General features: G+C 31.7%; 49 protein-coding genes, 2 tRNA genes, 1 other RNA gene and 1 pseudogene. 1 reads left to right on the top strand and 52 read right to left on the bottom strand.

From position 1 onward, the window contains the following. Window positions 1–239 (top strand): IS3 family transposase (locus B5X81_RS26195; RefSeq protein WP_139380482.1); only part of this gene is annotated, 239 nt, incomplete at its 5' end. Between the two features lie 124 nt (window positions 240–363). Here the strand turns inward: B5X81_RS26195 and B5X81_RS26190 are convergent. The 52 genes and pseudogenes from B5X81_RS26190 to gatC all read right to left on the bottom strand — a co-directional run bounded on the left by B5X81_RS26190 (window position 364) and on the right by gatC (window position 47,454). Next, the gene (locus tag B5X81_RS26190) at window positions 364–981 is read right to left on the bottom strand and encodes a 50S ribosomal protein L25 (protein WP_170917618.1); all 618 of its coding nucleotides are present in this window, start codon (window positions 979–981) and stop codon (window positions 364–366) included. A gap of 262 nt (window positions 982–1,243) precedes the next feature. Continuing rightward, the gene (locus tag B5X81_RS26185) at window positions 1,244–1,516 is read right to left on the bottom strand and encodes a pro-sigmaK processing inhibitor BofA family protein (RefSeq protein WP_079495972.1); all 273 of its coding nucleotides are present in this window, start codon (window positions 1,514–1,516) and stop codon (window positions 1,244–1,246) included. Between the two features lie 310 nt (window positions 1,517–1,826). Then, window positions 1,827–2,126, bottom strand: coding sequence for a YaaL family protein (locus B5X81_RS26180; RefSeq protein WP_139380481.1), 300 nt, complete (start codon window positions 2,124–2,126; stop codon window positions 1,827–1,829). Window positions 2,127–2,216: 90 nt separating this feature from the next. Beyond that, on the bottom strand, window positions 2,217–3,734 hold the full coding sequence (locus B5X81_RS26175; RefSeq protein ID WP_079495970.1) for a sensor domain-containing diguanylate cyclase: 1,518 nt from the start codon (window positions 3,732–3,734) through the stop codon (window positions 2,217–2,219). 427 nt (window positions 3,735–4,161) lie between these two features. After that, window positions 4,162–4,701: a flavodoxin domain-containing protein gene (locus B5X81_RS26170; protein ID WP_079495969.1), complete on the bottom strand. Its 540-nt coding sequence runs from the start codon at window positions 4,699–4,701 to the stop codon at window positions 4,162–4,164. 64 nt (window positions 4,702–4,765) lie between these two features. After that, the gene (locus B5X81_RS26165) at window positions 4,766–4,987 is read right to left on the bottom strand and encodes a YdbC family protein (RefSeq protein ID WP_079495968.1); all 222 of its coding nucleotides are present in this window, start codon (window positions 4,985–4,987) and stop codon (window positions 4,766–4,768) included. A 364-nt stretch (window positions 4,988–5,351) separates the two neighbouring features. Then, complete coding sequence (locus tag B5X81_RS26160) at window positions 5,352–5,951, bottom strand: nitroreductase family protein (protein ID WP_079495967.1); 600 nt, start codon at window positions 5,949–5,951, stop codon at window positions 5,352–5,354. Between the two features lie 417 nt (window positions 5,952–6,368). After that, window positions 6,369–6,914 carry a BMC domain-containing protein gene (locus B5X81_RS26155; protein ID WP_079495966.1) on the bottom strand — a complete coding sequence of 182 codons (546 nt, stop codon included), beginning with the start codon at window positions 6,912–6,914 and terminating at the stop codon, window positions 6,369–6,371. Between the two features lie 361 nt (window positions 6,915–7,275). Continuing rightward, a pseudogene (gene tnpB / locus B5X81_RS26150) lies at window positions 7,276–8,288 on the bottom strand (IS200/IS605 family element RNA-guided endonuclease TnpB); the annotation flags it as partial. A 10-nt stretch (window positions 8,289–8,298) separates the two neighbouring features. After that, entirely contained in the window at window positions 8,299–8,697 is a 399-nt protein-coding gene (tnpA, locus tag B5X81_RS26145) for an IS200/IS605 family transposase (protein ID WP_079495965.1), read from the bottom strand. Between the two features lie 145 nt (window positions 8,698–8,842). Then, entirely contained in the window at window positions 8,843–9,679 is an 837-nt protein-coding gene (locus B5X81_RS26140) for a hypothetical protein (RefSeq protein ID WP_079495964.1), read from the bottom strand. Window positions 9,680–9,915: 236 nt separating this feature from the next. Beyond that, window positions 9,916–11,337, bottom strand: coding sequence for an aldehyde dehydrogenase family protein (locus B5X81_RS26135; RefSeq protein ID WP_079495963.1), 1,422 nt, complete (start codon window positions 11,335–11,337; stop codon window positions 9,916–9,918). A gap of 5 nt (window positions 11,338–11,342) precedes the next feature. Next, window positions 11,343–12,329, bottom strand: coding sequence for a cob(I)yrinic acid a,c-diamide adenosyltransferase (locus B5X81_RS26130; RefSeq protein ID WP_139380479.1), 987 nt, complete (start codon window positions 12,327–12,329; stop codon window positions 11,343–11,345). A 13-nt stretch (window positions 12,330–12,342) separates the two neighbouring features. Then, entirely contained in the window at window positions 12,343–12,612 is a 270-nt protein-coding gene (locus B5X81_RS26125; RefSeq protein ID WP_079495962.1) for a EutN/CcmL family microcompartment protein, read from the bottom strand. A gap of 13 nt (window positions 12,613–12,625) precedes the next feature. Beyond that, window positions 12,626–13,366 (bottom strand): flavoprotein, encoded by a 741-nt coding sequence (locus B5X81_RS26120; RefSeq protein WP_170917617.1) that lies wholly within the window; start codon window positions 13,364–13,366, stop codon window positions 12,626–12,628. Further along, the gene (gene eutJ / locus B5X81_RS26115; RefSeq protein ID WP_079495960.1) at window positions 13,356–14,198 is read right to left on the bottom strand and encodes an ethanolamine utilization protein EutJ; all 843 of its coding nucleotides are present in this window, start codon (window positions 14,196–14,198) and stop codon (window positions 13,356–13,358) included. The genes B5X81_RS26120 and eutJ overlap by 11 nt, the downstream gene beginning before the upstream one ends. A 13-nt stretch (window positions 14,199–14,211) precedes the next feature. Then, entirely contained in the window at window positions 14,212–14,853 is a 642-nt protein-coding gene (pduL, locus tag B5X81_RS26110) for a phosphate propanoyltransferase (RefSeq protein WP_079495959.1), read from the bottom strand. A 35-nt stretch (window positions 14,854–14,888) separates the two neighbouring features. Continuing rightward, window positions 14,889–15,173 carry a propanediol utilization microcompartment protein PduA gene (gene pduA / locus B5X81_RS26105; RefSeq protein ID WP_280175303.1) on the bottom strand — a complete coding sequence of 95 codons (285 nt, stop codon included), beginning with the start codon at window positions 15,171–15,173 and terminating at the stop codon, window positions 14,889–14,891. A 12-nt stretch (window positions 15,174–15,185) separates the two neighbouring features. After that, entirely contained in the window at window positions 15,186–15,740 is a 555-nt protein-coding gene (locus B5X81_RS28880) for a BMC domain-containing protein (RefSeq protein WP_139380478.1), read from the bottom strand. 3 nt (window positions 15,741–15,743) lie between these two features. After that, window positions 15,744–16,235: a glycerol dehydratase reactivase beta/small subunit family protein gene (locus tag B5X81_RS26095; protein ID WP_079495957.1), complete on the bottom strand. Its 492-nt coding sequence runs from the start codon at window positions 16,233–16,235 to the stop codon at window positions 15,744–15,746. After that, on the bottom strand, window positions 16,228–18,054 hold the full coding sequence (locus tag B5X81_RS26090; protein ID WP_079495956.1) for a diol dehydratase reactivase subunit alpha: 1,827 nt from the start codon (window positions 18,052–18,054) through the stop codon (window positions 16,228–16,230). Before B5X81_RS26090 ends, B5X81_RS26095 begins: the two co-directional genes overlap by 8 nt. A gap of 30 nt (window positions 18,055–18,084) precedes the next feature. Further along, the gene (locus B5X81_RS26085; RefSeq protein WP_079495955.1) at window positions 18,085–18,609 is read right to left on the bottom strand and encodes a diol dehydratase small subunit; all 525 of its coding nucleotides are present in this window, start codon (window positions 18,607–18,609) and stop codon (window positions 18,085–18,087) included. Window positions 18,610–18,627: 18 nt separating this feature from the next. Next, the gene (locus tag B5X81_RS26080; RefSeq protein ID WP_079495954.1) at window positions 18,628–19,287 is read right to left on the bottom strand and encodes a propanediol/glycerol family dehydratase medium subunit; all 660 of its coding nucleotides are present in this window, start codon (window positions 19,285–19,287) and stop codon (window positions 18,628–18,630) included. Window positions 19,288–19,316: 29 nt separating this feature from the next. Then, window positions 19,317–20,984, bottom strand: coding sequence for a propanediol/glycerol family dehydratase large subunit (locus tag B5X81_RS26075; RefSeq protein WP_079495953.1), 1,668 nt, complete (start codon window positions 20,982–20,984; stop codon window positions 19,317–19,319). Window positions 20,985–21,007: 23 nt separating this feature from the next. Continuing rightward, window positions 21,008–21,802, bottom strand: a complete 795-nt coding sequence (gene pduB / locus B5X81_RS26070) for a propanediol utilization microcompartment protein PduB (RefSeq protein ID WP_079495952.1) — start codon at window positions 21,800–21,802, stop codon at window positions 21,008–21,010. A gap of 98 nt (window positions 21,803–21,900) precedes the next feature. Next, a complete protein-coding gene (eutM, locus tag B5X81_RS26065) occupies window positions 21,901–22,173 on the bottom strand; it encodes an ethanolamine utilization microcompartment protein EutM (RefSeq protein WP_079495951.1) in 273 nt (90 codons plus the stop codon). 213 nt (window positions 22,174–22,386) lie between these two features. Continuing rightward, entirely contained in the window at window positions 22,387–23,202 is an 816-nt protein-coding gene (locus B5X81_RS26060; protein WP_079495950.1) for a response regulator transcription factor, read from the bottom strand. Further along, window positions 23,195–24,448, bottom strand: coding sequence for a sensor histidine kinase (locus B5X81_RS26055; protein WP_079495949.1), 1,254 nt, complete (start codon window positions 24,446–24,448; stop codon window positions 23,195–23,197). Before B5X81_RS26055 ends, B5X81_RS26060 begins: the two co-directional genes overlap by 8 nt. A gap of 119 nt (window positions 24,449–24,567) precedes the next feature. After that, window positions 24,568–25,725: a 1-propanol dehydrogenase PduQ gene (locus B5X81_RS26050; RefSeq protein ID WP_079495948.1), complete on the bottom strand. Its 1,158-nt coding sequence runs from the start codon at window positions 25,723–25,725 to the stop codon at window positions 24,568–24,570. A gap of 678 nt (window positions 25,726–26,403) precedes the next feature. Then, complete coding sequence (locus B5X81_RS26045; protein ID WP_079495947.1) at window positions 26,404–27,714, bottom strand: YjiH family protein; 1,311 nt, start codon at window positions 27,712–27,714, stop codon at window positions 26,404–26,406. Window positions 27,715–27,967: 253 nt separating this feature from the next. Continuing rightward, window positions 27,968–28,642 (bottom strand): class I SAM-dependent methyltransferase, encoded by a 675-nt coding sequence (locus tag B5X81_RS26040; RefSeq protein WP_079495946.1) that lies wholly within the window; start codon window positions 28,640–28,642, stop codon window positions 27,968–27,970. A 364-nt stretch (window positions 28,643–29,006) separates the two neighbouring features. Further along, window positions 29,007–29,234: a thioredoxin family protein gene (locus B5X81_RS26035; RefSeq protein WP_079495945.1), complete on the bottom strand. Its 228-nt coding sequence runs from the start codon at window positions 29,232–29,234 to the stop codon at window positions 29,007–29,009. A gap of 40 nt (window positions 29,235–29,274) precedes the next feature. Continuing rightward, a complete protein-coding gene (locus B5X81_RS26030) occupies window positions 29,275–30,291 on the bottom strand; it encodes a permease (RefSeq protein WP_079495944.1) in 1,017 nt (338 codons plus the stop codon). Window positions 30,292–30,341: 50 nt separating this feature from the next. Next, the gene (locus B5X81_RS26025) at window positions 30,342–30,692 is read right to left on the bottom strand and encodes an ArsR/SmtB family transcription factor (RefSeq protein WP_079495943.1); all 351 of its coding nucleotides are present in this window, start codon (window positions 30,690–30,692) and stop codon (window positions 30,342–30,344) included. A gap of 293 nt (window positions 30,693–30,985) precedes the next feature. Beyond that, window positions 30,986–31,585: a recombination mediator RecR gene (gene recR, locus B5X81_RS26020; RefSeq protein ID WP_079495942.1), complete on the bottom strand. Its 600-nt coding sequence runs from the start codon at window positions 31,583–31,585 to the stop codon at window positions 30,986–30,988. A 65-nt stretch (window positions 31,586–31,650) separates the two neighbouring features. Continuing rightward, a complete protein-coding gene (locus B5X81_RS26015) occupies window positions 31,651–31,989 on the bottom strand; it encodes a YbaB/EbfC family nucleoid-associated protein (protein WP_079495941.1) in 339 nt (112 codons plus the stop codon). A 119-nt stretch (window positions 31,990–32,108) separates the two neighbouring features. Further along, window positions 32,109–33,806: a DNA polymerase III subunit gamma/tau gene (gene dnaX / locus B5X81_RS26010; protein WP_079495940.1), complete on the bottom strand. Its 1,698-nt coding sequence runs from the start codon at window positions 33,804–33,806 to the stop codon at window positions 32,109–32,111. 291 nt (window positions 33,807–34,097) lie between these two features. After that, window positions 34,098–34,363, bottom strand: an RNA gene (gene ffs / locus B5X81_RS26005) — signal recognition particle sRNA large type. An 82-nt stretch (window positions 34,364–34,445) separates the two neighbouring features. Beyond that, window positions 34,446–34,534, bottom strand: a tRNA-Ser gene (locus B5X81_RS26000). Between the two features lie 4 nt (window positions 34,535–34,538). Then, window positions 34,539–34,988, bottom strand: coding sequence for a tRNA adenosine(34) deaminase TadA (gene tadA, locus B5X81_RS25995; RefSeq protein ID WP_079495939.1), 450 nt, complete (start codon window positions 34,986–34,988; stop codon window positions 34,539–34,541). Between the two features lie 22 nt (window positions 34,989–35,010). Then, window positions 35,011–35,087, bottom strand: a tRNA-Arg gene (locus B5X81_RS25990). Between the two features lie 226 nt (window positions 35,088–35,313). Further along, window positions 35,314–36,777 carry a M1 family metallopeptidase gene (locus tag B5X81_RS25985; protein WP_244282254.1) on the bottom strand — a complete coding sequence of 488 codons (1,464 nt, stop codon included), beginning with the start codon at window positions 36,775–36,777 and terminating at the stop codon, window positions 35,314–35,316. A 177-nt stretch (window positions 36,778–36,954) separates the two neighbouring features. Beyond that, window positions 36,955–37,719 (bottom strand): alpha/beta hydrolase family protein, encoded by a 765-nt coding sequence (locus B5X81_RS25980; protein WP_079495937.1) that lies wholly within the window; start codon window positions 37,717–37,719, stop codon window positions 36,955–36,957. A gap of 10 nt (window positions 37,720–37,729) precedes the next feature. Then, window positions 37,730–38,449 (bottom strand): 2-phosphosulfolactate phosphatase, encoded by a 720-nt coding sequence (locus tag B5X81_RS25975; protein WP_170917616.1) that lies wholly within the window; start codon window positions 38,447–38,449, stop codon window positions 37,730–37,732. Between the two features lie 236 nt (window positions 38,450–38,685). After that, window positions 38,686–39,483, bottom strand: a complete 798-nt coding sequence (locus B5X81_RS25970) for a lipid II flippase Amj family protein (RefSeq protein WP_079495935.1) — start codon at window positions 39,481–39,483, stop codon at window positions 38,686–38,688. Window positions 39,484–39,559: 76 nt separating this feature from the next. Then, window positions 39,560–40,723, bottom strand: a complete 1,164-nt coding sequence (locus B5X81_RS25965; protein WP_079495934.1) for an aspartate aminotransferase family protein — start codon at window positions 40,721–40,723, stop codon at window positions 39,560–39,562. A 4-nt stretch (window positions 40,724–40,727) separates the two neighbouring features. Next, the gene (gene argB, locus B5X81_RS25960; RefSeq protein WP_079495933.1) at window positions 40,728–41,606 is read right to left on the bottom strand and encodes an acetylglutamate kinase; all 879 of its coding nucleotides are present in this window, start codon (window positions 41,604–41,606) and stop codon (window positions 40,728–40,730) included. Window positions 41,607–41,749: 143 nt separating this feature from the next. Continuing rightward, window positions 41,750–42,313 carry an ANTAR domain-containing response regulator gene (locus B5X81_RS25955; RefSeq protein WP_079495932.1) on the bottom strand — a complete coding sequence of 188 codons (564 nt, stop codon included), beginning with the start codon at window positions 42,311–42,313 and terminating at the stop codon, window positions 41,750–41,752. A 130-nt stretch (window positions 42,314–42,443) separates the two neighbouring features. Next, window positions 42,444–43,778: a type I glutamate--ammonia ligase gene (gene glnA, locus B5X81_RS25950; protein WP_079495931.1), complete on the bottom strand. Its 1,335-nt coding sequence runs from the start codon at window positions 43,776–43,778 to the stop codon at window positions 42,444–42,446. Between the two features lie 470 nt (window positions 43,779–44,248). After that, window positions 44,249–45,682: an Asp-tRNA(Asn)/Glu-tRNA(Gln) amidotransferase subunit GatB gene (gene gatB, locus B5X81_RS25945; protein ID WP_079495930.1), complete on the bottom strand. Its 1,434-nt coding sequence runs from the start codon at window positions 45,680–45,682 to the stop codon at window positions 44,249–44,251. After that, complete coding sequence (gene gatA, locus B5X81_RS25940; RefSeq protein ID WP_079495929.1) at window positions 45,682–47,157, bottom strand: Asp-tRNA(Asn)/Glu-tRNA(Gln) amidotransferase subunit GatA; 1,476 nt, start codon at window positions 47,155–47,157, stop codon at window positions 45,682–45,684. Before gatA ends, gatB begins: the two co-directional genes overlap by 1 nt. A 12-nt stretch (window positions 47,158–47,169) precedes the next feature. After that, entirely contained in the window at window positions 47,170–47,454 is a 285-nt protein-coding gene (gene gatC / locus B5X81_RS25935) for an Asp-tRNA(Asn)/Glu-tRNA(Gln) amidotransferase subunit GatC (RefSeq protein ID WP_079495928.1), read from the bottom strand. Window positions 47,455–47,807 lie beyond the last annotated feature (353 nt).

Genomic DNA, 47,807 nt, shown 5'->3' with positions numbered 1-47,807 from the left:
CAGAAATGACTCAAAGTATGTCTAGAGTATCTCGTTGTATAGATAATGGCCCAATGGAAGCATTTTGGGGGATGTTAAAATCAGAAATGTATTATCTAAAAAAATTTAATTCTTATGAAGAGTTAGAATCTGCAATTATTGATTATATAAAGTATTACAACAATCACCGTTATCAGAAGAGACTTGAATGTATGACACCAATAGAATACCGAAAGCATATTTTAAAACAAGCATCATAAAAAATGACATCAACCATAATTAAATGATTGATGTCATAGTGATTTTTATTTTTTCCACTGTCTACTTGACAGGGGCATGTTCATCATCTTCATGGGGTTAAATTTGCTATTTAAAATTTTTATTTTAGTCTTCTTTAATTGGCTCAAAATCATTTTTTGTCACTAGCTCTTGTTCAACTTCTTCATCATCTAGATTTCCTGCTCTAGTTAAAGATGCTATTACCTCATTTGCTTCGTTGTGGACTGTAATTTCCTGGGCAAACTCTATATCTGCAACTTTTATTGGATTACCAAAAGTTAAATCCTTAACACTAATTTCTATATTTTCAGGTAAGTCTTGAGGTAAACATTCTATATTAACCTCTCTAAGCTGATGTTGTATTGTTGCATAATTACTTTCTGCTTCTGATTTGTTAATTAATAAAATGGGAACAGTGGCTTGTATAGGCTTATCATATGAAATACTTTGAAAATCCACATGTATTACTTCTCTATGTATTGGATCTCTTTGGATTTCTTTTATCATGGAAGTTATAGTATGTCCCCCTACTTCTAAATCTACTAAAATATTTTCTCCATAATCTTTTATAATTCTATTTAAATCCCTTCTATCAACTTCAATAGCTTTAGGTTCTATATCATGTCCGTATACCACACCAGGTATGTGTCCATTATTTCTTACTCTATTACTTTTATTAGATCCTATATCATTTCTAATTTGGCTATTTATAAATGATTTCAAAATATAATCCCTCCCATAATCTAAGCTTAGTTATATAAGTCTCTAGGCTATAACAATTTATATTTATTAGTCATTATTACCATTCTTTTTTCTTTTATACTTAAATAAGGAATTTGCATAATTACTTTTTGGAAAGATATAGAGATTCTAATTATGAAACTATCTCAAATTATAAAAAAACAAATAGACAGATTTGCCTATTTGTTTTGAATATTTAACAATTCCCAATAAAAATATAAAATTTCATTATTTTCTATGGAATTCATATTAAAGTTTTGACAAATATTAGCATAATAACTCCAGGTATTCCTAAAAATCCAACAATAAGGGCTGTTATTGGATTTATAACTATACTAAACCCTATTAGTTTACCTATAAGGTTTACTACGAATAATAAAATCCCACCAATTATACCATTATATATAAGCTTAAGTATCCATTTAAAAGGAAACAATAATAAATATCCAATAACATAAAGTAATATTAGTCCTAAGGCATAAGCAAAAATAACACTTAATTCTATCCCAATACCCATATTAAACCTCCAATATTTATTGTTATATATTGTTATATAATGTACAAAAAAAATTTCATATTCTTTTCTTCCTTATAAAATAATTGAACAAATTGCACAATTACCTTTCACAAAAATTATCTACTACATATAATTTTAAAATCTCCAAAGCCATACCATATATATTATGCAATTATTTCACTTAATTATAAAATATATCTAACACTATATTATATAAAGTTTGTCTACCTGTTATTACACTTTTTTGTAATTAAGCTATATAACAACTAAAAAAAGCTTATTGTTCTATTTAAACAATAAGCTATATAGTTTAATGATGGTGCATATCTCCATGTATACCCATTTCCCTAGCAAGTTTTAAGAGATATGTATATCTAGTCCTTGCAGCTTCTATTCTAAATATAGCATGATCAACCAAATCTGGATCTGTAACATTTTGAAAAAATTTTTCTGCATTCTTCCAATCTTCGTGGGCTATACGTATGTTTTCAAGTATTTGATCATCTTCACTTTTTACTTCTCCATAAACAAATTTCTCATATATATTGGTCAGACTATTAAATAAGTTATTTTCTGACTTTTTCTTTTTTTGTCTAAATTGTTGTGGCATTTTTCTTCCCCCCATAACAATATTTTCTATTTATTAGGTTAACCAACCTTGGAATTAAATATACTTAGAGGAAGAACTTAACAATTTTGTTCAGTAAATTTTTCTATTATTTCTATATTTAATTTTTTGTTCATACATCTTATCATCCGCAAATTTGATAATTTCATCTATGGTAAGATTCATATTACTTTCATAATAATATAAACCTATACTAATACTAATTTTATATGGCTTATTTTTAATCCTATTTAACTTATCAATACTATTATTTATTTGTTTTAATTGTATATCTACTTCTTCTTTAGTTTTATCGGGAAATAGTATTATAAATTCATCTCCTCCATATCTAAACAATATATCTTCTTTGCCAATACTAGATTTAATAGTATTACATACTGTAATTATAAAAAAATCTCCCTCTTTGTGACCATATAAATCATTTACTTTCTTTAATCCATTAATATCAATAAAACATATTGCAAACTCATAGTTTCCTTTTTGAGTTTTATTTATTAACTCCTTCAAACTTTCTAATCCTTTTCTTCTATTTGAAATACCAGTAAGGGGGTCAATAAATGCATATCCAGCAAGTTTATCCTCCATTCTTTTAAGTTCAGTAATATCGGTTACCCCACCTAATATACACTTTTCACCTTTATAGTCTAGTATTTTGTAATTTGAAATAACCCATTTTATCTCCCCAGATAATTTTTTATGTTCAACTATATAGTTTTCGATACTTTTTTCATTTTTAAGCTGCTCAATCATTAATTTTCTTTCATCAGTATTCTTGTAAAAATCCTCGCTGTCAAGCATCTTTAGTTTTTCTTCAGATATTCCATAAAATTTCATTGCTTTTTTATTTGCCATAATTATTTTTCCGTCTTTTATTGTTGTAATAAATAAAGGAAAGGGGTTAACTTCAAATAATTTTTTAAAATTCAATTCACTTTCTTTCAACCTATTTTTCCTCAAAAACTCATCTATTTTATACTTATACATTGAAAATGAAATAAATATTGCCACAACCACTACAGTTGTAGAATTGATTTGATCTGCCAGCATTTTATAATAATCATAACTTGCGTTTGAAATCTTTAAAATAAAAAAAATATGATTAATTAAATAAACAAATAATTTATACTTTGGTTCTATTGGAAATAGTATGGCGGTAAAGAATATTATAATTATATAATTATAAATATTATCTGTTAATCTTTGACTATTTATTGAAGTAATTGTTCCCAAGAGAACACTAAAAAAAACATAAAATTTAATTATTAGTTTTTGAATTTTAATTCCATCATAGTCATTCTTTTTAATAATCCATCTATAAAAAAATAAAAATATTATTGATAAATCAAATATAATAAAATGAATAAGAAAGAGGGTTCTTTTATATATTTCACACTTAAATGTATTAAATAGGAAACAATCTGCATAAAAAAAATATATACTTAAAACTATTAAAGCTATAGAAATTACTTTTATGCGATTAAGACACAAAACATTATTAATTCTATCAAACTCTAGCACTTCATCACTATCTAATCGTCTTTTTTTTATAGAATTATTTATTTTATTGATCAAGGTCTTGAATAATTTCAATTTACCACTTCCTTAATGGAAATAAAATAATGATTGATTCTAAACTATGCCTCTTCAAAGCCATAAGTATTTACCATTTTAATTATTTCTTGTTTTTATAGTATTACTTAATAAATGAAAAAGCAAATTTAATAAATTTTTATATTTATCTTTTGGAGCAGCTAAATATTTGAATTATATTATTATACCTAAATATTGTATAATTACTTTTATAGAATAGAAAAACATGATCTTAAAAATATTTTACATTTTTTAAGACCATGTTTTTTCATAAGCTTTTTCATTTTATAGTTTTTATCCACAGATTAAAACTCCTCAAAAACACCAGATATTTCGATATGCGTAAATTAAGTTTTGTTATGGGAAATCTATACTATAAGTTTAAATAAAATGATTTTTGGAGAAGGTAATTATACAATTTACTCACTTAATTAAGATTTTTAACATATTCAATTAATGGCTCTATTGTATTTATATCTGTAAAATCAACTTTTTTACCGTATGTCTCTAAAATTCCCTTGTCATCTTCAGACAATTCCTCTGGCTTCTTTTTAGAAACCATTTTTTTAAGCATTGCCATCATAGTCTTATGCATAAAACTTAAGTCTTTATAATCAATTCCTCCGCGAAAATGAAAAAATTTTATCTTTTTTGTCATTTGTTCAGTAAAATTCTTTTGAATAATAGGATTAAAAATTTCTTTATCATCTGTCCGTGCAAGTCCTATTGTAAAAACAACAAGATTCTTGTCCTTTAGTTTTTCAAAGTTCTTAGTTATAGTAGAAACTCCATTAATACCACTAGCATAAAGTCCTCCACCAAAAATTATAGTATCATAGGAAAATAATTTTTTAACTTTAACATTTGAAACTTCAAATATATCCCCACCTACTTTACCAGCTATCCAATTTGCATATTTCTTTGTGCTACCATATTTTGATTTATATATAACAGCTATTTTGTTCATAGATTTATCACCATCCTTTTGTTTTCAAATTGATTAAGTCTTATTTACCTCTTCTGATATTTTTTTATATTTCCATCCCATTCAATATATCTCTTAGCTTCTTTATTTCTTCTCTAGTAAGAGTAATCCCTTTACCCATTTTTTCATGACCTGGAGCCCAATCCCTCAAATCATATTTGGCTTCTCTATCGTTCCAGCTTATTAAATTAAGTTCCTTAGCCCATCCCTTTGAAGATTCAGATAAAACTCCTATTTCTTCTTTAATTTCATATTTTATATTAGCCATATTTAACCTCCTTAATCTAAAGAAATACTTCCTTTATAATAAATTTTTTCTCTCTATTTTCTCTAATTTTATTTTATCACATGAATATTATCTAAAGTAAATTTTAAAAAATTAAATATTATTTTGCAAGAAGTATTTTTTATTCTAAACTATAAAAAATCATGGCTATAGAAGGTCTTAAATCCATCCTTAACCATGATTTTTAATAATGCTTTTTAAATTTAATAAAACTTTATTTTAAGTTGAGTAAATTGCATAATTCGAATTTGTTTGGGTTGCATAATATATGTGGTAGTCCTCTGAAGATTTTAAAACTATATGGAATAGTTAGTTTCCACAAGAGGTAATTATGCAATTTCCTCAGTTATTTAAATACCTTTACTCTTTCTTCTAGGGGCATAAAATCTTTATCTCCAGCAGAAGCAGTTGGATTACCAAATGGCATCTGTGCAATAAGTTTCCAATTATCTAGTATATTCCACTGCTTCTTCACTTCATTTTCAATCAGTTCATTATAATGTTGTAATGAAGCTCCTAATCCTTCAAGCTCTAGTGAAGTCCAAATTATATATTGAAGCATGCCACTGGATTGCTGTGACCAAATTGGGAAATTATCCTTATATAAAGCAAATTTTTCTTGCAACCCTTCAATTATACTCATATCCTCAAAGAATAAAACTGTTCCATATCCACTACGAAATGAATTAATTTTTTCTTCTGTAGATGCAAATTTGTTCTCAGGAACAATTTTTCTTAAAGATTCTTTTGTAATGTCCCATAATTTATCATGGTCTTTACCAAATAAAACAACAACTCTTCCACTTTGAGAATTAAATGCTGAAGGAGTATATTTCACTGCCTCTTTTATTACTTCTTCAATTTTCTCCTCTGAAACACCTATTTCTTTGTCTATTCCGTATATGCTTCTTCTTTCCTTTATAGCATTATAAAAACCTTTATCCATCTTGGATTAACCCTCCTTTTTATATAGTGAAATAAATTGAACTTCAAAAATATTTCACTATAAATGATTATTATTTATTATACCCATTGAATTTACAGTTAAAATATTATATTTATAATAAAGTTTAATTATTAAGTTTATATTGTTTTAAAACCTCCGAAGCCATGCCATATATTATGTAACCCAACCAAATTAGAGTTATGCAATTTCCTTAATTTGCTCAATCAACAAAAACATAATTTTAAAGATATCTTTATTCTTTAAAATTATGTTCTAATTAAAACTTTATTTTAAAAAACACCTATATAGAGTTTACATAGTAAAATTTAGTTTATACATGTACAAATACTTAAGATCTTTAGGAGTTTTGGCTATGGATAAGCTAAAGTCTTTGATTAAATCCCTATAAATCTTTTTTCATATACTATTTATAGTAGTTATATTGGGACTGGTTATTATTTCTTGGTCTATAATAGCCTTATGCACTTCTTTTTTATATTTATAATATTCCATAGCATTTTTTACCGATGCTATATCTCCAGTAAATGCCAATATACCCTTTCCACCTACGCCATTTCCCAATTTTATTTTTATTATTTCTACCTCTGATGCATCCCATACCATATCCGCTATTAGTATAGAAGAGATAGCATTTTTAGTTTCTATAATCCCCAAAGCATTAATATTTTGAGGCTTTATATTGCCTTTTATTGCAGAAAGTACCTGAGAATTGAGATTGTTAATTACATTGCTTTTTATTATAAATCTTTGTCCTAACTTATTTGCTGCGTCTACTGCCATTCTTATACAGCTTGTATTTCCCCCTACTAAAATCATATATTTCCCAGGACAAATTGATCTCGCCTTTAATACGTCTACTTCTACCTTCTTAATAATATTATCTAATATTGCTATTCCCTTTGGTATACTAGATACCTCTATTAGACCTAAAGAACTCTTCATAATACATCACCACTTTACTTAAAGGTAATTGTAAAATTCCCTCAATTATAGAAAATTAAACGGGAGTGGTATATTCCTTTAATAAGGGTAATATCATTCCCCGTAAGTGAACCTCCACCACTTACGCCTATCAGCTGAGAAGTGGTGGCTTCTTAGGTCTAGCCTAAGAATTTTTCCTGCTTCTCAGAGTTATGCCTTCTATGTTAGCAAGGTCTTATTTGACTCTCCACAGGCTCAATCCGTAGTCCCTACGGTGTTTTATTTACGCTACATTTTCTTTTTTTAGTTCTTTTATTCCTTGCTTTAGTATATTTATACTTGCATTTATATCTCTATCTATATTTTTTATACCACATTTAGGACAATCCCATTTTCTTATACTCAAGGGCATCTCTTCCATAACATGTCCGCAATATGAACATGTCTTACTACTTGGGAACCACTTATCTATCTTGTGTATTGTCCTTGCATACCATTTTGTTTTATATTCTAAGTAAGTATAGAATTTATGCCAACTTACATCTGCAATTTCTTTTGATATTTTTTTGTTTTTCATCATGTTTTTTATTTGTAAGTCTTCAAGGATTATAACTTGGTTTTCGTCTATTATCCTTTTAGACAGTTTATGTAGAAAATCTTGCCTTTGATTTTTTATTTTTTCATGTAGCCTAGCTACTTTTTGCTTCTGTTTATACCAATTATTACTGTACTTCTGCTTTCTACTTAGTTTTTTTGCTCTTTTGCTAATCTCTTTAAGCTTTTCTTTAGAAGTTTTGGATTCTTTATTTTTTCTCCAGTAGATAATATAGCAAAATGCTTTATTCCTAAGTCAATACCTATGTTTCCATCTACTTTATCCATAGGTTCTATCTCTAGTTCTGTAATTATAGAAACAAAATATTTATTTGTAGGTGTTTTAGTTATAGTTGCATTTATTATTCTTCCTTCTACAAATCTATGAACTTTGGCAGATACCCATTTTAATTTTGGTAGCTTTATCTTATGCTTCTTTATTTGAATGTTATTATTTACATAGTTTACTGTATAGGATTTTTTTTTACTCTTCTTATTTTTGAACTTTGGAAATCCTATAGTTTTATCTCTAAAGAAGTTTTTGAATGCTCTATCTAAGTTTCTGATAGTCATTTGTAAAGATGTACTATCCACTTCTTTTAACCAAGATAATTCCTTTTTCAGTTTAGGAAGCTGGTTTTGTTTTTTTGTATACCCTATACTCTTTCCTTCTGTTTTATATGTTTCAATTCTCTGTTTTAAGAAGTAATTGTATACAAATCTAGTACATCCAAAAGTCCTTTCTATCAAATCCTTTTGAACTTCATTTGGATATATTCTAAATCTATATGCTTTATTCATAGATTTCCACCTACTTTTTGCCTTGATTTTCTATATACCTCTTAATAACTTCTATAGGTGCTCCTCCTGTTGTTATTAGACAGAAACTTCTTGACCAAAAATATTCTTTCCAAAGTTTCTTCTTTATCTCTGGAAACTCTTTTTTTATAAGTCTTGAAGATGCACTTTTATATGCATTTAGAAATTTAGATAACTGTGAGTTCGGATGAGCTCTAAAGAGTATATGAACATGGTCATTATCATGATTCCATTCTTCTAATGTTATATTATATTTTTTACAAATATAATTAAATATTTCTTTCAATCTTTCATTTATATTATCATCTATTACTTTTCTTCGGTATTTGGTTACTAATACTAGATGATATTTTAGCAAGAATACTGAATGATTATTATTATCCAATTTCATTATATCACCAATCTTTACTGTTTTTAAGACTGATTATATATGTTTCCTTGTATACTGTCAAATTTTTATTTAGACATCTTAGTCTAAATAAAAATAGTGCTTACATCTCCCACTTATAGATGATGGGCGACTTATCCACTAGTAATTAAAATATCATAAATATTACAAGACTACATATAAATATAGTTGTAGCAGGAGGATCAATATGGGTATCACAATAACTATTTACTATTCTACCTACTAAATCTCCCAGTATACTAGCTATAACTGCTGCTAATGCTCCAACGAACATATTTCCTGTAGCCACAGCTGCATAGCCTGCGACCATAGTAATATGGTGGGTAGTTGGAGCTTCAAATCCCATTTGAACAAATATTAATGATGCAGCACTTATACAAAATCCTAAAGTAGTAATTTCAGTTAATATTATTAAATATGATATAACAAGTCCTAAGCTCAATCCTATTATTATATCAAGCACTATGTCATTGAAATCTGGTGCTATCTTCCTTTTCTGTTCATTAGGTTTTGAGAGCTTTCCAAAGACTCCCGTTTTTCCAAATGCCATTCTAGCTATCAATCCAGATACAAATACCGTTAATGCAACTGTGTCTGTAGGTATTTTCATAGCAACAAATAAATTATTTAACAAAAATCCTATAATACCAAAAAATCCACCTACCATCAACACCATTGGATCTTTACATTTATTTAGGGATGTAACTATGTCTAATCCTGTATCTAAATGCTTTCTTTTATTTGCTGCAAAGGCGGCTGCAGCCACTCCTCCAGCAAAGGCAATATGAGGCCCTAATAATGTTCCAAAGGTTACATCATTTAATATAGCTGGTTGTCCTCCAGCTGCTATTACTGCTATACCTATAAGTCCTATAAATCCTGTGAAAATAAATGCTGGTAACGCTCCCAAGGCCGTTCCTAATACTCCGCCTCCAAATGCAGATAAGATTAATTGTATATTCACTTTAAATCCCCCTATTTTATTGTTAATATAGCATTTATTATATAGACTTTGTTGCAATCGTTTTCTTTATATAAAAAAGGGGAAAAATCCCTTTTTATAAATCATGAAATTGTCTTATTTGAGGAACTTGCATAATACATGTAAAGAATTTTAAAATACAAAATATAGTAGAGAGAGTCAGGTGAGTTATCTATATATTGTATTTTGGAATTAATAATGTTAATTATGCAAGTTTCTCATTTAATAGAAAATCCACCTACCAAGGAACATTTTCTTTTTCTGGCAAAACTTCTGGTTGAAGTTAATCCTTCTCCAGTAGGACCTGCTATAGTAAAGGTAGCATATCCTTCTCCGCCATATCCAAGACCTGCATAGGAAGGTGCATTTTTCACAAATATTGTTGTTTCAACTTCTCTGGCAAATCTTGTTAAATTATCTATGTTTTTAGAATGCATAATGGCTGTATGCCTATTTCCCTGTTCAACAGCTACTGCTAAATTAATTCCTTCTTCAATATCTTTTACTCTGACTATAGGTAATATAGGCATCATTAATTCTTCCAATACAAAGGGATGATCCTTTTTAACCTCCATTATTACTGCCCTAACATCCTTTTCACATTTTATTCCCGCTGAATTCAATATAAACTTTGCATCTTTACCAACATATTTTCTATTTAATCTTCCTTTTTCATCAAATACTATCTTTAACAATCTATCTATATTTTCTCTATTTTCTAAATGATATACATTTTCTTTCTTCATTGAAAATATAAGGTAATCTGCCACGCTATCTACTACTATTACTTCCTTTTCTGCAATACAAGGTAAATTATTATCGAAACTACATCCTGCTATTATATCCCTTGCTGCCTTTTCTATGTCGGCAGTTTCATCTACCAATGCCGGTGGGTTTCCTGCTCCAGCTCCTATAGCCTTTTTACCTTTAGACATTGCTGACTTAACTACTCCTGGTCCTCCAGTGGCTACAATCATTTTAATTTTTTCATGGGTCATCATTTTTTGTGCATTTTCAATGCTTGGATTATCTACTGTAACTATTAGATTCTCTGGACCCCCTGCTTTTTCAATGGCAGTATTTATAATTTCAATAGTTTTCATTGAGATTTTTTTAGCTCCAGGGTGGGGACTAAATACAACTGAATTCCCTGCTGCTATCATTCCTATGCTGTTACAAATTACTGTCTCCGATGGGTTTGTCGAAGGAGTTATTGCTCCTATAACTCCATAGGGTGAAAACTCTATTAAGGCAAGTCCTGAATCTCCTGTATACACCTCTGCCTTTAAATCTTCTACTCCGGGAGTCTTTTCTATAGTGAGTTTGTTCTTAACTAATTTATCCTCATATCTTCCCATTCCAGTATCATCTACTCCCAATCTCGCTAGGGCCTCTACATTTTCCATAAGTTCTTCCCTTATAGTTTGTATAATTCTATTTCTATCTTCTAAATTATATTCTTTAAAGAATTTTTTCTGGGCTTTCCATGCTGCCTCTATGGCCATATCCATATTTGAAAATATTCCTTTTCCAGGATTTTGTACTCCAATAGTTTCTTCCTTCATAGAATGACCCTTTTTATCTATTTTTTCTAAAACTGCCTTAACTACTTTTTCTATGTCCATTGTATCTATAGCCATAATTGTCAGCTCCTTTCAATCTCAAATACCTTTAACGCATTTAATGCTATTTCCATATCTTCTTTTACTGTACCGCCACTTACACCTATACCTCCAATAATTTTTCCTTTATGTCTTAGTGGATATCCTCCACCAAAGGGAATAATTTTGCCCTTATTACTCCACTGTATCCCGTATAAATCACTATCTTCCTTTACTATATGGGAAACTTGATCTGTAGACATTTTTAAGGATAATGCCGTATAGGCCTTATTCATAGATATATCTATACTTGCCAGTAAAGAATCTTCCATTCTATGGACTAATACTATATTTCCTCCTGAATCCATAACAGTAAATACCACTGGCACTTTTATTTCCTTAGCTTTTTTTTCTGCTGCTCCTGCCATTCTTTTACTAAGTCTTAAACTTAATTCCCATTTTTTTGTATTATTCTCTAATCTATCAAGAACCTTGAATTTTACTTCCTGAATAAAGTTATACTTTTCCTCTACCCTCGCCATTATAAATAATACATCGGAAAGTCTATTTAAATATTTTTTTATATTATTATTAATTCTAGCTTGATTACTTAGGGAAACTAGATTTCTCTCTGCTCTTCTAACTATAGTTCTAGCCATATGCAAAGTTGATGCTGAAACACAGCCCCCTGGTATTATAAAACTATCTTGAGGATCAACCTCTGATGTATGACTGTCTATGATTTTTTCCAATGAATCTACATCCCTTTGTGATATTTTATCGATAAGTTTGGCTGCGCCTTTGCTGTCACTGGCAATTTCTGCTCCAAGGACAAATAGTCTTTTTTGTATATCCCTTAGCTCACTTTTTATTTCATTATTCTTTACTAAAGAATATGCCACTCCAATCATAGAATTAGCTTCATCAACTGTTCCATAGCACTCAACTTGGAGGCTGTCCTTATTAATCCTGCTGCCACCAAATAAACTAGTATCTCCTTTATCACCGGTTTTGGTATATATCTTTCCCAAAATATCACTTCCTTTATTGAGTTACCTCAATGTTATCAACTATAGCCACTATGGATCTGTCTATTGGAGATTTTTCATCATTAAAAATTTGTCTTGCTGAGCTTCCAGTGGCTATAAGTACTGTTTCCCCAGCACCAGCTCCCACAGAATCTATTGCCACCTCTACATTTCCTATAGGATTATTTTCAGTATCTACTGGCTGCACTATTAAAAGCTTCTTTCCTATAAGTCCCTGATCTTTAGTAGTGGAAACCACTACGCCTATTACCTTCCCTATATACATATAAAACCCGCCTTTAATTTGTGGTTTTTATAGTAACTCCAATTTCCCTAGCTATATCCTTTGCCAATTGGGTAACTATAGTGTTTTTTGAAACCAATATTTTCTTGTTGCTATTTTTAGCTTCTATAACATCTTCTCTGGTAATTAATTTTTTCTCCATAAACATTTCTTTTTCATATTCAATAGAGTTAGTAAATTCTTTAAACTTATCTTTATAAATATCTTTAGCCTTTCTAAGGGATATGCCGTATTCCTTTAATATATTTAAATTATTTACAAGCATATTTTGATAATGGCTAGAATTACTGTTTTTAGGATTACATCCTTCTTCAGATGCCACTATGGGAATGCCAGCCATTATACCCCATGATATTAGATATGTTGGGAGTGTATCGGCTATTCCCGTGGCCACCTTGGCAGCAGAGTTTCTTGTTAATGTTGAAATAACTATTTTATCTATATCCTTTTTTAAATAATCTATATCCTTGGGGTTTTCATCTACATAAATATCCGATACCTTTAGTTCCTCTTTTATTTTGTCTTGATCTAATATCTTCTGTGCACTTTTAGATAAAACGACTTTAAAATTATATCCATCTGCACTCATTTCTTTTAATGAGTGCAAAGCGTCTTTATATCCTGCCATTGCCCCTGTAAATATAACTAATGCCTGTTTTCTTTGAAGTTTCATTTCATTAGTTACTCTTTTTACTACTTCCTTTACAATAATTTCTATCATATTATCAAGACCCAATATTTTCACCCTCCCCATTACAGTTTAATGCTATGCCTAAGGGAGTAACTAAAAGGGGCATTGCTGGTTTTATACTTTCTATTCCTATATATTTCGTGAATACATCTTCAAAATCCCTAAAGCTGCATGCCCCTCCTACTATATATATCTTATCTACGGGATAATTAGACAAATGCCTCTTTACTATATCAGCCATCTTTTCTACCACTGGCTTTATTACAGTAAATACTTCTTTTTCTCTATTAACATCTCTTTTCAATTTTTCAGCTTCATCAAAGGAAAGACCATATCCCCCTGCTAAAACCAAGGTCATATGGGTACCTCCTGTGGGTTCATCGGCCACATATATTACCTTGCCATCCTTTAATACACTTATACCAGTAGTTCCTCCACCTACATCTATAACAGCACCATCAGTAATTTTTAATACTGAAGCTGCTGCCGTTGGTTCATCTACGATGTTTATAACTTCTATACCTACAGATTCAACTACATTTGCTATAGCCTTTGTATTTCCTTTTTGGGTTCCCGGTGGAACAGCCACTGCTGCCTCATTTATATCTTCTCCTAAAATATCTTCTACCTCGCCCTTCAATTCCCTTACTATATCTATGGCCTTTACATAGTCTACTACCAATCCATCCTTTACTACCTTAGCTTCCCTAGATGCACCGGCTATTGGATTTCCCTTTTCATCCACTATAGCCAATACTATATTAGCTGTTCCTAAATCTACTCCAGCCTTTAAATTGCCTTTTCTCGGGCGACTTTCTCTGTTTATTATTAATTTATTAAATTTTTCAATGTATTCATTTACACTTGAAAGATTCATGTAAATACTCCCTTTATTTTTTGACTATCTCTACTCTATCACCATTTTTCAGACCTGAAGAATTTGCTTCATCCATATCTATATGCATTTCTAGATTGTATTTATCAGAAACTCTTATGAGTACATTATAAAAAGCTGTCTTCCTTATACCTTCTGTTATCACTGTTACCATATCACCATTATTAAATCCATGCTCCCTAGCATAATCTACTGGCATGTGAATATGTCTTAGGGCAGCTATTACTCCCTTATTTTTTACAATCCTTCCTTTAGGACCTTTTATAATCACTCCCGGTGTATCTCCAATATTTCCAGACTCTCTGACAATGGGAGTTATTCCTAATTTGAATCCATCAGATACAGATATTTCTATCTGGGTATCTTTTCTCACAGGGCCTAATATTCTGACCTTTTTAAAACTACCCTTAGGCCCTTCTATAGATACTGTTTCTTTGGCAGCAAATTGTCCGGGCTGACTCAAATCTTTATATTTGGTCAGCTCATATCCATTTCCAAACAATTTATACAAATCTTCGTGGCTAAGATGTATATGTCTATTGGATACACCTACAGGGATACCTGTTTCATATTTTTTTATCTGTCTTTTCACTTCTTCTGTTATTTTTTCAATTAGTGCTTTATCAATTTGTATCATAAAACTCTCTCCCTATATTTACAATCCAATTAGTTTTATTTTTTATCAACCTTTGGCAAGATTTTTTCTGTATCCATATGTGGTCTTGGAATTACATGTACAGATACCAATTCTCCAACTCTCTGTGCTGCAGAAGCCCCTGCGTCAGTAGATGCCTTTACGGCTCCCACATCTCCCCTTACCATTACTGTAACTAATCCTGAACCTATTTTTTCATATCCTATTAATGTCACATTTGCTGATTTTGTCATTGCGTCAGCTGCTTCTATTGCTCCTACCAATCCTTTTGTCTCTATCATTCCTAATGCTTCACCCATTATTAATTCCTCCTCTTATTTTTGATTGTGTATACAAAGTGATCTAGCCTCTCCCTTTTTTCTAGGACATTTTGGATCCCTACAAAGGTTGCATACATCTTCTTCTAATTTTTCCTTTTCCTCTTGGCTTTCTTCCTTCTTAATTTCTTTTAAATTAATGGCCTCTATTTCTTTTGGTTTTTCCTCTTCTTTTTTAGTTTCTTTATTTTGTTCTTCTTCACTTTCTTTTTCTTTATTCTCTTGTTTCTCATTCTTTTCTTCTTCCTTTATACCACTATATAATCCAACAGTCTGAGTGCTTTCAATCAGACATTGTATTTCTTCATGGGGTCTAGGTATAATATGTTTACTCCATACTTTATTAACTTTTGCAGCAGCCATACTGCCAGCCTCTACTGCAGCCTTTACAGCTCCTACATCTCCTGCAATTTTAATCGTTACAAGACCGCCACCTCTTGTAAGCTCATATCCTAAAAGCCTGATATTTGCAGATTTTACTGCTGTATCGGCGGCTTCTATTCCTGCTGCTAAGCCAACCGTTTCTATCATACCTAGTGCAAATTTATACAAATATTACACCCCCTCGCCATATAGTTTCTCTATCACTGCTGTTACAATCTTCTTAAGATCTATATTTTCCTTTTTGGTATTCTTGTTTTTTACATCATGTAAAACTTTAAATTTTTCTTCTTTCATATATTCTTGAAATTCTATATTCTCTTCAAAGGATTTAAAAGGAATTCCCTTTATGAGTCTAGCACTATTGGCTCCTAATTTTCTTAAATTAGCATATCCTTCATCTATATTTATCTTAAATAAAGGTTTATCTTTATCTAACTTTTGATAATGCAAGATTATATCGCCAGTACTATCTATACCTATACCTACACTTAATCTTGAACTTTCTGCCGCAGCATAGGCCAGCTCCAGGGCATTATTAAGTTCCTTAGATACACACTGATAAGGAAGTCCTTCTTCTTCTATTCCCCATAGTAATTGGGTATATAAAGAATGATCCTTTATGAGATTTGAATAATATATATTTATACTGGGTTTATTATTCATTTTTCTTCACTTCCCCATAGGATAATACCAATCCTGTAGCCACTGCATTCCTTGGACCTTCTATCCCCCTTATATTAGCCCTTCCCGATACTATTCCATATTGAGCTAATCTGTCGGTAACTAATTGAGGAATTTCAAAGTCCAGGGCAGAACCTCCCAATAGTACCACATAATCAATATCCCTTATATTTCCTGTCGTGCTTACCATCTTAAGGGCTCTTATGGCATTGGTTACAAATACTTTTTTCTTCGAATTCCTTCTGACCATTCTTATCTTTTCTAAGGATTCATTTACAGGTATGGGAATCATATTTCCTTCCTTCAATATTACTATCCTGGCAAAAACCTTGGGATCCAATTGGTCCTGAAAAAATTCAACGGATCCGTCTTCATGTCTTATATGGAAAAGACTTTCTACTTTAGCAAGGGGGTATTTTTTAATATCTTCAGCTAAGTCCTTATCTTCTAAGCCCAATTCAGTATTTATAAGCATAGTTACCATATTTCCAGCACCAGCCAAATGCATAGACTTTATTTCTCTATCTTTACTTATTAAAGATGCATCGGTTGATCCCGCTCCCATATCCAATATTGCCAATGGAGTATTGCTTCCCGGTGTGGTAAGAGCTCCCCTTATGGCCATATCTGCTTCTATTCCACCAACCTCTACTTTAATTCCTATCTCTTTTTCTAATTCATCTGCTATCATCTGCATCTGAAGCCTATCAGATTTAACCATTGCTGCAATTCCCACTGCATTTTCCATGGAAAACTCTCCCGCAAGTCCTCCCTTTACTTTTTGTGGGACATAGGTATCTACTGCCAATAGGTCTTGTATTTTTATACTGTTAGGATGATTCTTCGTAAGATTAGCCATTACCTGCCTTACTTTCTCCAGCATTCCCCCGGCATTAGTTCCCGGTTCTCCTTTTATATCTTCTATGGGATTACATTCCCTTAAGACATCCATGATTACCGATGCACCTTCATCCACATCTACATTCATTTTTCTCTTTTTTCCAAATACATTTATCTTTCCTGAAGGAATTTTTCGTTCCTTTACATCTCCTTTAGGGGTCTTTATTACCACAGCAGACCTATTTCCTATGAGGGCTCTAGCTATGGGAACTATCATTTTGGTTTCATAGGAGTCAAGTCCAAATTCTGTTGCTATACCAAAGGGGTTTGAAAGGACTTCAACTACTCCACCAACCGGCGCCACCTCTATGGCTGTTTTTACACCTTCATGGACCTTTTCTATTAGTGACACCTCATCTACTATGGGAATAACCTTAGATATTCTATTATTTATAAGAACGCCATCATCTCTCTGAACTATAGCCCCCTGTATATCTATTCCATTTTCTATAGCTTCATTTATAATAGATGAAGCTTCTAAAAAATCTACATCTCTAGGTATTATTACTATTGAAGGTTGTTTCTCTTGCATATTTTTTATGCTTTTGATATTTACTGTATATCCTACACCGAGCCCTACTCCTCCAGGTGTAGATGGATTATGTCCAATCATTGTAGATTCAGTAATTATAGTTTCAGTAATAGTTTCCATTGCCACATCCCCTATTACTGGAGCTGCTTCGTTTATTCTCACTAAATCTAAATCATTAATATCAACCTTACCTTTTTTTAAGGCTTGGTTAAGGGACGCAAATACTCCATGGATATTCTCCTTTGTACCTTTTATGCCTGTGGTTTTAACTATTCCACTGGCTATAAATTCTATATTTTTGTTATAAATCTTAGCTATGGCTGTTTCTGTAGTGGCATTTCCGATATCTATACCTGCTATTAATTTCATATTTAATACCTCCAAGATGCCATGGGATCACTATTCTTTTCTGAGCATACCCCTTTGTTCATATACATGAGCTGCTTCCTTTACAAAATTCCCATTTATTACTGCTCCATATTCATTCTTTAACTCATCAGCTATTTCTAGAAGCTCTGATTTAGTGGAACGATTAGGTCTAAGGGCATTATATATTTCCAATATTCTATCGTCTGGTACAGCTATAAGCTCTGCTGCCCTCCTTAAATTCTTAGCAAAGGCATCTCTACCTACGCCCTCAGCAACTTGAGCTTGAATTTCCAATGTATCTGGCGATATCCTTACATCATTGGCATTTATTTTTCCTTCCAGTACTCCATCTAGTGTTATGTCATCTAATTTCTTATCTGTAGGTGTTCTAACTAATTCTGGTCTTTTCGTCGCCAGTGGATAATCTCTTTTAGAGTCTATGTCTGTATTTGAACCTTTGCTGCTAGATTTCATCTCTACTTTCTCATCTATGGCTCCACCCATTGACATCATTACTTCCTTTACAATTTCCTCTATCATTTTTTCATTATTCATTATTTTCACCTCCAAATATTAAATTTCAAACTTTAACTCTTCACTTTTAGCATTTTTATCTACATGTTCTGTTTCCTTTATGTGTAAAAGTGCTGCTATAGCCTGATATTTTGGCCTAGCCATCTGATCATTAATCGTAGCCACCGGATTTGGAGATTCACCCTTGGCATATTTAGCTGCATTTTTACCTATAGCTCTATATATATCTAAATTGATTACCGGTGCTTGAGGAAATAACTCCAAATTAGTTAACGGAAATAAATCTTTTTGATGAATAATAATAGTTCCCTTAGACTGCAGTCCTATTCCTATTCCTGAACCACTTAATTTAGCTGCATCCAACCCTATAAATGAAACATCAGAAGTTCTTTTAACCCTTACTATACGGGCATTTAAGCCCTCTTCTTCTATCCCAGCAATCAATTCCCTAAGTACCTTTTCATGGGGTAATTTGTTTATGGTTTTAGTCTGATATATTCCAAAGGCTGGAGCAATTCCTATCACTACCTCGTCACTTCTAGTACCTTTTTTTGCTTCCCCAAGGACTTCAAGCTTAAATCTATTATTGAAATTCTCTTCTGTTTTGCTTTTAAAATTTGATGAGTCATTATCTTTATTATTTAAACTCTTCAAAACTTCATTTACTATCTCTTTAATAATTTTTTCATTGACAGCCATTATTTTACCTCCTCTCAACCTCTTTATATCTATTCAAAATCCTCTGGACTCTTGGCATTTGGAATGTCTTTTATCTCGTTCCATCTTTCTTCACTTAACCTATATCCTGTTCCCGGTCCCCTATAATCATTACAGTCATTAACTGCACTTATTACATTAAAATCACTATCTATTATTGATGATGTATGAAGATAATCTCCAGAAACTCTTTGTTTTAGCATATTAAGAACCCTTTCTGATATATCCTCAAATCCATTTTTATAAAGGGCCTTTACTACATCTATACCTGTTATTCCCTTTTTCATCATCTCTCCAGCTGCTTTTATATCTTCTACCATATCCCTCTTAGGCATATCTTTACTTCCATGGGCATAGGTTGCTGCTTCCACTTCCTCATCTGTTATCTGTGGTAATCCTAAGCCTTTAAATACAGCTTGTATTGCCTTAGCTGCCTTATTTCTTATGTTTATAACTTCCTTTTCAGATACTGGCCTTAGTCCTCCATCTACCTTTAAATCTCTTTGAATAATATTATAATCATCAAAATCCTCTGCATCGAAATTTGAACCAGCAAACATATTGTCATAATTAGGTACAGCACTATATCCTGAGAAAATGAAGTCTGTTCCTGGAAGCATTTGCATAAGGGTTCTGGCAGTTCTTCTCATTGGAGAATGGGAGAAGGTTTGATCGTTTCCTGATGCCACTTCCATATCTAACATTGTTGTTATAAGATTTTCAGCCAATACGGCTCTAATTCCCGATGGAACTGATCCTGGAACTCCTATACAGCTAATGGAACCATTTTGTAATCCCTGCACTCCTGCTCCCCTGGTAACATATATACATCTTGCCTCAAGATAAAGCATGGATTTTCCTTCTGCATATCCCATTAATACTTCTGAACCAGTACCCGATGTAAATCTCATCTTAAGTCCCCTGGATGCATAAGCAGATGCTAAAAATGCCTTTGACCATGGAGTATCATCTCCATCTACAAAAACACTTTCAGTCCCATATACAGAAACGGTTTCTGCATAACAGGTAAGTCCCCTCATACCAAGCTCTAATTCTGTTGCCTCCTCTACAGCACATTGAGTAAGTATGCCGGGTCTTCCAACCTGGGCTCCTGTTAATAATGCCAATGCATTTAATGGTGCATACCTTGCAACGGCAACTGTGGTTTCCATTTCATCAAATCCCCTTAAAGCTGCTTCTGCTGCATCGGCTGCAATCTGTACAGGGTTGTCCTTTACATTGGTTACATGGCATTGGTTTGAAGGTGTTTTTCTTGCCCTCATCTTTTGTAATGCCATCATCATTTCAACTACATTCATTTTTTCAACTACGTCTACTATCTTGGCTGGTGTCATAGCTGTAGTCAATTTAATTATTTCTTCCCTGGGAATATCTACACTTACAATCATTTTTGCCAGCTCTGTTGAATCTTTCCCTATAACTTCAACAGCTTTTTCTAAATTTATAGCATAATCAGCAACAAATATATCTATCATGTCAAAATCTTTTCTTGCTTTTCCGTCTAATTCCACTATTTTTCCATTTTCTATTTTAATGCTTGGCTTTGGATCGCTAGGTCCATTCATGGCTATTAATCCAACCTGTGGCCATTCCTTTACAAAACCATCTTTGTTTACTTCTCTTTTCTCTAATATTTCAAATCGTTTTGACCTCTTCATGATATTCGCCTCCTTTTTGCGTATTAAATATATGGTGTAGTATCTGTCTTAGGCTCTTCTCCTAAAGTCGCCAATATTTTTATTCCTACTTCTCTTGCGGCAATAACAGACTGCCTAACTGCTCCTGAGTCCCCACTTACTGCCAACGTCACCTCATTAGAAAAACTACTTCCTTGAGCTGGAGAGGAGTATGATATTATATCTACATTTGCAGCCTTAACTGCAACATCAGCAATTAATACTCCTATAGCTGCGGGAGCTCCCACTATTAGTCCAAAGGATTTGCCAATTGGTGCTCCAAAGGCCTTTTCACAAGCATAACTTGCCCTAGCTGTATATTGGAATTCCAGATGTCCTGCTTCATTTCCATAAACATCTCCAAAGGTTCTGTCTAATTCCTTTAATGTTACTTCTACTGCCCTTCTTGCATCGGATACATCCTCAGCACCAAACATAATAAGTGAACCATGACCTGCTCCACCCTTTGTATCTCTAGGTAATTCTATGGTAATTATCTCTGTATTTGTTGCTTTCACTGCTTCGTCTGCAGCCATTATTTGTGGACCTGCTCCAGTACGTCCACCAACAATACCTATGGATCTGTATTTCTTATCTAGTTTCATGAATTCATGTAAAGTATAATCTACATTGGCTATTACAAGGCCTATGGTATCTCCTATAGCTGTTCCAACAAATTCAGTTAACCCACAATATTTTTTAGATGTCTTTGACTTTGTTTCTATCTTTTCGTCTTTATCATTAGTGTCCAGTTTTTTCATTACTTCTTCCATTATCTTTCCCATTAATTCTTCTTGCATTTTTGCACCTCCACGTTATTATCTAAGAAAATTGCATAATTAACTTGGCCTATATTATGCAATTGCCCCAAGTTGAAATTAATCAATATCTCATCTATCTATTTAGGTAAAATGTTTTCCACGTCCTTATGAGGCCTTGGTATCACGTGTACAGAAACCAACTGCCCAACCCTCTTGGCAGAAGCAGCTCCAGCATCTGTGGCTGCCTTTACAGCTCCAACATCGCCTCTAACCATTACAGTTACTAATCCAGAGCCTATTTTTTCATAACCTATAAGTTTGACATTTGCAGCTTTAACCATAGCATCTGCTGCTTCAACTGAAGCTACTAATCCCTTTGTTTCAATCATTCCTAAGGCTTCATTACCCATAATCTAACCTCCCTTATACATTTAAAATTAAACAAGTCTTAAAAGCTAGTCCTTATTCCTAATGATAATCTTTTAAACAATCTATGTCGCTGTAATCTTTTATGAGCATAGGATAAAAAAATGTTTTCTTAGTGTAAAATAAAAAGGACAAAAAAGTATCATGTCTTATGGACATGATACTTTTTTGTCCTTTTTAGATGTTTTTTTGTTTTTTTATATATACCATTTCCCATTCATTTTAGGTGGCTCTCGTCTTAGGGGATTACTTTTTAGTCTTTTTATCCTTTCTTCCTTTTTTATTTCTCTATACTTTGAAGGATTAACACCATATTTTTTTCTGAAAACCTTGCTGAAATAGTTTGATTCATTGTATCCTAATTCTATTGAAATATTTATTATAGGCTCATCTGTATTTTCCAATAATTCCTTTGCCCTTGACATTCTACAGTCTGTAAGAAAAACTGTAAAATTCATTCCTAACTCTTTCTTAAACAATTTGCTTAAATATGAAGTACTTAAATTCACATGATTTGCAACATCATTCAATGTTAAGCTTCCTTCAAAATTATTTTTTATATATCTAATAGCCTTAGAAAGTTCCCTAGTATAGGCCTTTTCCAAATATCTATTATTTCTATTTTCAATATTTTCTTCATTCTGCTTAGACATATAATGGGTCTCTAATAACTCTATTATTTTTTTACATCGTATGGGCTTTAAAACATAATCATCTACATTTATCCTTATTGCTCTTTGGGCCAGATTAAAATCATCATATGCTGTTAATAATATTATCTTCTTATCACAATATTTTTCTTTTATTATCCTTGATGCTTCTAAGCCATCCATACCAGGCATTTTTATATCCATAAATATAACATCAGGATCAATGGTTTCAGTTAATTCTACTGCTTCTTCTCCAGAACTAGCTTGTCCTATTATATCCACATAATCAATATTTTTATCTAAAATCATCTTCAAGGCTTCTCTTTCTAAATACTCATCATCCACCAATAATACTCTACACATTTAAAACTCTCCTTGAATTATTTATTCGTGGTATTTTAATTTTAACAGTAGTTCCTTTATTTTTTTTACTGATTATTTTTACTCCATATTCTTCTCCAAAACAATTTATCAACATATTATTTACATTCTTTATACCGATACCGGTGGAGGTGCTTCTAATATCGTATTCTTCTGTCTCTTGTAAAATCATTTTAACTTGATTTTCATTCATTCCTATTCCGTTATCTTCAATTTTAATAAGTAGGTCTTCTCTCAAAATTTTTCCTATAATATTGACAAATCCACCTTCTTTTTTAGGCTCTATTCCATGGTTAACAGCGTTTTCTACAAAGGGCTGCAGTGTCATAAAGGGAAGTTTCATATCTAATACATCCTCAGGTACATCTATACTATAATCCAATCTATCGGGGAATCTAATTTTTTGAATACTAAGATATTTTTTAATATAGCTAAGGGCATCTTCCAAGGTAACCATTTTTGTGGATTTTTTAAGGGTATATCTCAACATTTCAGAAAAAAAATAAACTAATTCTTCTGTCTTTACTGCACCTTCTAAAAGGGCCAATCTACCTATTGTATTTAATACATTAAATAAAAAATGGGGATTCAACTGGGACTGTAGGGCTTTAAGTTCTGCATTCTTTAATGCCTTTTCCAATTCTGATCTGATTTTGGTCTCCTTAAGTAACTCCATATTTTTTTTGTTTAACTCATCCTGATAAATACTAGCAAGTCCCTTTTCTACTATATGGTTAGCAACAATATGCATCATATCAGCCGCTGCACTAACATTTTTGTAGGATATTGATGGCACTTTTTCATATGCCTCTAAAATTTCTGGATTCTTTTCCCATATATCTATAGTATCTTTCATGCTTTTATCTTCTATATACCTTTTGTCTTTAACCTTTATCTGCCCTGCCATTATAGAGCCTAAATATTGTCCTTTTACAATTATAGGTATTGCAAAATCCACTAGTCCTGCATGGCATATATATATATGAGGTCTCCCATCCCTTGCCGCTTCTAATCCTCCATGGGCATCAGAATAAAAACATCTTTCTTTGCATTTGCAATTCCTTCTTATAAGTCTACAAAAATTAGAAAAATTGCTGTATTCAGTTACAGGTACTCCTTTATAGTCTACCGCCACCACTCCCAGACCAGTAGCATTAGCAAAACTATCTTGAATATTTTGTAATACATCGATATCTATAACTTCAGAAAGGTGAAATAATTTCTCCATACAGCCCCCCCTCTACTATAAATTTTAATAAAGATAAGTAAGTTTGGATTTTTCCCGAATTTTAGTATTTTTTATCCATAAATAGATATAATTAAAGGAGAGTATACTCCCCTTTAAAATTATTTACCATAGGCCCTAATAAATATGCTTTTTATACTATTTCTGTCAACAGTTTTGGGATTTCCCTGGGTACAAATATCATCCATGGCTAATTTAGACATTTCATCTAAAAAATCATTAAATTCATCTTTTCCAATTCCCAATTCTTTTATAGTTAGCGGAATATTTAATTTTTTATTCAAAACTCTTATTCCCTCAATTAAAGACCTCACTCCTGCCCTAATGGTTGTACAAGGCAGGCCTAATACATGGGCTATATATGCATATTTTTTAGCACAAAAACCTTCCAGCTCTTTATCACATTCATCAATTCCCGAATTGTACTCTATTACATATGGAAGTAATACTCCATTGGCCCTTCCATGGGATACTTTGAACTTCCCTCCCAAGGCGTGGGCCATACTGTGATTAATTCCCAAGGCTGAATTTGTAAAGGCTATTCCTGCCATACATGATGCATTATGCATTTTTTCTCTAGCCAACATATTGCTGCCATCCCTATAGACTGCTAACAAATAATTAAAGACTGCTTTTATAGCTCCCTGTGCCAATATATCCGTATAATCCGATGACATATTGGATACAAAGGCCTCTAATCCATGGGTCAATACATCAATTCCTGTATCAGCAGTAACTTTTGGAGGCACTGTACTAGTGAAGTCAGGATCCAATATTGCCAAATCTGGAAACATTATATCCTCATTAAAAGCTACTTTTGAGCCATTATAATTTGTGAAAACTGAATATGATGTAACCTCAGAACCAGTTCCGCTTGTTGTTGGAACTGCTATAAAGTAAGGAATCCTCATATCTTTTATGTTTTTTTTCTTTATCACATTGTTGAAAAATAGAATCATGCCTTTAGCTGTATCTATTGCAGAACCTCCACCTACCGCTATTATAGTATTGGGTTTAAAATCCAACATATTTTGTAGTCCTTCAATTACTAAATTAACTGAAGGATTAGGTTCTACCTTAGAAAAAATTTGATACTTTGATGATTTTACATTCAAAACAGTCGTTATTTTTTTAACTATATCAAGCTTAACCATAAATCTATCGGTAATTATTAGTACTTTTCCTAAATCCATATCTTTTAAACACTGTACTGCGCCTTTTTCGTGTATAATTTTAGGTGATACTATAAATTTTTTCACTGCTATTTCCCTCCAAATCCTTTAGAAGTACTCTAGCTTTTAAGACTTGTTTGTATATAAATTAATTATACTATATTAATTATTTAAATACAATCCGAGTATATATAGATATACTCCAATAAAACTTAAGAAAGGAAATAGCCTCTGAGGTTTCCTTTTGAGCGATTTTTATAAACCTGTTTATCCTTTTTTATTCAATCTAAAACAGGTTTATTACATGAGCCAAAAGGATTCTCAGTGGCTACAACCGCAAATTAAACTTTTAAAGGCATACATTTATATATCGATTTCCTATAGCAAAACTTAATTTAACCTACTGTACTAATAAATCAAATAATTTATTCAAAATACCTTTTAATTCGAGATTGTCTTTCTTCGATATCTTAGGCAGAAAACAAAATTATAGTTGTTTGAGGAAATTGCATAACTCTAATTTGGCACAATTGCATAATATATATGGTATGGCTTTGAAGATTTTAAAACCACATGTAATAGATAATTTTTAGGTAAGGTAATTATGCAATTTGCTCGTTTAAATACATAGTTGTTTTATTTCTTTATATTATTGTTTCATATTTTTATTTTATACTGTAACACTAAAGGCTTTCATCCTCCCATTGAAACCGTAGGATGAAAGCCTTAATACTGTAATGAAAAAGATAAAATCTCTAAATAATATTAAACAATAAAAAAGTGAACAAAGGGCGTTGCTAAAAGTAATGACAAAATAATTCTTTCAACCCATATAATTATAAGATCTTTAATATTAATATTAATTTCTGTTGCCAAAATACAAGGAATAGATGCAGAGAAAAAAAGTAATTCAGAAACACAAACTATAGCTACAACTCCTTGAACAATTGGAGAAGAAGAAGCAACTATGCTAGCTGGGAGAAACATTTCTGCAAGGCTTATTGCACAGGCCTTAGCAAGTAAAGTAGCTTCGGCTCCAAATCCTAAAAGCATTGTAAAGGGGACAAAAATATATCCGATAATATCAAATACAGGGGTAAATTCAGCAAGTACAAGGCCAAAAAAGCCAATTGACATAAGTGTCGGTCCTATGGAAAGAGCAAGTCCTATACCGTCTTTAAAATTCCTTATAATTCCCTCTACTACCCCAGGAGCTCTTTGACAGGATTTAAGTCCTTCTTCCAAAGCTGTAGAAAACAGCTTTCCCTTTTCGGCTTTAGTCTCGGGTATAACCTCTCTACCATTATAGCCCTTATCGGATTTTTTTGATAAAGGATAAATTCTTGTAGTTATTGCAGTTACAATAAAGGTTATAGCAAGGGTTCCCCAAAAATATATATTCCATTTCTCCATTAATCCCAATGTTCCAGCTACAACAACCATAAAAGTTGCAGAGACTGTTGAAAATCCTGTTGCTATAATAGAAGCTTCTTTGTTGGAATAATAGCCTTCTTTATATACCTTATTTGTAATAAGTAGTCCTACTGAATAGCTCCCCACAAAGGATGCCACCGCATCGACAGCCGAGCGTCCAGGGGTCTTCCATATAGGACGCATAACAGGCCTCATAAAAACTCCTATAAATTCCATAAAACCATAATTCATTAGAAAGGCTAAAAATACAGCTCCAACGGGAACCAGCATCGTAACTGGAATAACTACCTTATTAAAAACAAAGGGCAGCATCCCAGGTGCCTGTATTCTATCAGGACCAAGCTTGAATATAGCTGTAAAATACACAAAAATTCCTAACACCTTAAAAATCGAAAAAACTACAGTAACAGTGTCTTTATTCCAAGTCTTTTTAATAAATGGTAATATTGCCCCAATAATAATTACTATTCCAGCATAAAGTATACCAAAATAAGGAATTTGACGAATAAAGGTTACAACATGGTCAATTGGTATTGTATTTCTTCCACCAATTGTTATTGGAATAAAAAACATAAAAATTCCTAGAAGGTTTAAAAAAATAAACCTAACCATGGTTTCAGATTTTATCGCTTTCTCTTTCATACCCAATCCCCCCAAAATTAATTTCACTTTTTGATATTAATTATTACGGTATAATATATAAATAACAGGGCTATGAAATATTGTAATTTTTCAGACCTTGAAAACAAAGGATGCAAGCATCTTTCAAGAAAAATTCCTTGTACATATCTATAATATGAGTCCTAAATTTTTCAAAATTAATTAAACTATGATTTATTCTATCATTTCATATAAACACCACCTTTTCTCTTAAAACTTTTTTCATGTTTTAAGTCTACTTTTTATGAATAATAAGAAAGACACTTGACTCATCTACCTCTTGAATTTGATATTCATACCCTGATAAATCTCCAATGGTTTTTAAATCCTTTGGAGTACAAGTAATTGCTTTAAAGCCATCCTTACAAACTATAATTCCATCCTTTGTTTTATCTAAGTCAATCTCACCCAACAACCCTTTCTTAGCCTGCTCCTTAAACCACATTAGTCTATACTCCCAAAATTTTTCACTATAAGTACTAAAATAAACTTTTCCACCACTTACAGTCATTTTCAAAATTCTTTTAATCAAATCTAACGATGTAATCTTCATTGAAGACAAACCGTTTTGCAAGCAAAGTATTACATCGAACTTTTCCTGGAATGTAAGATTATTTACATCCATAGTTATAATTTTTGCATTATGGATGTCCTTCAAGTACTCCCTACTCAAGATAACGTTTTCAAGAGAGATATCAATCCCTACAATTGATTTGCATTTACCTGACAATTTCTTTACAATACGGCCATAACCTGCTCCTAATTCTAGAATCCTTTCACCACCTGTAAGATTATCTTTGACAAAAGAGATTTCCGCATCTAAATATTGTTTTACTCTAGGAATTTTGGTTTCATATACATTAAATAGCTTTTGTGAATTTAGTTTTTGTGAATAATAATTATTTTTCATAGTTTATATCTCCTTATATTTTTAAATACAACTTAGGAAATAGTAAAGGATTTTCAATTCTCTTTGCTAAACCAAGGAATTGTATGATTATTTCGAATATTGTTTGACTTACTAATATTTTAATATTTCATCGTCACCAAAACGTCTAATTTTTTCCAAAATTACTTTTATTTTATCGTTCCATAATTTTTTTAATAAATATAATAATTCAGAAGGGCAATTTGCTCAAATGTTTATTTGTAGTTATAAAACTAATTTGTTTTTTGATAAGAGTTTATTTACGGTATACTTCCTTAGTTTGTATATAAAAAAAACATAACCGAAAACTATTATTAACGGCCATGCTTTTTATCAAGAGCATTTTTTATAGATATTTTTTTAGTTCATCTGAAGAAGGCACTCTACCCTTAACCTTCACCTTTCCATCTACAACAAGTGCTGGTGTTTTCATTACACCATAAGACATGATATCTTTAAAATCTGTAACCTTCTCTATTGTTGCATCAATTCCCAATTCTTCCAGAGCTTTTTTCGTATTCTCCTCTAATTTTTTACAATTTGTACAACCTGATCCTAATACTCTAATTATCATAATACACACTCCTTTTCAAGTTTTGTATAATACTTCTTTATTAAACTATTAAATATGAAAAAATATTGAATAGATATCCAATAATTAGTATTCCTACTGATACTATTACTATGAATATTCCTAGAAGTTTTGGCTTTACAACTTTACCTAGCATAATCATAGATGGTAATGATAAAGCCGTCACAGCCATCATAAATGCTAATACTGTACCAATCCCCACACCTTTACCAAATAGTGCTTCTGCAATTGGTAGTGTACCAAATATATCTGCATACATTGGTATTCCAACTAGTGTTGCTAACAGAACTGAAAAAGGATTGTTCTGTCCAATAACATTTTGAATTACTGATTTAGGTATCCAGTTATGGATTGTCGCTCCTATACCAACTCCTATTAAAATATATAACCATACCCTGTTAATAATTTCTTTAACTTGCTCCTTTGAATAAGATATTCTTTCTTCGCGAGTCATTTCTTCAACTTCCACATCAACATCTTCTATTTCTTTAACATAACCTTCAACATATTTTTCTAGATTAAGTTTATCGATTAGAGTTCCTCCTATAACTGCTAGTATTAATCCCACAATCACATAGACAGCAGCAATCTTTACTCCAAAGAATGACATCAATAGTAAGAATGATGCTAAGTCTACCATTGGAGAAGATATCAAGAAAGAAAAAGTAACTCCTAATGGTAATCCTGCTGAAGTAAAACCTATGAAAATTGGTATACTAGAACAACTGCAAAATGGTGTAATTGTTCCGAGCAATGCTCCTAAAATATTACCTTTAAGCCCTTTAATCCCTCCAAGAATCTTCTTGGTTCTTTCAGGTGGAAAGTAACTTTGTATATAGGAAATAGCAAAGATAAGAACCGATAGAAGTATGAAAATTTTTATTGTATCATAAATAAAGAAATGCACACTCCCACCTAACTTGCTACTATAGTCTAGTCTAAATACTTTTTCCACTAATAATTTTACAATATCATATAGCCATGTCATTTTTAATAGTTGATCATTTAGGATATTAAATATTTGAGTTATGAAGTTCATTATAAGTACCTCCTTTAGTCATATCTTTTCTAATACTTTAAAGAAAATTACTACTTACTATTATTAATTTTCTCTTTAATATAATTATCTGTGTTGCTTATCCTTATTAAATCCTCTTTTAGTTTTGGATAGTCATCAATATTACTTAATATATTTTCTAATACCGAAACTAGTATTTCATTATCTCTATCCAAATAATAAAATATAAACTTTTCTTCCCGTTTATCTTTAACAAAGCCCATATTTCTAAGTTTTGCCAAATGCTTAGATATTTTAGGTTGACTTTCTTTCATTACTCCTTGCATCTGACATACACACAGTTTTTTGTGATAAAGCAACACTAGAATTCTAATTCTAGTTTCGTCAGCCAAAATTTTAAATATATTTATAAGTTTCCTCATCTTTTCACACCCTTTACTTTAAAAATTTATTGATCACTCAAACATATATGCTTATATGGGTATATGTGTATATTGTTATATTATTCTTTTTTTCTTTTTTTGTCAACATATAATTTATCTTTTTGAATTTAATCTATAAAAAACCACCCTAGTAATTGATAATTACTATTATTCTCTTGAAGTTCAATATAAAAAATACCCCTAAAGATATTACTTTTTTTCTTTAAGGGTATTTATTATACAGATATTTATTCATTAGTTTATTTGTTGGATACAAAAGGGTTTTTATCCTACTATAATTCTCTTCTCCCTTCCAATGCCTTTGCCAAAGTAACTTCATCAGCATATTCTAAATCTCCTCCAACGGGTACACCATGGGCTATTCTAGTTACTTTTATCCCCGTTGGCTTAACAATCTTCGAAATATACATTGCTGTGGCTTCCCCTTCAATATTAGGATTAGTAGCTAATATTATTTCTTCTACATCATTATTTTGAAGTCTAACAATAAGCTCTTTTATCTTTATATCTTCCGGTCCTATTCCTTCCATAGGAGATATTGCTCCGTGCAAAACATGGTAAAGACCATTATATTCTTTTATTCTTTCCATGGCTGCAATATCCCTGGGATCTTCCACTACACAAATAATCTTTTTATTCCTTTTAGGACTTGTACATATATTACAAGGATCTATATCAGTGATATTAGAACATATTGAGCAATATTTGATTTTTCTTTTTGCTTCTATTATTGCCTCAGCTAAATTTATAGCTTCATCTTCCCTTGTATTTAATATATAAAAGGCTAGTCTCTGGGCAGTTTTTTTTCCTATCCCAGGCAATTTTGAAAGCTGTTCAATTAATCTGGCCACAGGAGCCACAAAATTTGACATATACTCACCTCCAGTTGTGAGATCAAAATAAATTATTCAAGGCGAGTCCAAAGACCCGCCTAAATTTAAAATAATCCTGGTATATTCATTCCACCTGTAACTTTACCCATTTCCTTGGACACCATTTCATCAGCTTTTCTTAATGCTTCATTCACAGCAGCCACTATCAAATCCTGAAGCATTTCCACATCCTCCGGGTCTACTACTTCAGGTTTTATCTCTATATCTAATAGTTCTCTTTTACCATTTACTTTAACGGTGATAGCACCTCCACCGGCAGTTACTTCCAATTCCTTTTCTTCTACCTCACCTTGAACCTGCTGCATTTGCTTTTGCATTTTTTGAACTTGTTTTAACATATTATTCATATTACCTGGCATACCCATTTTTCTTCCCTTTGCCATTATATTACCTCCATTCAATTGATTACATATATTTTTTTTATTATAACATATATAAGACTATAAACCACCATTAGCCTTTTCAATGTTTCATGTATTATAGATAGTCTAATCTTAAAATCTCATTCTATTATCTCTAACTTATCCTGAAAATCAGAAAAATACTCCTTTACCTGCTCAATTTCTTCCTTCTTTTCAGAAAAATCCTCTTCTTTTTTTTCTTCTTCATTTGTATTATGCTCTATTTCATCCTCCATAACACATATTAGTTTAACTTTCTCACCAGTTATTTGTGATATAACTTTTTCTATAAATTCACTATTACTTTTTTTACTAGTTGCATCCTTATGAAACCAAAATCCTTCTCTAAATGATATAATTAGCTTATTCCCTTCAGACCTTACTAGATTTCCTTCCATCAAAACAGCATGTACAGATATTTTACTTTGCCTTATTTCTTTTAAAATTATATTCCATTTTTCTTTGATTTTCTTAAAATCCACATGGGAATCTTCAGGTAATGAATTATTTTCCTTTATATTCTTATCTTTATCATGTCTAGATATTTTCTCTTGACTCACTGTATCTGTGTTTTTATAAGTATTTTGTTTTAGGCTTACAATTTTTGGAGCTTTAATGGTATAATCTTCTTTTCTATCTTTAAAATCTAAACTATTAATTTTATTTTCTAATTTCCTTATTCTATCCAATAAACCCTCAATAGAATTATCCATATTTGGTCTAATAAGCTTAACTACTGCTAATTCCAACAAAATTCTTGGTTGACTAGACCACTTGATATTTGATTCAGACTCCGACAATATATTTATTATCCTTATTATTGTATTCAATTGAAATTTTTCCCCTTGATTTTTCAGTCTCTCTATATTCTCCCTAGACATATCGATTACTTCTTCAAGACTGTCGGTCATCTTAATCATCATTAGATTCCTAAAATGATTTATAAGACTCCTTAAAAATTGACTTATATCTTTACCACTGTTAATCAAATCATCTATTAATTCCATTGCTTTCTTTGGATCTTCATCATATATTGCATCGGTTAATTTGAAGAGAAATTCATCTGTAACTAAACCCAGTGTTTCTATTGCTTTCTCATAGGTTAACTTATCCTGTGAAAAGGATATACATTGATCAAGTATACTAAGGGCATCCCTTGCTGCGCCGTCAGAATTTCTCACTATGAGTCTGATAACCTCATCTTCAATTTCAATATCCATCTTAGTGCATATATATTTTAATCTTTTAAAAAGATCCTCAGAAGCCAACCTCTTAAAGTCAAATCTTTGACATCTAGATAAAATTGTGGAAGGAATTTTTTGTGGTTCTGTTGTGGCTAATATAAATATTACATAGCTAGGAGGTTCTTCTAGGGTTTTTAACAGTGCATTAAAGGCGCCTTGAGATAACATATGAACCTCATCAATAATATATACCTTGAACTTTGCCTTTGACGGAGGATATTTTACATTTTCCCTAAGTTCCCTTATGTTATCAACTCCATTATTAGAAGCCGCATCTATTTCAACAACATCCATTATGCTTTCATTAAGTATACCCCTGCAAACTTCGCATTCATTACATGGGTTTGAACCCTTAGGAGAAAGACAATTTATAGCCCTAGCAAAAATTTTGGCAGTAGAAGTCTTTCCTGTACCCCTAGTACCACAAAATAAATAGGCATGAGCAATGCTATCGTTTTTGATTTGGTTTTTTATAGTCATGGTTATATGAGATTGGCCAACTACTTCTTCAAAAACTATTGGTCTCCATTTTCTATATAATGCTGTATAACCCATTAATTTCATCACCTTTAATTACCTTTATTATCTCAGATTATTCATAGAAAACTTGAAAGGATGCAAGTAATTTTGATTTCTAAGACTTTCTTAGGATTTGAATGTATACCATTTTGCCACGTCGAAAATTTGATAGATATCTTAGAAACAAAAAGACGCAGCAAAGTTTTAAATTTTCTATGAGTAGTCTGGGATTACCATTGTATCTAATGTCTTATAATTATATCATAAAAAAGCATGTGATTTAAATCACATGCTAGTATGCTAATAATATTTTATTTAAATATGTAGCCGTGCACCTATCATCGACATGGTGTCATAGACGTAACCTAAACAGTTAGCTCAAACCAGGCGCCCCCACGGCACACGGGATGTCTTACTTACCGCTGCTTCCTTCCGGATCTGACGGGGTTCATAAGTTCCCGTTGCGTAGGACCCAATTATCCTCACCACTTATTTAGGGCAGACTCTACAAACACAAAGCCTCAGATAGGACTTCAATCCTGCTATAGCGGATTGCAGGTTACAGGGCACCGCTACCTCCCCATCTAGCACGACAAACTTTATAAACTTTTAAATAGATATTTGCTTTCTTTTTATAATTTTATTTTTAAAAAAGAAGAAAGCAATTATCTCTAATGGCGGAGAGAGCGGGACTCGAACCCGCGGGGCCTTGCGGCCTTACACGCTTTCCAGGCGTGCCCCTTAGCCAACTCGGACACCTCTCCAAACTTATTTTTTTCTTAAGCTTCGAAAAAATTCTTTCATTATACTTGAGCACTCGTCACTCAAAACATTATATATGACCTCAGCTTTATGATTAAGCCTATCATCATTTACTATATTGTATAATGATCCAGCTGCACCACCTTTGGGATCCATAGAACCAATGAATAGTCTGTTGATTCTAGCCATAACTATAGCCCCAGCACACATGGAGCAGGGTTCTATAGTAACATATAGATCGCAGCCTGTCAACCTCCATCCACCCAAAACCTGTGAAGCTCTTCTAATAGCAATAATTTCTGCATGGGCAGTAGGATCCTTAGCTGTTTCCCTTAAATTATGCCCTCTAGCAATAATTTCATTGTTTTTTACTATTACTGCTCCAATAGGAATTTCTCTAAGATTATAGGCTTTCTTAGCTTCCTTTAAAGCTTCTTTCATAAAAAAGTCTTTCATTTTACACCTTTTTTACTAACTATGGTGCACCTGAGAGGATTTGAACCCCCGGCACGCGGTTTAGGAAACCACTGCTCTATCCTACTGAGCTACAGGTGCACAAATTTTATTAGATTAAAACTATCAGCAAAAAATATAATATCATAAATAAGAACAAATTGCAAATGTAAAATAATTCTATATATGGTAGTATTATTTAATATTAGCTATGTTATTCATAAATCCAATATTTACTTCAATTTGAAATTTAGATATTACTAAAAACTCATGTCTATTCCATATACCTCTAAAGTCTTAAAAATCATAAAACCCGAAAGCTTTATAGTTACTTTAGCCATTCATCAAAATAATCCTCTAATTCTTCACCGGTAACTTCCTCACATATATCTAAAAAATCTTCTGTTGTTGCTATTTTGAATTTATATCTATTATAATATGTTTTTAAAATCTTATAAAGCATATCTTTGCCATATTTGTCCTTGATATCATCTAAGAACATCGCTCCCTTAGTGTATACTAAAAGACTATAATCATTCCAGCCCTCAAAATCATCCAAAGATGACAATATTTTTTTACTATTTAAATAATCTACTTCTTGATTTAAAGTTTCTTCATTTTCATACTCATGATACTTATCTCCTAGTTTTTCTCCATATTTTTCAGAAAAATATATTACTTCACAATAGGATGCAAAGCTTTCATCAAGCCATGCCTCATCTATTTGGTCATTTCCCACTACACCATACCACCATTGATGGGCAGTTTCATGGACGATTAATACTTCAAGAGAATCCTTGAAAAAATTTTGGTAATATTCACTTCCAATGAATATTATCCCAGGATATTCCATACCACTTGGGAAATTGGTCTGTACTACTGAATATTTTTTATAGGGATACTTACCAAAAATTTCATTAAATATCTTAAGGGAATCCTCAGCAAACTCCAGAGCTTTATTTTTTATATCTTCTTTCACTGTTCCATCGTCAATGAAATACATTTCTACAAGGGTTCCATCAATCTCTTTTTCTAAAATTTCAAATTTATTACTGGCCACAAAGGCAAAATCTCTAAAGGCTTTTGCTTCAATAGTCCACTTTGTAATATCATCAATTGTCTCAGCAGATATGACATTACCAGTAGAGGCTATAACAAAGTCCTTAGGGGCTTTAATAGTCACTTTGTAATTACTTATATCTGTATAAAAGGGATCTCCTATGGGATAATATGGATCAAGATTCCACCCGGAGTCATCATATACTGCAATTACAGGATACCAATTTCCAAGGTTATAGGTATCATTTCCATATCCAAATCTTTCAACGGCCGGAGGAATTTTTATTGTATATTCCATATCTATATTAATCTTATCTCCTACATCTAATTCATGGGGCAATCTTAACTCCATTATTGTATTATTGGATTCATCTATATTGTACAAAGCCTTTTCCCCGTTTATATAAACCCCTTGAACATCTATATATCCCTCTGAAAAACCTATAGGATATACTCTTATAAAATCATTAATGATGAAAGGAGCTGTTTCCTTTTTACTAAATGCATTGGGATAAAGGTGAAAATACACTTTATCAATTTTAGTTTTTTCATTATTTATATAGATAACTCTTTGATTTCCTTTTATAGTTTTTTGATTTGGATTAAACTCTACATTAATATTATATTGGTTTATATTATTTGAAACATTATTTTTAATTTCATTTTTTTCTTCTGTGAAAGATTTTCCATTTCCATCTATAGAGCATCCTATAAAGACCAGAGAAAGAATCAAAAAAATAAATAATATTTTTTTAACTCTAATAAAATCCCATGATTTATAGGGTATAGCTTTAAAGATTTTAAAACACGATGTAATAGTTAGCTTCTTTAAAAAGTAATTATGCAGTTTGCTCAATTGATTAAACATATTCAATCAGCCCTCTAATTTGGATAAAATTTCATCTAAAAACTATATAAATTTTTTCAGCCAGCTACAAACATCTACAATCATTTGAGATGTCCTTTCATGGCCAATATCTTTATATTCTATAAGTTTTATTTTATCTTTATTACAATAGTTTTCTTTTAACATATCAAAGGATTTTCTTACCCCATAAATTGAAATAAGCTCATCTTTTGCTCCGTTTAACATCAATAGAGGAAAATCCTTCATAAGCATAAGAGATTTTATGGGTTCTATATCTTCAATATATTCTATAGTTTCTTCATCTAAATATTTTTCCATCCTAGGATTCCTGTTGGCAAATTCTTTAGAAGTATGGCTCCAATATGGTGAAGAAATAATTGGAACAGCAGCTTTTACATTGTCTCTTTTATTTTTAGCTAAATAATTGTAGATAATAAATCCACCCATAGAAACCCCAACTAATCCAACTCTATTGATGTCTATATTAGGATTGCTTTTATAAAAATCAATACATATATTTATGTATTTTGTTGTTTCCATTACAACATCAAATACTTTAAAAAACTTTTCAAAGGAATCAGCGTTTTTGAATTCTTCTGTTTCCTGCTCCCCATGCATATAAGAGTCAAAGGATATTGCAAAAAATCCTTCCTGGGAAAGCTTGTATCCATATTCTATATTTCTTTCCTTCGAGCTTCCTAATCCATGCATAATAAAAATCAGCGGTTTATTATCTTTTCCATCATCCTTGTAAATTTCAAGGATTGGAATATTATCAATATATTTTTTATCAATAATTGTCCTCATTTTTTCACCTCTACTTTAAAACTTGTATAGATCCCTCTCTATAAATTGGAACAATATCATATATATCTGTTTGTAAACAATATTTTAAATCCTCCTCGAAGCCATTTTCTTTAAGTCTCTTATAATGTCTACAATTCTTAAGAAGCCCATGAAAATCATATTTATAAGCTTCATACAATTCTTTAATTGTCCACCCTAAGTCTGTTGTTATAATATTTTTCATATTATTAATTAAGGATATAATCATACCTGCACAAAGGGCGTCATCCATGGAATATTGTCCATCTGTTCCTGAACAAACAATAACAATGTCTTTACCATATTCTATTAGCTTTTCAATTACAGCAGTTACATTTAAAAATGATGCTATATATAAATTTTCACCTCCTATACATGCTTTTATAGTCCTTGTTCCATTGGTGGTTGTTAAAACTACTTTTCTATCTTTAACTTTGTCTTCCATATACGAAAGTGGTGAATTTCCAAAATGAAAACCATCAATGATCTTAGCTTCCCTTTCTCCACCTAATAAAATCATACCTTCTTTTTCATCCTCTCGTATTTTCCGGGCTTCCTCTATATGCTCTACTGGAATTACTGAGAATGCATTATTTGCAAGGGCCGTAACTATGGTGGAAGTCGCCCTAAGAACATCTATAACAACTACATTTTTTTTAAAAATCCTATGAGAGTTTACTTCCTTAACAGAAGCCATAACATCTATATTCATAATCATTTCTCCTAATCTTTCTTACTTGAGGCAAATTTCATAATTCTAACTTGGCTAAGTTGCATAATTTAAATTCTTTAAACTCCATAGAGTTCAGTTCTAATACTCCCTTAATTCTATATTTTACCATAACAACTGAGCTTAGAAAATTAAGTTTCAATAATATAATCTAAATCAAATAGAAAAACCCATAAAAATTATGGATTCTCTTAAAAAATTTTTCACTATTTATTTGTTTAGCTATAGAAAAAAGCTATAAGTTTTGCAGCTGGTACTAGTAAAATTTGTCCTAATAATGTTCCTATTAGCTTTGTTCCTATTAACATTATAACCAAGGCCTTTACATCTTTATATTCTCTTTTACCTCTATAGGCTTGATCTGTTATTAGAGCAGCCTTAGGATCTATAAATAATGTAAGAAGTATACTAGCAACACCATTGATCATACCTGATGAAGCTGAGGCTGCCAGTCTATTTTCAGGAACATAAATTGCAGAATAATATGCTGACAATATGCCAATGGTATATACTCCAGTTATGAGTATGTTTAATAACAAAAGCTTTTTTGGTATATATTTAAATCCCAGGCCTCTTAACATCCCTCTTCTAGGTCTAGTTACATTCCTAGCTATACGTTTAATATTCCCTAAACTTAATGACTGGGAAACTAAGCTGGGAACCGAACCTGTAACTTCAAGTTTTTTTACAGCTTTGGCAAATAACTTTAAAAAAGTTGGTATAAATAGAATACCCAATAGTGTTCCAACTGTAGTAGCTAAAACCACCTGTCTCACATACATAATCGGGTTATAACTCATTTTTATACTGTTATCAATCAAATTACCAATCAATGGTCCTTGAAGTGTATTTGCAGTTCTTGAAACTAAAACTATCATATTAAAAAGGGAAAGGGACAAAGCAAAATTTCCACTTTTAACAGAATTTAATCTTACAGAATATGATAGAGTGTCTACAAAATGAATTATAATTGTAAGCAGTATTAAGCTCCAAAAAAGTTCAGTTGTTATTATCATTTCTACCTCCAGAACAAATTTATAACACTCTATAGTATATCATATTTATATTCTATACTTTCCCTTTATTATAATTCTATAATTCTTCAAAAACCTCTTCTAAAATTTTTAACCCTCTTTTAATTTCATAGTCTGTTATATTAAGGGGGGGTACTATTCTAATAGTATTATTTCCTGCTCCTATTATCAATAATCCTTTTTCAAAGGCTTTACCAACAATTTTTTTAGCCTCTATATCTAAATGTATTCCAAGCATTAATCCTTTACCATCTATTTTTCTTATAAAATCATACTTATCCATAAACTTTTGAATTTCTTTTTTAAATATTTTTTCCTTATCCTTAACCTCATCTAAAATACTGCCTTCTGTTAATTCTTTGATTACTGCAAGGGATACGGCACATCCTAAAGGATTGCCACCAAAGGTGCATCCATGATCTCCAGGTTTAAATACTGAAGCTTTTTTATTGGCTAACACGGCTCCAATTGGAAATCCTCCACCAAGTCCCTTAGCCATACAAATTATATCTGGAACTACTCCAAAGCTCTTATATGCAAATACATCTCCAGTTCTCCCTATTCCACATTGGACCTCATCAAATATAAGTAATGCATTATATTTTTCACATAAGTCCTTTGCTTTCATTAAAAATTCTTTATGGGCGCTTATTATACCGCCTTCCCCTTGAATAGGCTCTATTATAACTCCACAGGTCTTTTCAGAAATAGTTTTTTCAAGCTCATCTATGTCATTAAACTTCGCACTTTTTATTCCCGACATTAGTGGCATGAAATCCTTCTGATACTTACTCTGACCAGTAACAGCCAATGAACCCATGGTTCTACCATGAAAAGAATTGTCCATTGTTATGATTTCATTTTTACCTAATACATCTGTAAGCTTACCATACTTCCTTGCAAGCTTTATGGCAGTTTCATTGGCTTCAGTTCCACTATTGCAGAAAAACACCTCATCATGATCACTAAGTTTAACAAGCTTCTCGGCTAGCTCTCCCTGGGTTGGAGTCCAATACAGATTGGAAATATGGATTAGATTTTTACTCTGTACCTCCAGGGCCTTAATAACCGCTGGGTGACAATGACCTAAACAATTTACTGCAACCCCTGCTACAAAATCTAGATATTCCTTCCCCTCTGTATCATATACTTTGCTTCCAATCCCCTTTTCAAATACCACATCAAACCTAGAATATGTTTCCATTAAATATTTTTTTCCCATTTTTCTACTCTCCTCCCTTTATCATTGTTCCAATTCCCTTATCGGTAAATATCTCAAGAAGCAAGCTGTGTTCCTTCCTTCCATCTATCATATGAACACTTTTACTTCCACTTTCTATTGCTGATATGCAGCATTCCAGCTTAGGTAACATTCCACCCTTTATTATTTCTTGTAAGATTAGATCCTTTGCTTCATTGCTGTCTAATGAAGAGATAAATGTTGATTTATCATTAATATCTTTGTATAATCCCTCTACATCTGTAAGGAGTATTAGCTTTTCTGATTTAATTGCAGAGCTTACTGCTGAAGCCACATAATCAGCATTTATATTATAACTATTTCCCTCTTCATCAAATCCTATAGGTGCAATAACAGGTATATAATCCTTATCTATTAAATCCTTTAAAAAACTTATATTTATTTCCTCAACTTCACCAACAAATCCTATATCTATTTTTTCTTTTCCATTATATATATACTTTTTTATTGCTCTAATAAAATTACCATCCTTACCACTTATACCAATAGCTTTAACACCCTGATTATTTATTTTAAAGGTTATTTCCTTATTTATCTGTCCCGATAGAACCATCTCAACTATTTTCATTGTTTCTTCATCAGTAACCCTTAGCCCATTTACAAACTCGCTTTCTTTTCCTAAAGCTTTAATATTTTCAGATATCTTTGGACCTCCACCATGAACAATAATTAAATTTATACCTATTAGCTTCATTAAAACTATATCTTTTATAAAGGCATTTTGAGCTTCTTCATTTTTCATTATGCTTCCACCAAATTTTATTACAAAGGTTTTACCATTAAATTTCTTTATATAAGGCAATGCCTCTATAAGTACATTTACCTTTTCCTCTAATATTCTCATTAATATACACCAACCCTATACTTAGTTTTTTATAATTATACATTCAATTTCATATTTATGCAACTTTTTTTATATTTATTCTGAAAAAAAATAAATGCTGGAAATATTAAATTCTCAGCATTTATTTTATAATTCTAATCATCTCAATTATTAATAATTTTTTCAGCCATTTCAGACATTGATATGCAAGCATCCATGCTTTTTCTTCTTAATATCTTATAAGCTTCATCTTCTGTAATATTAAGTTTTTCCATTAAAATGCCCTTTGCTCTATCGAGTTTTTTCCTACTCTCTAAAGTGTTTTCAAGTTTTTTTACTTTTTTTATTAAAGAATTAATCTTGTTTGAATTCATAATTGAAAACTCTACCACTTGATAAAATTGTTCTGGGTTAATTGGTTTTTTTATATAGGCAAATATATTCATTCCTTTTAATTTTTCATAAAAGCTTTGATTTAGATTATTAGTAATGAATACAACATTTGAAAGTTTATCATTTTCTATTATTCGGGCAGCTTCATAAGACGGCATTCCCCAAATATTCATATCCATTAAGACCAGATTTGGAAAAACACTTCTAGACATTCTTATAGCCCCTGCACCATTAGTGGCTTGAAATATTTTATATCCTTTTTTAATTAATAAATCACATACTTTTTTTCTATACATTTCACTACTATCTGCAACTAAAATACTATACTTATCCATCGCATCACTCCAAATTCCAATAAAAATCCCTTATACAGTATCAACCAATAAGAGTACCTATTACGGTACTCTTATTTAGCTTTTATCTATTTTTTAAAGTATTCTCCTTTAATAATATATTTATTCTCTTTTAAAATTTTCTTAAGTATCTATCTAACTCCCACTCAGAAATATATTTTGAATACTCATACCATTCATATAATGCAGCATCAACAAATTTTTCGGAAACGTGTTTTCCAAGGGCTTCCTTAACCACCGCATCCTTGGAGAGCGCTTGTACCGCCTCATATAAGTTTGATGGAAGGCTTTCTATTCCCTTTTCCTTCATTTCTAATTCATCCATATGATAGACATTACTAATAACCGGTTCAGGTGGGTCTATATTATTTTTTATACCATCCAAACCTGATTTTAATATAGCCGCTAGGGCTAAATAAGGATTAGCTGATGGATCCGGATTTCTAAGTTCTATTCTTGTTGAATTTCCTCTCTTGGCTGGTATTCTTATTAATGGACTTCTATTGCTTGCTGACCAAGCTATAAGTACTGGTGCTTCATAGCCCGGAACCAATCTCTTATATGAGTTTACAGTTGGATTTGTTACTGCAGCAAATCCCTTTGCATGCTTTACTACCCCACCTAAAAAATTATATGCTGTTTGGGATAACTTCAAATAACCATCTTCATCATAAAAGGCATTCTTTCCATCTAATGATGCAAGGGACATGTTTATATGCATTCCTGACCCATTGATTCCAAATTTAGGTTTTGGCATAAAGGTAGCGTGTAATCCATGTCTTTGAGCTATAATTCTTACAACCATTTTAAATGTCATTATATTATCTGCTGTGGCTAGGGCATCGGCATATTTAAAGTCAATCTCATGTTGCCCGGGTGCAACTTCATGATGAGAGGCTTCTATTTCATATCCCATTTGCTTTAGAACTACAGTCATATCCTTTCTGGCATTTCCTCCTAAATCTACAGGCGCCAAATCAAAATATCCTGCATTATCATGGGTGTCAAGGGATGGTTCTCCTTTCTCATCGGTATGGAATAAGAAAAATTCACATTCTGGACCAACATTAAGAATATATCCAAGATCAGCTGCTTCCTTCAATACTTTTTTTAATACATTTCTTGGACAGCCATCAAATGGGGTTTCATCGGACTTATATATATCGCATATTAATCTAGCTTCTTTTGGATGGCTAGACCATGGTAATACTACAAATGTAGATAAATCAGGTCTTAAATACATATCGGATTCTTCTATTCTTACAAAACCATCAATTGAAGAACCATCAAACATTATCTCATTATTTAATGCCTTTTCTAATTGTTCAATAGTTATTGATACATTCTTCATAACTCCCATAATATCTGTAAACTGAAGATGTATAAATTCCACTTCCAATTCCTTAGCTTTTTTTAAAATTTCTTCCTTTTTACAATTATTACTCACAATATATTCCTCCTTTTAAATAAATGATATAATTGCATACTTCCAGTTTGGCTAGGTTTTATATGCTGTAATTATGCAATTTTCTAAAATAAATAATACTAAGGCATAAAAGAATTTTTTTAAAAATAATGAAGTCTTCTATGTTTTTTCCTTCAAATTTATTAAATCTTAAATTTATTTATCTTATAGATTTTCCATAGTAAAACTTAATTTATGCATATCAAAATAGCAAAGCTTTTAGGGATTTTTGATGTGTATAAATTAATTGTTTTACTGGAATATCTATGATTATTTTCAAAAATAAAAAGCGACCACAAGCAGGGGTAAATAAAACCCTTAGCTGCGGACGCCATTGCCCATTGCTTTTATTAACTTATTTTAATAATTATCAATTATACATTATCTTCAAAAAATTTGCAATAGTTTTTTTATTTTAATTCATTTCTAATTTTTTCTATTAGAAATATATATTACAATTCATTTAGTTTCTTACTAAGGATTTCCTTAGTCCTTTTAGGATTGGCTTTTCCTCTAGTAGCCTTCATTATTTGTCCCATTAAAAAACCTATTGCTTTTGATTTTCCATTTTTAAAATCATCTACAGCCTGGGGGTTTTTAGCGATAATATCTATGACTATATTTTCAAGCTCATCGGTTGTACTAATCTGACTTAATCCCTTTTCCTTAACAATTTCATCGGGACTTTTATCGGTAATTGCTAATTCTTTAAAAACCTCTTTGCCAGCGGTACGACTGATTTTACCTTCATCAATTATTTTTATTAGGCTTGCAAGATATTGACTCTTTACAGGTATTTCTTCACCTTCATTTTCCTTCAAAATCCTCAACATTTCTACTGTAATCCAGTTAGAAACCTCCTTGGGACTTACACCCAAGGAAACAACCTCTTCAAAATAATCGGCTAGAGCTCTTTTATCAATAAGTATATCTATTTCTTTAGGACTTAATTTATATTCCTTTAAAAATCTTTCTTTCTTTTGGGCAGGCAGTTCTGGAAGTCCCTTTGTTATTTTCTCAATTACCATATCTTCAATTAGTACAGGAACTAAATCCGGTTCAGGAAAATACCTGTAATCATGGGCATCCTCCTTAGAACGCATAGTCACCGTTCTTCCTTTACCGCTATCCCATTTCCTTGTTTCCTGCTTTATTTTATATCCTTCATTATAGCTATACAATTCTATTTGTCGCTTTTCTTCTTTTTTAAGGGCCTTTAAAATTTCTTTAAAGGAATTCATGTTTTTAATTTCAACCTTTGTATTTAAACTTTCCTGACCTACCTCCCTAACAGAAATATTTGCATCGCATCTTAGGGACCCTTGCTCCATTTTACAATCAGAAACCTCAGAGTAGTCTAATATACCCTTTAAGTTTTTTAAAAACTCCACTGCCTCCTCTGGGGATCTTAAATCTGGCTCAGTAACTATTTCAATTAAAGGTACTCCCGTTCTATTATAATCAACTAAAGTAACTTCTTCATCTTCAAGGTGAATAAGCTTTCCCGCATCTTCTTCTAAATGTATTCTTGTAAGGTTTATTTTTTTTGCCTCTCCATTTATCTCAATATCTACAAAGCCCCTTTCACAAATTGGTAAATCAAATTGCGAAATCTGATAGGCCTTTGGAAGATCAGGATAAAAATAATTTTTTCTGTCAAATTTATTGATCGTATTAATATGACAGTTTAGTGCTTTCCCTGCTCTTATTGCAAGATTTACAACTTCTTCATTGAGTACTGGTAGGGTTCCTGGAAGTCCTGTGCATATTGGACAAGTGTTTTCATTCGGCTTTGCTCCAAATTTAGTAGAGCAGGAGCAAAATATCTTAGATTTTGTTTTTAATTCCACATGTATTTCAAGTCCTATAATAGTCTCAAAAACCATTATTTAGCCTCCTTTAACTCTGGAATTTCATCATAAATCCCAAGGGCCTTTTCCAAACTATATGCAGCCTGTAATAATTTCTTTTCTGTATAATGGTCTCCTATAAGCTGTAGACCTATGGGCAGCCTATCCTTACTAAACCCACATGGCAGAGAAATAGCTGGCAATCCTGCAATATTTATATTAACTGTATATATATCCGCCAAATACATTTCCAAGGGGTCCTCTGTCCTTTCACCGATATTAAAGGGTAAAACAGGGGATGTGGGACTCAATATAATATCATAGCTTTTAAAAACTTCCTTAAATTCATTTTTTATTTTTTTTCTAAATTGCATAGCCTTTTTGTAATAGGCATCATAATATCCTGAAGAAAGCACATAGGTTCCAAGCATAATTCTTCTTTTAACTTCTTTACCAAAGCCCTCTGACCTAGAATTTATAATCAATTCCTCAAACCCTTCAAATTCCTTAGTTCTATATCCATATCTAATGCCATCATATCTTGCAAGATTGGAACTTGCTTCTGCTGAGGATATAATATAATAAGCCGAAAGTCCAGAATCGGTAATTGGCATCGAAAATTCTTCAACTACTCCACCCATTTTCTCTAAAACCTTAATAGATTCTTCTATAGAATCATGAATTTCTTTATTCAAACCCTCTTTAAAAAACTCCTTTGGTACACCTATTTTCAATCCCTCTATACCTTTTTCCAAATCTGTTAAATAGTCCTTTATTGGATCAACCTGAATACTTGTTCCATCTAACGGATCATTTCCCTGTATTGCACCAAGACTTAAGGCACAATCCTTTACTGTTTTTGTAAATGGTCCAATCTGATCCAGTGAAGATGCAAAGGCAATAAGTCCATATCTTGAAACTAATCCGTAGGTGGGCTTTAGTCCAACAGCAGAGCAAAATGCAGCTGGCTGTCTTATGGAACCACCGGTATCAGAGCCTATTGTAAGAGGAGCAAAGCCTGAAGCTAGTGCTGCTGCAGATCCTCCCGAGGAGCCTCCAGGAACTCTATTTAAGTCCCAAGGGTTTCTAGTAGTCTTAAATGCTGAATTTTCTGTTGAAGATCCCATGGCAAATTCGTCCATATTTGTCTTCCCAATTATAACAGCTCCAGCATCCTTTAATTTTTTAACTACTGTGGCATCATAGGGAGGTATAAAATCCTCAAGGATTTTTGATCCGCAGGTAGTTTTTATTCCTCTGGTGCATATATTGTCCTTTATGGCCACCGGTATACCTCCAAGAGAACCAATATTTTTGCCCTTTTCAAGGTTTTTATCCATTATCTCGGCTTCCTCTAAGGCTTCCCTTTCACGAAGAGTTATAAAGGAATTTATGCTTTTATCCAATTTTTTTATTCTGTCTATATATGCCCTGGTAATTTCTTTTACTGTAAACTTCTTTTCCTTATATCCTTTTGTAATTTCATCTATAGTCATCTTTTTTATTTCCATAATTCCACTCCTCTATTCCATAACCTTTGGAATCGAAATATAATTTTCTCTTAATTTTTTTGTATTTTGGAACAATTCCTTCTTATTATCAAATTCCTTTACTTCATCCTTCCTAAGAACCGATTTGCTTTCTTCAAAGGTATTTATATCTATTCCCTTTAAATCCTCATTATCAATGTTTTGAAAATGGGCTAGAATCTCCTGAAATTCACTGGCAAACTTTTCTGCTTCTTCCCTTGTGAATTTTAACTTTGCAAGCTTTGCAATATACTCTATTGTCTCAATATTAACTTTCATATTTTCCCTCCTCGTATAATATGTTTAGAAACACTTTTATAAGTGTTCTAAGCATATTTTTTTATTTATTTCTATTACAATTTTTAATTGAGATATCCTAGTGCTAAAATAAGATTAAGAATAATTAGCGAAGGATAATTCTTTCCCTCCTTGCAAAACCATAAGGTTATTGCTTAAATAGCATGCTTCCTGACTTAGTTGTCATATTCTGCCTACTACAGATGCTGCATCTCTTTGATTAGACCAACAGCAAGGTTAGTTTTCAAAGATGAATGCTAATAGTGCGAGGTTGCAGTTAATAGCTAAGATTAGGATATCTCTTTTACTAATTGTTCTCCATTTTCTAGGAAAGG

Source organism: Maledivibacter halophilus, from assembly GCF_900167445.1.
Lineage (GTDB): Bacteria > Bacillota > Clostridia > Peptostreptococcales > Caminicellaceae > Maledivibacter > Maledivibacter halophilus.
The sequence above is the reverse complement of the archived record's forward strand: the minus strand, read 5'-3'. Positions and strand labels throughout refer to the sequence as shown.

What these genes read in the sequence shown, in the direction of transcription:
- gatC (WP_079495928.1), bottom strand. Translation starts at nt 47,454, where the DNA reads ATGAAAGTTAATATTGAGACAATAGAGTATATTGCAAAGCTTGCAAAG.
- B5X81_RS26170 (WP_079495969.1), bottom strand. Translation starts at nt 4,701, where the DNA reads ATGAACAAAATAGCTGTTATATATAAATCAAAATATGGTAGCACAAAG.
- gatA (WP_079495929.1), bottom strand. Translation starts at nt 47,157, where the DNA reads ATGGAAATAAAAAAGATGACTATAGATGAAATTACAAAAGGATATAAG.
- B5X81_RS26165 (WP_079495968.1), bottom strand. Translation starts at nt 4,987, where the DNA reads ATGGCTAATATAAAATATGAAATTAAAGAAGAAATAGGAGTTTTATCT.
- B5X81_RS25965 (WP_079495934.1), bottom strand. Translation starts at nt 40,723, where the DNA reads ATGGGAAAAAAATATTTAATGGAAACATATTCTAGGTTTGATGTGGTA.
- B5X81_RS25955 (WP_079495932.1), bottom strand. Translation starts at nt 42,313, where the DNA reads ATGGATAAGTATAGTATTTTAGTTGCAGATAGTAGTGAAATGTATAGA.
- pduB (WP_079495952.1), bottom strand. Translation starts at nt 21,802, where the DNA reads ATGCAAGAAGAATTAATGGGAAAGATAATGGAAGAAGTAATGAAAAAA.
- B5X81_RS26185 (WP_079495972.1), bottom strand. Translation starts at nt 1,516, where the DNA reads ATGGGTATTGGGATAGAATTAAGTGTTATTTTTGCTTATGCCTTAGGA.
- B5X81_RS26085 (WP_079495955.1), bottom strand. Translation starts at nt 18,609, where the DNA reads ATGAATAATGAAAAAATGATAGAGGAAATTGTAAAGGAAGTAATGATG.
- B5X81_RS26040 (WP_079495946.1), bottom strand. Translation starts at nt 28,642, where the DNA reads ATGAAAAATAATTATTATTCACAAAAACTAAATTCACAAAAGCTATTT.
- B5X81_RS25975 (WP_170917616.1), bottom strand. Translation starts at nt 38,449, where the DNA reads ATGAATATAGATGTTATGGCTTCTGTTAAGGAAGTAAACTCTCATAGG.
- eutJ (WP_079495960.1), bottom strand. Translation starts at nt 14,198, where the DNA reads ATGAATCTTTCAAGTGTAAATGAATACATTGAAAAATTTAATAAATTA.
- B5X81_RS26095 (WP_079495957.1), bottom strand. Translation starts at nt 16,235, where the DNA reads ATGAATAATAAACCCAGTATAAATATATATTATTCAAATCTCATAAAG.
- recR (WP_079495942.1), bottom strand. Translation starts at nt 31,585, where the DNA reads ATGTCAAATTTTGTGGCTCCTGTGGCCAGATTAATTGAACAGCTTTCA.
- tadA (WP_079495939.1), bottom strand. Translation starts at nt 34,988, where the DNA reads ATGAAAGACTTTTTTATGAAAGAAGCTTTAAAGGAAGCTAAGAAAGCC.
- B5X81_RS25970 (WP_079495935.1), bottom strand. Translation starts at nt 39,483, where the DNA reads ATGATAATAACAACTGAACTTTTTTGGAGCTTAATACTGCTTACAATT.
- B5X81_RS26075 (WP_079495953.1), bottom strand. Translation starts at nt 20,984, where the DNA reads ATGAAGAGGTCAAAACGATTTGAAATATTAGAGAAAAGAGAAGTAAAC.
- B5X81_RS26045 (WP_079495947.1), bottom strand. Translation starts at nt 27,714, where the DNA reads ATGAAAGAGAAAGCGATAAAATCTGAAACCATGGTTAGGTTTATTTTT.
- B5X81_RS26030 (WP_079495944.1), bottom strand. Translation starts at nt 30,291, where the DNA reads ATGAACTTCATAACTCAAATATTTAATATCCTAAATGATCAACTATTA.
- argB (WP_079495933.1), bottom strand. Translation starts at nt 41,606, where the DNA reads ATGAGAATATTAGAGGAAAAGGTAAATGTACTTATAGAGGCATTGCCT.
- B5X81_RS26180 (WP_139380481.1), bottom strand. Translation starts at nt 2,126, where the DNA reads ATGCCACAACAATTTAGACAAAAAAAGAAAAAGTCAGAAAATAACTTA.
- B5X81_RS26060 (WP_079495950.1), bottom strand. Translation starts at nt 23,202, where the DNA reads ATGTGTAGAGTATTATTGGTGGATGATGAGTATTTAGAAAGAGAAGCC.
- B5X81_RS26160 (WP_079495967.1), bottom strand. Translation starts at nt 5,951, where the DNA reads ATGGATAAAGGTTTTTATAATGCTATAAAGGAAAGAAGAAGCATATAC.
- pduL (WP_079495959.1), bottom strand. Translation starts at nt 14,853, where the DNA reads ATGATACAAATTGATAAAGCACTAATTGAAAAAATAACAGAAGAAGTG.
- B5X81_RS26125 (WP_079495962.1), bottom strand. Translation starts at nt 12,612, where the DNA reads ATGTATATAGGGAAGGTAATAGGCGTAGTGGTTTCCACTACTAAAGAT.
- B5X81_RS26135 (WP_079495963.1), bottom strand. Translation starts at nt 11,337, where the DNA reads ATGGCTATAGATACAATGGACATAGAAAAAGTAGTTAAGGCAGTTTTA.
- B5X81_RS26055 (WP_079495949.1), bottom strand. Translation starts at nt 24,448, where the DNA reads ATGGAGAAATTATTTCACCTTTCTGAAGTTATAGATATCGATGTATTA.
- B5X81_RS26080 (WP_079495954.1), bottom strand. Translation starts at nt 19,287, where the DNA reads ATGGCTGTCAATGAAAAAATTATTAAAGAGATAGTAAATGAAGTTTTG.
- dnaX (WP_079495940.1), bottom strand. Translation starts at nt 33,806, where the DNA reads ATGGGTTATACAGCATTATATAGAAAATGGAGACCAATAGTTTTTGAA.
- B5X81_RS25980 (WP_079495937.1), bottom strand. Translation starts at nt 37,719, where the DNA reads ATGAGGACAATTATTGATAAAAAATATATTGATAATATTCCAATCCTT.
- B5X81_RS26090 (WP_079495956.1), bottom strand. Translation starts at nt 18,054, where the DNA reads ATGAAATTAATAGCAGGTATAGATATCGGAAATGCCACTACAGAAACA.
- B5X81_RS26025 (WP_079495943.1), bottom strand. Translation starts at nt 30,692, where the DNA reads ATGAGGAAACTTATAAATATATTTAAAATTTTGGCTGACGAAACTAGA.
- B5X81_RS26155 (WP_079495966.1), bottom strand. Translation starts at nt 6,914, where the DNA reads ATGAAGAGTTCTTTAGGTCTAATAGAGGTATCTAGTATACCAAAGGGA.
- gatB (WP_079495930.1), bottom strand. Translation starts at nt 45,682, where the DNA reads ATGGTTTTTGAGACTATTATAGGACTTGAAATACATGTGGAATTAAAA.
- B5X81_RS26035 (WP_079495945.1), bottom strand. Translation starts at nt 29,234, where the DNA reads ATGATAATTAGAGTATTAGGATCAGGTTGTACAAATTGTAAAAAATTA.
- B5X81_RS26015 (WP_079495941.1), bottom strand. Translation starts at nt 31,989, where the DNA reads ATGGCAAAGGGAAGAAAAATGGGTATGCCAGGTAATATGAATAATATG.
- eutM (WP_079495951.1), bottom strand. Translation starts at nt 22,173, where the DNA reads ATGGGTAATGAAGCCTTAGGAATGATTGAAACAAAGGGATTAGTAGCT.
- tnpA (WP_079495965.1), bottom strand. Translation starts at nt 8,697, where the DNA reads ATGAAATTGGATAATAATAATCATTCAGTATTCTTGCTAAAATATCAT.